This is a genomic window from Roseibaca sp. Y0-43, from assembly GCF_020667835.1.
Lineage (GTDB): Bacteria > Pseudomonadota > Alphaproteobacteria > Rhodobacterales > Rhodobacteraceae > Roseinatronobacter.
In genome coordinates, this window is sequence record NZ_JAFMPR010000003.1 from 1 (window position 1) to 57,671 (window position 57,671).

A 57,671-nucleotide genomic window follows, 5' to 3' on the forward strand; every position below is an offset into this window, starting at 1 on the left:
AAATGACCGCATTTCCGGCGGAGATGGAAATGATCGAATCGCCGGGGGTAACGGCCGAGATCTGCTGCAAGGCAATCTTGGGGCAGACACGCTCTTCGGGGGCGATGGGAACGACACGCTCGATGGCGGCTTTGGACCAGACCGCCTGTTTGGCGGTAACCAGAATGACAGAATTATTTGTGGCCACGGCAACGATCTCCTGTTTGGACAAAATGGGAATGACCGGCTTATCGGTGGACGTGGCGACGACACGGTGACCGGCGGTGCCGGTGCCGACACATTCGTTTTCCGCGACGGGGACGACGTGCTGACTATCAGTGACTTCAGTTTCCGCGAGAACGATAGCCTAGAGCTTGACGATGCCCTTTGGGGTGGGGGAATGACCGCTTCGGAAGTATTGAACGAATACGCATCCGTTCGGGATGGCGACATCATCCTCGATTTCGGGAGTGGCGACGTTATCGTTCTGGAAGGAATAACCAGTGTTAACAGGCTGGAAGACCATATAACGATCGTCTAGCGGCAATCTGGCATTGACACGCCCGTGCCATGCCCCTAAGGCACGCGGGCGCTGCCGCAAGGCCAAGCGCGTCTATTGGTGTTGGTGGCTCCCGCAAGGGACAGCCTGTCGCCCGCAACGCGGGGAAGGACAACGCCCTTCACAGCCCCCAACCGGGGGCGCCATAAGAAGGAGATCAGACGGTGACCAAACGCACCTCTGCCAAGTACAAAATCGACCGCCGCATGGGCGAAAACATCTGGGGCCGCCCGAAAAGCCCCGTCAATCGCCGCGACTACGGCCCCGGCCAGCACGGCCAGCGCCGCAAGACCAAGCTGAGCGATTTCGGCATCCAGCTGCGCGCCAAGCAGAAGCTGAAAGGCTACTACGGCGACCTGACCGAGAAACAGTTCCGCCGCATCTATGCCGAAGCCGAGCGTATCAAGGGCGACACCGGTGAAAACCTGATCGGCCTGCTGGAGCGCCGTCTGGACGCGGTGATCTACCGCGCCAAGTTCGTGCCGACCGTGTTCGCCGCCCGTCAGTTCGTCAACCACGGCCATGTCACCGTGAACGGCCAGCGCGTGAACATCCCCAGCTACCGCGTGAAAGAAGGCGACGTGATCGCTATTCGCGACAAGTCGAAGCAACTGGCCATCGTGCTGGAAGCTGTCGCACTGCCCGAGCGTGACGTGCCCGATTACATCGAGGTCGACCACTCCAAGATGACCGCGACCTTCACCCGCACCCCGTCCTTGGGCGATGTGCCCTACGCGGTGCAGATGGAACCGAACCTGGTCGTCGAATACTACGCGAAGAACTGATCTTCGCCACGATCCGAATTGCGAAAGCCCCGTCGCCTGCGTCGGGGCTTTTTGCTATCCGGCCAAGCCCAGCGCACCCGCCACGCCCGCGCTCAGCACCACGGCCCAGGCGGGCAGTCGCCAGACATGCAAGCCGACGAAACAGGCCAGCGCGAAAGCAAACTGGCCCAAGCTGGCAACGGCACTGGTGAAGACGGGATCATACAGCGCCGCGCCCAATATCCCGACCACCGCCGCATTCGCCCCCGCCATGCCCGCGCGCAAAGGGGCCAAAGCGCGCAGAGCCTGCCAGAAGGGCAGCGCGGCGATCAGCAGCAAGAACCCCGGCGCGAATATCGCCAGCGTGGCAATCAACGCAGCCGTCGCGCCGCCCAGCGCGCCCAAGTAGCTGGCAAAGGTGAACAGCGGGCCGGGAATGGCTTGCGCCGCCGCATAGCCCGCCAGAAAGGCGCTGTCGCTGACCTGCCCCGTGGCGACCAGTTCCGCCTGCAACAGGGGCAGCACCACATGCCCGCCGCCAAAGACCAGCGCGCCCGCGCGAAACATCGCATCGGCCAGCGCAAGGCCCGCGCCTTGGCCCGCCAGCAGCGGCAGGCCCAGCAGCCCCAAGGCAAACAAAGCGGCGGCCCCCAGCGCCACGGGCCGCCCAACAGGAATGCACAAGCCTCCCTGCCCCGCGCCGCTGTCCAACCGCAAACCCGCGCCGGCCAAGGCACCACCCGCGATCACCGCCACCATCGCCCAAGGCCCGCTGAGCACTGCCAGCAGGGCCACCGCCGCCACGGCGATCGTCGCGCGCGGGCCGTCGGGGCAAAGGCTGCGCGCCATGCCGATCACCGCCTGCGCGACGACCGCGACCGCCACCAGCTTCAGCGCCGCGATCACCCCCGATAGCCCCGCCAGCCCCGCGCCCATGGCGACGGCAACCATGACAAGCGCAGAGGGCAGCGTGAACCCAAGGAACGCCGCCACTGCCCCCATCCAGCCCGCACGCATCAGCCCCAGCGCAAACCCAACCTGGCTGGATGCCGGGCCGGGCAGGAATTGGCACAGCGCGACCAGTTCGGCATAATCGCCGTCACTCAGCCACGCGCGGCGCGTCACGAATTCCTCTCGGAAATAGCCGATATGCGCGACCGGCCCGCCGAAAGACGTCAGCCCAAGGCGCAGGAACACGCGAAACACCTCTGCCGCCGATCCCGAGCCTGTCACGCGCGCGCCCCTTCCCCTTGCCGGACTGCGCAAGTCGCAGGCACAGCCTCAAAAATTCCCGAAAACACCTTAACCTCGGGGCGGCTTGCATGGAATGCCGCTTTGGCGCAGGCTATCCTACAGACGTGACATTTCCTTGACCGTGAAAGACCCCCATGGCCCGCGACCATATCCGTTTTCTGCTGAACGACCGAGAGGTCACGCTGCACGACGTGGCCGCGACCGACACGTTGCTGGACCACCTGCGCCTGACCGCCCGTTTGCGCGGCACGAAAGAAGGCTGCGCCGAAGGTGATTGCGGCGCCTGCACCGTGCTGGTCGGGCGGCTAGAGGGGGGTGCGTTGCGCTACCAGCCAGTCAATGCCTGCATCCGGTTTCTGGCGTCATGTGATGGCTGCCATGTGGTCACGGTCGAACATTTGCGCGGCACGGATGGCGGCCTGCACCCGGTGCAGCGCGCGATGGTTGACCATCACGGCAGCCAATGCGGGTTCTGCACGCCGGGCTTTGTCATGGCGCTTTATGCACTGTGGATGGAGAACCCGACACCGTCAGAGCCAGAGGTCGAGCGCGCGCTGCAAGGCAACCTGTGCCGCTGCACCGGTTACGCGCCGATCATCCGCGCGGCTCTGGCCATGGGTGCGCATGGCACCACCGATCCGCTGATGGACGAGCGCGCACAGGTGGCCGCGCGTCTGGCCGCATGGGCCGATGGCGACCGGGTCGAGGTGACAAACGGCCAAAGCCGCGCGATCCTGCCCGCCTGTGTGGATGATCTGGCGCAGGTGTTCGCGCAAAACCCCGACGCGCGGATCGTGGCAGGGGCGACAGATGTGGGCCTGTGGGTCACGAAATTCCTGCGCGATCTGCCCGTCGCGGTGTTCATCGGGCATTTGCACGATCTGCGCGCGGTGACGGAAACGGAGGATGCCCTGCATATCGGCGCGCTTGTCAGCTACGAGGACGCGCGCGCGCCGCTCGTCACCCATTTCCCGCACATGACCCGCTATTGGGACCGCATCGCTGGCTGGCAGGTGCGCGCGATGGGCACGCTGGGGGGCAACATCGCCAATGGCTCGCCCATTGGCGATACACCGCCGCCCTTCATCGCCTTGGGCGCGCGGCTGGTGCTGCGCAAGGGTGCTGTGCGGCGCGAGATGCCGCTGGAAGAGTTTTTCCTCGATTACGGCAATCAAGACCGCGCGCCGGGCGAGTTCGTCGAAAAGATCATCCTGCCCAAACCCGCCCCCGGCACCTTGCACGCGGCCTACAAACTGTCGAAGCGGCGGGACGAGGATATTACGGCGGTCGCTCTTGGCATCTGCCTGACCGTGGCGGATGGCACGATCACGGGGGCAAAGCTGGCGTTCGGCGGCATGGCCGCGACGCCCAAGCGCGCGGCCCATGCGGAAGCGGCGCTTGTCGGTCAGCCCTTTGCGCTGGACACGCTGCAAAACGCCGCCAAAGCCTTGCCGCAGGATTTCACGCCACTGTCGGACATGCGCGCCAGCGCCGATTACCGTATGCGTGCCGCGCAAAACCTGCTGACGCGGTTTTGGCTGGAACAGTCGGGCGAAGTGGCGGCGTTGGAGGATGTGCAATGAAGGACGAAGGTCGCATCACCGGGGCCGCGCATGACAGCGTGATCCACGATTCCGCCATCAAACATGTGACGGGGCGGGCGGAATACACGGATGACATCACCGAACCCGTGGGGTGCCTGCACGCCTATATCGGCACGGCGACCGTGGCGAAGGGGCGCGTGACCGCGCTGGACTTGTCCGCCGTGCGGGCGGCACCGGGCGTGGTGGCAGTGCTGACCGAGGAGGACATTCCCGGCCATAACGACATCTCGCCCACCGGCCTGAATGACGAACCGATCTTTACCCGCGACGTGCAGTTCCACGGCCAGCCTTTGTTTGCCGTGGTGGCAGAGTCGCGCGACATGGCACGCCGCGCCTGCACCTTGGCCAAGGTCAGCTACGACCGCGCCGACCATGCCACCGACATAGACGCGGCAGAGGCCGCCGGATACCCGGACGTGACCGCGCCCCTGACACTGGCGCGCGGCGATGCGGCACGCGCGCTGGCCAAAGCCCAGCACCGCATTCAGGGCCGGATGCGCGTGGGCGGGCAGGACCATATGTATCTGGAAGGGCAGATCGCGCTCGCCATTCCGGGCGAGGATGACGAGATGACCGTCTTCGCCTCGACCCAGCACCCATCCGAAGCGCAGCACATGGTTGCCCACGCGCTTGGCGTGCCCGCGAATGCGGTTGTGGTGAATGTGCGCCGCATGGGGGGCGGTTTCGGCGGCAAGGAAACCCAGATGAACCTGTTCTGCACCGTCGCGGCCTTGGCCGCGCGTGCAACGGGCCGCGCGGTCAAGCTGCGCCCCGACCGCGATCAGGATATGGAGATTACCGGCAAACGCCATGATTTCCGCATCGACTACGATCTGGGGTTCGATGACTCGGGGCGCATTCTGGCGGTCGATGGCCTGTTCGCCGCGCGCTGCGGCTGGTCAGCCGACCTGTCCGGCCCGGTCACGGACCGCGCGCTGTTCCATGCCGACAATGCCTATTTCTACCCCGATGTGCGCCTGCGCTCGCGTCCCATTCAGACCAACACGGTCAGCAACACGGCGTTTCGTGGCTTCGGCGGGCCGCAAGGGCTGATCGCGGCGGAACGGATGATCGAGGAAATCGCCTACAAGCTGGGCCGCGACCCGCTAGAGGTGCGCCGCGCGAATTTCTACCGCGAGGGTGCGGATGTCACGCCCTATCACCAGCAGGTGACGGACAATATCCTGACGCGGCTGGTGGATGAGCTGGAGGTGTCCTCGGACTATCAGGCACGCCGCAAAAAGGTGCTCGATTTCAACGCGAAAGGCGGCGTTATCCGCAAGGGCATTGCCCTGACGCCAGTGAAATTCGGCATCAGCTTTACCGCCACATGGTATAATCAGGCGGGTGCGCTGCTGCATGTCTACTCGGATGGGTCCATCCATCTAAACCACGGCGGCACCGAAATGGGCCAAGGGCTGTTCACCAAGGTCGCCCAAGTGGTGGCAGAGGCGTTCCAAGTGGACCTGTCACGCATCAAGATCACGAAAACGACCACCGAAAAGGTGCCCAACACATCCGCTACCGCCGCCAGCAGCGGGTCGGACCTGAACGGTATGGCCGCGCTGAACGCGGCCGAGCAGATCAAGGCGCGGCTGGTGGCCTTTGCCGCCGAAAAATGGGGCGTGGCAGAGGATGCCGTGCAGTTCCTGCCCGGTCGCGTGGCGGTGGGTGCGGATATCGTGCCGTGGGACGATTTCATCAAATCCGCCTACATGGCGCGGGTGCAGCTTTCGGCGGCGGGTTTTTACAAAACGCCTGAAATCCATTGGGACCGCGCCAAGGGGCAGGGCCGCCCGTTCTATTACTATGCCTATGGCGCGGCCTGTTCCGAGGTCAGCATCGACACACTGACGGGCGAAACCCGCGTGGACCGTGTGGATGTGCTGCATGACGTGGGCCGCTCGCTGAACCCCGCTTTGGACTTGGGCCAGGTCGAAGGGGCGTTCGTGCAGGGCATGGGGTGGCTGACGTCCGAAGAACTCGTGTGGGACGATGCAGGCCGCCTGCGCACCCACGCGCCCAGCACCTATAAAATCCCGCTCGCCAGCGACCGCCCGCGCATCTTCAACGTGGCGCTTGCCGAATGGTCGGTGAACCCAGAGCGCACGATCAAACGCTCGAAAGCGGTGGGAGAGCCGCCCTTCATGCTGCCTGTCTCGGTGTTCGAAGCGATCGGGATGGCCGTGGCATCAGTCGCCGATTACCGCGAATGCCCTCGCTTGGATGCGCCCGCCACGCCAGAGCGGGTGCTGATGGCGGTCGAACGGCTGCGGGGATGAGCTTGCGCGACCTGTTGGAACGCGATGCGCCGCTGGTGCATCTGCGGCTGAGCGCGGTCAGCGGATCGGCCCCACGCGAGGTGGGGGCGGATATGCTTGTGTCTGTGGACAAGACAACCGGCACCATCGGTGGTGGGCAGGTGGAATATCGCGCAGTGGCGCGGGCGCGGGCAATGCTGGCGGATGGCACCACGCAAGACAGCCTGAGTTTGGCGCTAGGCCCGGATATTGGCCAATGCTGCGGCGGGCGGGTGACGGTGTCGTTGGCTGCGCTGACGCCAGAGGCCCGCGCGGCGATGCTGGCGCGGCTGGACGCGGCGCAGGCGCCTTGCGTCATGATCTTGGGCGCGGGGCATGTGGGCCGGGCCTTGGCGCAGGTCTTGGCCCCTTTGCCCTGCCGCATGGTGCTGGTGGATAGCCGCGCGGCGGAACTGGCGCAGGCAGCGGACAGCGCCACGCATCGCCTGACCCCGCTGCCAGAGGCAGAGATCGACCAAGCGCCCCCCGGCACCGCCTTCGTGGTTACAACCCATGACCATGGGCTGGATTTTATGCTCACCCTCGCCGCGCTGAAACGGGGCGACGCGGCCTATGTGGGCCTGATCGGATCGGCCACGAAACGCGCGCGGTTTGACCGCTTCGCACAAGACCACGACACCGACACATCATCGCTGACCTGCCCCATCGGCGCGGCGGGTTTGGGCGACAAGCGGCCAGAGGTCATTGCCCTCATGACCGCGCAGGAAATATTCGCCGCCCTCGCGCGACTACCCCAAGGAACACCATGACCCAGACCCTGATCCGCGCGCGGCTGCTGACCTTCCACCGAGAGCCGCAAACCCCCGATGACACAGATGCCTTCACCTATATCGAGGATGGCGCGCTGTTGGTCGAAGATGGCCTGATCCGCGCCATGGGCGACGCGGGTGACATCCATGCCCCCGATGCGCAGGTGATCGACCATCGCCCGCATCTGCTGATGCCGGGATTCATCGACACGCATCTGCATTTCCCGCAAACGCAGGTCATCGCAAGCTGGGCAGCGGAATTGCTGGATTGGCTGAACGACTTCACCTTCCCAGAAGAAACCCGCTACGCCGACCCCGCCTTGTGCGAAGCCATGGCGGGCGCGTTTCTGGACCGGCTGACAGATCACGGGACGACGACGGCGGTGGCCTATGCGTCGGTGCACGCTTCCTCTGCCGACGCGCTCTTTGCCGAAGCGTTCAGGCGCGACATGCGGCTGATTACCGGCAAGGTGATGATGGACCGCAATGCGCCCAGCGCCTTATGTGACACCCCGCAATCGAGCTACGATGACAGCAAGGCGCTGATCGCGCGCTGGCATGGTAAGGGGCGGCTGGGCTACGCGATCACGCCACGCTTCGCCATCACCTCTACCCCGGCGCAAATGGAAGCGGCGCAGGCGCTGGCCGCAGAGCACCCCGAGTGCCACATCCAGACCCATCTAAGCGAGAACCACGCCGAGATCGCGCTGTCCTGCCAGCTTTACCCCGATGCCAAGGATTACACCGATATTTACGCCCGCTACGGCCTACTGCGCGGTAACAGCCTGCTGGGCCATTGCATTCACTTGTCCGACCGCGAAATCGGCGCACTGGCCGAAGCGGGGGCCAAGCCCGTCTTCTGCCCCACGTCGAACCTGTTCCTTGGGTCGGGCCTGTTCAACGACGCGAAACTGCGCGCGGGCGGGCTGACCAATGCCATCGCCACAGATATTGGTGGCGGCACCAGCTACAGCCTGCTGCAAACACTGGCCGAGGGCTACAAGGTGCTGCAACTGCAAGGCCAGCGGATGCACCCCTACCGCGCTTTTCACTGGATCACGCGGGGCAATGCAGATGCTTTGGGGCTGACCGACCGTATCGGCACACTCGATCCGGGGTCCGAGGCAGATTTCGTGGTGCTGAACGCGTGCGCCACGCCCGCGATGGCGCAGCGCATGGAACGTGCGCGCGGGTTGGCGGATGAGTTGTTCACCCTGCAAGTGATGGGCTGCGACCGCGCCGTGGTGCAAACCTATGTGGCGGGGCAACAACGCAAAACGGCCTGACGCGAGGGGTGCGCTTTTTTCTTGGTTTAGCGCCCGGAGTTGCGCACACTCTGGCCGGGCGCTTCGCGCGCTGTTTGGGTAAAAGTGCGAAAACCATAAAAGGGAGCGAAACATGGGACGTCGCGACGAATTGATTGACCGCTATGCCGCCGATCTGCGGGACAAATGCGGGGTCACGCCGGATATGGACCTGCTGCGCAAGGTCACGATCGGCTGCGGGCCATCCATCTACAACCCCGATGCCAGCACGGTCGCCGGATCGCAGCCGCATGAGCTGGAAACCGTGCGCAAAAGCTTTCTGGTCAAGAAGCTTGGGCTGGCTGACGGGCCAGAGCTGGACAAGGCCATCGACGCCGTGATCGAGCAATATGGCCGCTCCGAGCGTAACAAGTATCGCGCCGTGATCTATTACCTGCTGACCAAGCATTTCGGCAAGGAATCGGTCTACGGCTGATACCCGGTCGCTACAGTTTTAGCTTTTATGCGGCTTGTGTCCGCGCCGGGAATCATGGAGTGTTGGGTGTCCGGTTAGGAAGACCGGGCCTACCATCCTCTCGTGACGTGAAGGGCACGCGGGTGAGATATGGGGGCCCCGGTCATCTGCCGGGGCTCCTTATTCTTCGGAAATCGACGGTCTTTTGAAACAGTCAATGCAGCCTTGGCCCGCAGACGGCCCCGCCCCGGACGCGTTTACACCGTTTTTTCCGCCTGTATCCTTGGCTTATTGCGTGCTGACCCAGCCGCGTCTTGAATTCAGACGCCGTTCGGCCCAAATCTGATAGCAAGCGGCACGCTATTGCCGACAAGCCAAAGGACATACCCGTGACGGAATTGAGCAGCTATCCCGTATTGCCCCTGCGCGACATGGTCGTGTTCCCGCATATGGTCGTGCCCCTGTTCGTGGGCCGCGACAAATCTGTGCGGGCGCTGGAAACGGTGATGAATGATGACAAGCAGATCCTGCTTGCCTCTCAGATCGACCATGCGCAGGAAGACCCGCAAAGCGACGACATTTACCGCGTGGGCGTTCTGGCGAATGTGCTGCAACTGCTGAAACTGCCCGACGGCACCGTCAAGGTGCTGGTCGAAGGCCACCGCCGCGTGCGCATTACCGAATTCACCCGCGAGGAGGGCTATTTCGAAGCGCAGGTGGCCGAGATGTCGGACGACACCGGCCCCGAGGACGAGGTCCGCGCGCTGATGCGGTCGGTGCAGAACGAATTCGAGCGCTACGCGAAAATTCGCAAGAACATCCCGGACGAGGCCTTGGCCGCGATTGCCGAAGCCACCGACCCCGCCAAGCTGGCCGATCTGGCCGCCGGGCACCTTGGGTCGAGCGTGGACAAGAAGCAGGCGATCCTTGAGATGACCGCTCTCAATGCGCGGCTGGAAGAGATTTACGCGCAGATGCAGGGCGAATTGTCGGTCTTGCAGGTCGAGCGCAAGATCAAGACCCGTGTCAAAAGCCAGATGGAGCGGACCCAGCGCGAATACTACCTGAATGAACAGATGAAGGCCATTCAGAAGGAATTGGGCGATGGCGAGGACGGCCAGAACGAACTGGCCGAACTGGAAGCGAAGATCGCCAAGACCAAGTTTTCCAAGGAAGCCCGCGAAAAGGCCGAGGCCGAGCTGAAAAAGCTGCGCAACATGTCGCCCATGTCTGCCGAAGCGACCGTCGTGCGCAACTACCTGGATTGGCTTCTGTCCATTCCGTGGGGTGTGAAAAGCAAGGTCAAGAAAGACCTTGGCCGCGCCCAACAGGTTCTGGATGCCGACCATTACAGTCTGGACAAGGTCAAGGAGCGGATCGTCGAATATCTGGCGGTGCAGTCGCGCTCTGCCAAGCTGAAAGGCCCGATCATGTGCTTGGTCGGCCCTCCGGGCGTGGGTAAAACCAGCCTTGGGCGGTCCGTGGCCAAGGCCACCGGGCGCGAGTTCATCCGCATCAGCCTGGGCGGCGTGCGCGACGAATCCGAAATTCGCGGCCACCGGCGGACCTATATCGGGTCCATGCCCGGCAAGATCATCCAGGCGCTGAAAAAGGCCAAGACGACGAACCCTCTCATCCTGCTCGATGAGATCGACAAGATGGGGCAGGATTTCCGGGGCGATCCGGCGTCGGCCATGCTGGAGGTGCTGGATCCGGAACAGAACTCGACCTTCGTGGACCACTATCTGGAAGTGGAATACGACCTGTCGAACGTCATGTTCCTGACCACGGCCAACAGCTACAACATGCCCGGCCCGCTGCTGGACCGGATGGAGATCATTCCGCTCTCGGGCTATACCGAGGACGAGAAGCTGGAAATCGCCCGCACGCATCTGCTGCCCAAATCGGTCAAGAACCACGGTCTGAAAAAGGGCGAGCTGGAGGTGGCGGATGACGCGATCACCCAGACCATCCGGCTATATACCCGCGAGGCCGGGGTGCGGAACCTTGAGCGTGAGCTGAACAAACTCGCCCGCAAGGCCGTGACCCAGATCGTGCGCAAGGATGCCACCACCGTCAGCGTGACGGCTGACAACCTGTCCGATTTCCTTGGCGTGCCACGGTTCCGCTTCGGCTCTGCCGAGAAAGAGGACCAGATCGGCGTTGTCACCGGGCTGGCCTGGACACAGGTGGGCGGCGAGTTGTTGCAGATCGAAGCGCTGCGCCTGCCGGGCAAGGGCCGGATGAAGACCACCGGCAAGCTGGGCGATGTGATGAAGGAATCGATCGACGCGGCCAGTTCTTTCGTTCGGTCGATCGGGCCTGAAATCGGCGTTCTGCCGCCCCGGTTCGACGCGTGGGATATTCACGTCCACGTGCCCGAAGGGGCCACGCCCAAGGACGGGCCCAGCGCCGGTGTGGGGATGGTCACATCCATCGTGTCGGTCCTGACACAGATCCCGGTGCGCAAGAATGTCGCCATGACCGGCGAAGTCACCTTGCGCGGCAATGTGCTGGCCATTGGCGGGCTGAAGGAAAAGCTTCTGGCGGCCCTGCGCGGCGGTATCGACACGGTGCTGATCCCGCAGGACAATGCCAAGGATTTGCCCGAAATCCCCGACAATGTGAAAGAGGGGCTGACGATCATCCCCGTCGGTCATGTCCGCGAAGTGCTGCAACATGCGCTGGTCAGAACCCCCGAAGCCGTCGAATGGGACGCAGAGGCGGACGAAGCCGCGCGCGTGGCCCGCATGTCGCCGAAAGCCGAAGAAGCGGGCACCCGCCCCGCGCATTAAGCCAAAGCCCTGCCCCTTGGTCGCAAGGGGCAGGAAACCCGCCGAAAAGGGCTTGCGCTGCCACGGCGCTGGCGCTATCAGGCCGGTCGGGGGCGATTAGCTCAGCGGTAGAGCGCTTCGTTCACATCGAAGATGTCAGCGGTTCAAATCCGTTATCGCCCACCATTCCCCACCTCTTTTCGTGACCTTGCCAAACGGGCTTGCGCGCAAGCTTGGCCTTGTCACCGCTAGGACATGCAAAAGGCCCGGTCTTGCGACCGGGCCTTTGCGGTTTTCAGGATGGTCGGATCAGCGGTTGCTGAATTCCGGGTAGGCTTCCATGCCCAGCTCAGAGGTGTCCAGACCGTTGATCTGGTCTTCGTCGCTGACGCGGATGCCCATGACCGCCTTCAGGATGAACCACACGATGGCCGAGACGACGAACATGAAGACACCGATGGCAACGATACCGTAGATCTGGCCGCCGATGGTGGCGTCGCTGTTCGACAGGACAACGGCCAGCGTGCCCCAGATACCGGCGAACAGGTGGACCGGGATCGCACCGACGACGTCGTCGATCTTCAGCTTGTCCAGCAGCGGCACGGTGAAGACAACGATCACACCGCCGATGGCGCCGATGATGGTTGCCATCCCAAGGCCGGGGGCCAGCGGTTCGGCGGTGATCGACACCAGACCAGCCAGCGCACCGTTCAGAACCATGGTCAGGTCGACCTTCTTATACAGAACCTGCGTCAGGATCAGCGCTGCGATCGCACCACCGGCAGCCGCCGTGTTGGTGTTCGCGAAGATGCGGCTGACATCTGCCACGTCGCTGACGGTGCCCATGGCCAGCTGCGAGCCGCCATTGAAGCCGAACCAACCCAGCCACAGGATGAACATGCCCAGCGTTGCCAGCGGCAGGTTCGAACCGGGCATGACGGTGACACGGCCGTCCTTGCCATACTTGCCGGTGCGAGCGCCCAGGATCAGGACACCAGCCAGAGCAGCCCAGCCGCCAGCCGAGTGCACGATGGACGAGCCTGCGAAGTCCGAGAAGCCAGCTTCAGACAGGAAGCCGCCGCCCCAGCTCCAGCTTGCCTGGATCGGGTAGATGAGGCCGGTCAGGATGACCACGAAGATCAGGAAGGGCCACAGCTTGATGCGCTCAGCCACGGCACCCGACACGATGGACGCGGTTGCTGCACAGAACATCAGCTGGAAGATGAAGTCAGAGCCGACCGACGCATAGGTCACATCGACCAGGTCGTCATAACCCACGCCGACCGGTTCCAGCGACGTCATCGAGAAGCCGCCCATCCAGCCCTGCACGATCCAGCCATCGCCCGGATACATCAGGTTGAAGCCCACGACGAAATAGGCGACCGACGCCAGCGAGAAAAGCGCGACGTTCTTTACAAGCTGCATGGTCGCGTTCTTGGACCGCACAAGGCCGGTTTCCAGCATACAGAAACCTGCGGCCATGAAGAACACGAGGAAACCGCCCATCAGGAACAGCAGCGTGTTCATGATGAAGACCATTTCGGAATTCACGCGGTCCGCCGACAGCGCTTCGTCCTGTGCGAAGCCGAGGCTGGGCAAAAGTGCCGCCGCGGCCACGATGGGAAGGAGTTTCTTGAGTTGCATCAGTATTTGTCCTTTTTGATCTGGGTCCACGGGATCACAGGGCATCGTCGCCGGTTTCACCGGTGCGCACGCGGGTCGCGGATGCCAGGTCCAGCACGAAAATCTTGCCGTCGCCGATCTTGTCGGTCTTGGCGGTTTTCTGAAGCGTCTCGACCACCTGATCGGCCATCGCGTCACTGACTGCGATCTCCAGCTTCAGCTTGGGCACGAAATTGACGGCATATTCGGCGCCGCGGTAAATCTCGGTATGGCCGGATTGCGCGCCGAAGCCCTTGATCTCGGTAACCATCATACCGCGCACGCCGATAGAGGTGAGCGCTTCGCGCACCTCTTCCAGCTTGAACGGTTTAATCGCCGCAATGATATATTTCACGGTGTCATCCCCTTTCATCCACATTGCCGACCGGTCTCGGCCGCACACCGTAAACAGAGGGTGAAGGGCGGTATTCCTCAACTTTCCGGGCGCGGTTCTGCACCGCCACGCCGCAGAATCCGAAAATGAGTGCACAAATTTGCGCCATTGCACATTTTTTGGGCATTTCTTGGATGAATTGGCGGAGAATCGCCTGCCCGATGACCGCGATCCGGCGCTGTTCCCCAAATGACTCGGGCAAGGCACAGTTGCGCGATGTTCGCCCAAAGACGGTGGAAATGCCGCGCCACACATGGCAAGAAGACCGAAACGACATGAATTTCGCCCGAAACGCGGCACACGAGCATAACCACGCATGAGCAGCGCCAAGCCCCCGAAAAAGAAGCTGGCCGCCCCGCAGCGCACGCGCGGCGGGACCAAGCCGGCGGCGAAAAAGCGCGCACCCGCACGCAAACTGCGCGGCGGGAATGCAGTGACGCGCTTTTTCTGGGCCACGCTCAGCCTGATCTGGCGGATCATCTGGGGCGTGACATGGCGCGGGGCCGCGACCGTGGCGTTCATCCTCGCCTTGGCGACATTTTACTTCTACTCGACCCTGCCGCCGCTGACACAGCTTCTGGACGACCGCGCGCAAGGCTCTGTCACGATGATGGACCGCCACGGCGAGGTCTTCGCATGGCGGGGCGAAACCTTTGGCGGCGTCATCACGGCGGGCACGGTCAGCCCGCATCTGAAAAACGCCATCGTCGCTACCGAGGACCGGCGCTTCTATTGGCATCTGGGCGTGTCGCCGCGCGGGATCGCGGGCGCGATCCGCTCTAACCTTGCCGCCGGGCGCGGTGCGTTTTCGGGCGCGGGCGGGTCGACCATCACGCAGCAGGTGGCGAAACTCTTGTGCCTTGGCGTGCCCTACGACCCCGAGACATGGGAGTCAGAGGCCGATTACGAGGCCGATTGCCGCCGGGGCACACTGTGGCGCAAGATCAAGGAATTGCCCTATGCCTTCGCGCTGGAAGCCAAGTTCACCAAGGACGAAATCCTGACGATCTACATGAACCGCGCGTTCCTTGGCGCGGGCGCACGCGGGTTCGAAGCAGCAGCGCAGCGCTATTTCGGTCGCTCGGCCAATGAAATCGGCCCTTCGGAAAGCGCCATGCTGGCGGGTCTACTGGTCGCGCCCTCTTATTACGCGCCCACGCGCAACCTTGAACGCGCGCAGGAACGTGCCGCCGTGGTGATCGAACTGATGCACGACCAAGGCTATCTGGACGCGCATGAATATGCCGAAGCGCGCGCCTACCCGGCCACGCTGTCCAACCGCGCGGAAGAACAGCAAGGCATCAACTTCGCCGATTGGCTGATGGTGGACACCCCCGCCTTCCTGACGCGTGAGACGACCGAAGACGTCATCATGCGCACCACCTTCGACCCGCGCCTACAAGCCGCGACCGAAGCGGCGGTGGCAGAGGTCTTTGCCACCAAGGTGCGCGAGGGGTCAGAGGCCGAGGTCGCCGTCGTCGTCATGTCCGCCGATGGTGCGGTGCGCGCCATGGTCGGCGGGCGCGATGCCAGCGTCGGCGGGTTCAACCGCGCTGTGCAGGCGGTGCGGCAGACCGGGTCGGCCTTCAAGCCGTTCCTGTTTGCCGCCGCCTTGGAAAACGGGTTCCAGCCGTTCGACATCGTGGAAGATGCACCGCTGACGATCAACATTCCCGGCTCTGGCCCATGGTCGCCGCGCAATTACGACGGCGAGTTCTACGGCTTCGTCACCCTCACCGAAGCACTGGCGGATTCGCTCAACACCCCCGCCGTGCGCATATCCGAAGCGATGGGCCGCGAGCGCGTGCGCGAGGTGGCCAACGCCTTTGGCCTGCGCAGTGAACTGGCCGAGGGGCCGGCGCTGGCCTTGGGAGCATCGGAATCCACGCTTCTGGACATGACCGCCGCTTATGCGGGCATTCTGAACGGCGGCAGCGCGGTGCGCCCCTACGGGATCGAAGAGCTGAAACTGCTGGGCGACAATACGCCCTTGTTCGGCGTCTCGACAGGGATCGGCGAGCGCGTGATCTCTGACAGCTCGGCCCGGATGCTGACATGGATGATGAGCCGCGTGATCGAGGAAGGCACCGGCCAGCGCGCCCGCCTGCCGGGGCGCGAAGCCGCTGGCAAGACCGGCACCACCCAAGCCGCGCGCGATGCGTGGTTCATCGGCTTTACCGCCGATTACGTTGCGGGCGTCTGGATGGGCAATGACGACAATTCGCCGCTGACCGGCGTGACCGGCGGCGGCTTGCCCGCCGAGATCTGGCGCGAAACCATGCTGCGCGTGCATGAAGGTCTGCCCGCGCGCCCCCTGCCCATGACCGCGCCCGCGCGGCCCCAATCGGCCCCCGCGCCGCAACCGGCCCGCCCCCAGCCCCAACGCGAAAGCCCGCTGGATGACGCGATCCGGGGCATTCTGGGCACCATCTTTGGCGGCAACTAAGCCGCCCTTCGCCCGAAATGGGGGACCATGACCGAGGACCAGGCGCTGATCTTCACCATTCTGGGCGTGACAATGGCGCTGTTCCTGTGGGGGCGCTTTCGCCATGACGTGGTGGCATTGGCCGCGCTTCTGGCGAGCGTTGTGGCGGGGCTGGTGGTGCCGGAAACCGCTTTCGCGGGGTTCGGACACCCGGCGGTCATTACGGTCGCCTGCATTCTGGTGTTGTCGCACGGGCTGCAAGTGACCGGCGCGATTGATGCCGTCACCCGCCATCTGCTGCCCACCGATGCGGGGCCGCTGGTCAGCATGGCGGCACTTCTGGGGCTGGGCGCGTTCCTGTCGGGCTTCATGAACAACGTGGGCGCGATGGCGTTGCTGATGCCGGTGGCCATCCAGATGGCCGGGCGTTTGTCGCTGCGGCCCGGCCAGATCCTGATGCCGCTGGCCTTTGGCACCATCCTTGGCGGCATGAGCACGCTGGTGGGCACACCGCCCAACATGATCGTATCGGGCTTTCGCGAAGAGGCGGGCCTGGGCGCTTTCGCGATGTTCGATTTCGCGCCGGTGGGGGCCAGCGTGGCCGTGATCGGCGTGCTGGCCATCGTGCTGGTCGGCTGGCGGCTGGTGCCCAAGCGTCAGGCGGCGGCGGGCGACGATTTCGAAACCGGCTCTTACATGGCGGAACTGCGCGTGCCCGAGGGCAGCAAGGCCGTGGGCCTGACCATTCGCGGTTTCGAGCGCGAGATCGACGACAGCGGCGCGCAGATCGTGGCGCTGTTGCGCGGCGGATCGCGGATGAACGCACCGCATGGCGCGCGCCGCATCCGGGCCGAGGATGTCTTGGTGCTGGAGGGTGAGACCGACATGCTGGCCAAGGCCGTGTCGGTGTTCGACGTGTCGCTGGATGTGGCCAAACCCAGCGCTGACGACACGGACAAAACCCCGGACGAGGAAATCGTGCTGCGTGAACTGGTCGTGCAACCCGGCGCGGCGCTGATCGACCGCTCTGCCGTCGATCTGGGGATGCGCACGCGTTTCGGGCTCAACCTGCTGGCGCTGTCGCGCGAGGGCCGCCGCCCGCGCCGCCGCCTGCGCGCGATCACCTATCGGCCCGGCGATCTGCTGCTGGTCCAAGGCCCGCCCGAAGCGGTGGCGCAATTCGCCGCCGATATGGGCTGTCTGCCGCTTGGCCCGCGCGACCTGCGCCTGCCGCAACCGCGCGAGGCCGCGATGGCGGGCGCGATCATGCTGGGCGCAATCGCGCTTGTCACCTTTGGTTTGCTGCCCGCAGCCGTCGCCTTTGCGCTGGGGGTGCTGGCGTCAATGGTCTTGCGCACTGTGCCGCCGCGCGACGTCTATACCGCCATCGACTGGCCGGTCGTCGTGCTGCTCGCCGCACTGATCCCGGTGGCGGGTGCCATGGAAAGCACGGGCGCTGCGGCGCTTCTGGCGAATTTCCTGATCGGCAGCGTCGCCCAAGGCAACGCCGTGATGGCGCTGGGCTTGGTGCTGGTGGTCACGATGTTCCTGTCCGATGTTATGAATAACGCCGCCACAGCCGCCGTGATGTGCCCCATCGCATTAGGCATTGCGGGCGCGCTTGGCGTCAGCCCCGACAGCTTCCTGATGGCCGTGGCCATCGGCGCATCATGCGCGTTCCTGACCCCCATCGGCCACCAGAACAACACGCTGATCCTTGGGCCGGGGGGCTTTGGATTTAGCGATTACTGGCGGCTTGGCCTGCCACTGGAAGCGCTGATCGTCGCGCTTAGCCTGCCGCTCTTGTTGCTGATCTGGCCGCTCTAAGACCCGGCCCCCAACAGCCCTGCAACCGCAAGCCGGGCCGTGTCGACCATCGTAACATAGGCCGTCATAACCCCGTCCAGCGCAGGCACCACACCGACCAGCATGGGCGCAAGCAGATACAGCCCGGCCAGCACAAGGGCGATCACGACCGGCACAAGCAACCCCGATACGAAGCTGCGTTTCCGCGCGGCCTCGGTCTTGGGCAGGTCGGGCTGCGAACCCCTGCCCGCGTCGACGGGTTCCAGGGTCGAACTGATGTCGTCGATATCCGGCAGGCTGGACGCGCCGGATTTCGACGCGGGCGCAGACAACGCGGGGCCGAACAGGCCCAGCTCTTGCTGGGTTTCAAGCCCGCTCTCTTCGCGGGCGCGTTGCTTGGCCTCGAACTCTGCCTCGCCACGCAGAACATCGGCCACCGCCGGGTCGAGCGCGCGGGCAGGCGGGGCGGGAGGCTGCGCTTCGGTCGCCGCCTCGGCAGGGGGCGCGGGCCGTTCCGGGCGCGGGCGCTCAGGGCGCGGCGTTTCCGGCAGCGTGGCCTTCGGGCGTTCGGGCCGCGGAAAGGATTGGGGCACAGCTTGGGGCACGGGCGGGGCTTCGGCCACAGGCGGTGCCACGTTTTCCGCTGCGGGTTGCGGCGCTGCTTCGCGCGCGGGCTGGGGTGGTTCCGCTTTCGCCGGGCGCTCTGCGGTCTTGGGGCTGGCCTTGCCCGGTTGAAACCAGACCGTGCCACAGGACGAGCACTGAACCTCTGTCCCGTCATCGGGCAACAACGAGGCATCAACCTCGTATTGCGCGGCACAACTAGGGCAAATCAGACGCATCGACACTCCTACCCGTCACCAATCGGCCATTGGCGCATTCACCTATATGTTGTAGCAAGCAAGCGGGCATGTTCCAACAAGGATTAACGAATTTTGCCACGACCCCGCCTTTCGTTCCGTTCCAACGGCAGTTTCGCAGGCCAGCCATGATCGAATTCACCGATGTCGCGCATGACTATGGTGGCGGCGCCCTGTTCGAGGGGGTGAATGTCACGCTGGAACCGGGCAGTTTTCACTTCCTGACCGGGCCATCGGGCGCGGGCAAAAGCACCTTCCTGAAGCTGTGCTACGGAGAGCTGCTGCCCAGCCGGGGCAGCGTGGTCCTGAACGGCACCGACCTGCGCGCCATGAGCCGCGATGACCTGGCCGAGATGCGCGGCTCTATCGGGGTGGTGCACCAGGATTGCCAGTTTCTGGACCATCTGAGCATTCGAACCAATGTGGGCCTGCCGTTGACCGCCACGGGGCGCACGGTCGAGGATCACGACATTTCCGACCTGCTGCACTGGGTGGGCCTGCGCGCGCAGGCCGATGCGCTGCCGCCGACGCTGTCGGGGGGCGAGCGTCAGCGCGCCGCGTTGGCGCGTGCCGTCATCGCCGCGCCGCGCGTGCTGCTGGCGGATGAACCCACGGGCAATCTGGACTGGGACATGTCGCAACGCCTGTTGTCGCTGATGATAGAGCTGAACCGCATGGGCACCGCGATCCTGATCGCCACGCATGACATGAACCTGATCCGCACCGCCAAAAGCCAGGTCTCTGCTCGGGTGTTGCGCATTGCCGGGCGGCGGCTGCAAAGCGCGGGGGCCGACCTGTGAGCCGTATCGCCGACCAGATCGTGCCGCGCACCGGCCATAGCGCATGGCTTGTCTGGGTTGGGGCGGCGTCCATGGCGTATCTCGCGGTGTTCGCGCTGGCCTTGACGATGTCGGCGGGGCGGCTGGCGCAAAGCTGGACCGACGCGCTGGCACAGACCGCCACGATCCGCATCTCTGCCCCGCCCGCCGAACTGGACAGCCAGACAGAGGCCGTGCTGGAAGTGCTGCGCACCACGCCGGGCATAGAAGACGCCCGCGTCATGACAGCCGAAGAACAGGGCGCGCTGCTGTCGGTCTGGCTGGGGCCGGACCTGCCGCTGGATACGCTGCCACTGCCGCGCATGATCGAGGTGTGGGAAACCCTTGACGGGCCGGACCGCCAAGGGCTGCGCCTGCGGCTAAGCGCCGAAGCCCCCGGCGCGATCTATGACGACCACAGCCAATGGCGCCGCCCGCTGATCGACGCGGCCAGCCGTCTGCGCGGGCTGTCGCTGCTTGCGCTTGGGCTGATCGGAGGGGTCACGGGTGTCATCATCGCCTTGGCCGCGAGCGCGGCACTTGCATCGAACGCGCAAGTCATTCGCGTCTTGCGCCTTGTGGGCGCGCGGGACCGCTTCATCGCCCGCGCCTTCGTGCGGCGCATGACGCAGCGCGCGGCCTTGGGCGCGGCTATCGGCACAGCCTTGGGCATGGTGTCGATGTTGGGCTTGCCCTCGCTTGGGCCAGAGGCCACAAGCGGGTTGGGCTTTCAGGGCGCGGGCTGGCTGGTGCCACTGATGGTGCCCGTCCTGATCGCGCTGGTGGCCCTGTTTGCGGCGGCGGCCACCGCCATGACAGTTCTGCGCGGAGTGACCTGATGCGCCTTGCCCTTCAATATGTCCGATCTTTCATCTTCATCGTGCAGATGTATATCGCGATGGCGGTTCTGGCCTTGGCCTTTGCGCCCTTGGCCGCGTTTCGGCGCGACATGGCGCTGAAAGCCTGCCACACCTATTGCCATTACGTCCGCTGGACGGCCGGTTGGATGGTTGACCTGCATGTCGATATTCGCGGCGAGCTTCCGCAAGGCCCGGCGCTGGTCGCCGCCAAGCACCAAAGCTTTTTCGACATCATCCTTATTTTCGGTGCCCTGCCGAACCCGCGTTTCGTCATGAAGAAACAACTCATGCGCACGCCGTTCTTGGGGTGGTATGCGAAATGGCTGCGCTGCATCCCGGTGGACCGTGGCAAGGGCGGGGCCGCGGTGCGTGACATGCTTGCGCGGGTCGAGCAGGGGCGCGAGATTGCTGGGCAGATCATCATCTACCCGCAAGGCACACGCGTCGCGCCGGGCGATGAAAAGCCCTACAAGGTCGGCTCTGCGGTGCTTTATGAACAGCTTGGCCAGCCTTGCGTGCCCGTGGCGACCAATGTCGGCCTGTTCTGGCCCAAGCGCAGCATGTTGCGCAAGCCGGGCACGGCGGTGGTCGAATTCCTGCCGCCCATCCCGGCGGGCGAAGACCCGCGCGTGTTCCTAGACCGGCTGGAGCAGGTCGTCGAAACCCGGTCCAACGCGCTGATGGCAGAGGCCGGGTTCAGCTTTCCGGCGAAAGCCTAGTCAGTTATATTTGAAATCGTCCGCCCCGCGCCCAACAGCGCCCCAAACAGCCCCATGATGCGTTGCGCGGTCGTGCCGCTGGCCTGAGTGGCCAGAACCACGTCGCCATCTTGCAGCATGAACTGGTCTGCGGCAAACAACGTGTCGGCCTTAGTCAGGTCCAGGCTGAAGACGACCTTTTCCTTGGGCGGGCCCCCTGCACGCCCGACATCGGCCTTGGAGTAGCGGCGCAGCACCAGCAGACCGCGCGGGTCGGCGCGATTGTCGGCAATCCCGCCGATCAGCGACACGGCGCGCAGCGCGCTCAGCTCTTCGGTGTCGAACCCGATCACCTTCTGGCTGCCTGCCGCGCCAAGTGCTGTGAACTTGCGCTCATCCTCGACGATCACCACACGATCGCCCCCGACAAGGGCGGCGTCCAGCTCGGGGTTTTCCAGAACGTCGCTATAGGGCCTGCGATAGACGGTATTGCCGCGCGTCAGCAGAAGCTGCGGATTCGCCAACGCGTCTTTCGGCCCGCCGGCTTCGCTGACCAGGTTCAGGACTGTCAGGTTGCGCTCTTCCAGCGGAAAACTGCCGGGCGCGGCGACGCCACCCAGAATGTCGACGGAATTGCGCCGCCCGATTTCGGCATCAAGCTGCACCTGCGCCGAAGGGATAATACCGCTCAGCCGTTCCTCTATCCGGGCGCGCACACTGTCGGTGCGCTGGCCTGCGACATGCACCTCGCCGACATAGGGCAGGTTGATGTGCCCCGATTGCGACACGGTCAGGTTGGGAATATCGGCGAAACGCTGGCCCGGACTGGTCAGCAAAGAGCTTTCCTCGGCCGTCCAGACGCGCAGCGACACGCTGTCGCCCGGTGCCAGCCGCTGGCTGGTCAGGCCGCCCCCGCGCGACGGCCAGCGCTTGGCGGGGCGCGAGTCGGCCACGGGCCAGTCGGCGATGGTCTTCAACGTGTCCGATGTCACCTCGACCACGGAAAACAGCGCATCGGGATCGCCTTCGCCGGTGTCGCCACCCGAAAGAACCTCGCTCTTGCGCGGCGCATCGCGCGGGACGGAACAGGCCGAGAGCAAAAGCACGGTGCCACTTGCCAAGAAGGTCCGGCGCGAAAACTGGGTCATAGATTACCTGCCATGCTGGCATATGATGTTGGCAGCAATGCGCGCGTCGCGCCTTCCCCAAGGCATTGACCGGCATCACGTATTCGCCGCCACAATACCGCCTGCCCCTGCCGGGTCAACCGCAATGCCGCGCCGCGCGGGCCAAGGGGCACGCCATGCTATCCAATTGCCACACATGGCGACTGGCCGCGCCGCGCCTGTTAGACGATAGAAGGGGGCGCACTTTCGCGGAAAATGGCCTAGCATGGCGCAAGGCAAAGTTGCGGTGAACCGATGCGCTCCGATATGATAACCGTGGGACATGCAACGCAAAAGGGAAGCGGAATGATCCTTGTCATCGACGATCATCCGCTGTTTTGCGAAGCGCTTCAGATGACCTTGTCGGAAACGCTGGGCCAGCCGCAGATCGGCACCGCTGCGACACTGGAAACAGGGTTGGACGCTTTGCGCAGCGGCCCGATGGCCGACGCGATCGTACTGGATCTGAACCTTCCCGATGTGGCCGGTCTGGACGGGCTTACACGCCTGCGCAACATGGCGCCGGGCGTGCCGGTGGTGGTTGTGTCCTCTATGGTCGATGACAGGATCATCGCCGCCGTCATGCACGCGGGCGCGGCCGGTTTCGTGCCCAAGCACAGCCCCAGAGAAGCCTTTGTCGCCGCCATCGGCGCAGCCCTGCAAGGCGGGCATTACACGCCAGAAGGCTACACCCCGCCCAGCGCTACAGCGCCCGACGGGGCCGAGCGCAGCGTCATCGACCGCCTGTCGGACCTGACGCCGCAGCAGGGCCGCATTCTGGCGCTGGTGTGCGAGGGCTATCTGAACAAGCAGATCGCCTATGAGCTGTCGATCACCGAAACCACGGTCAAGGCGCATGTCACGGCAATTCTGCGCAAACTGGGGGCGCAAAGCCGCACGCAAGCCGTGCGCATCGCCAATTCCGCCAGTTTCGCCGAAATCCTGCGGCGTTAGAAGCGGGCTTGCCTTGCGCGGCCTGTGCCGTAGGCTCTGACGCGCAGGACACGGAGGGCGGCGCGAATGACAGGACCGGCGGGCATCATGCGGCGCGCGCAATCGGGCAATCCCGACAGCGCTGCGGCAAGTGCCGAAGTTCTGGCAGCCCTTGCGCCCGATGATCTTGCGCTGATCGTGCTGTTCGTGGGCGAGGGCCATGACCTGACGGCGATAGAGCGTGCCTTGGCCAGCCTGCCCGCCAGCGTGCAGGTCATGGGCTGCACCACCGCGGGCGAAATCGGCCGGGGCGGCTACCTCGACCACAGCCTGACCGCGCTTGGCCTGCCGCGCGCACTGTTTCGCGTGGCCGTGGGCGCGGTGACGGACCTTGCCGGGTTCGACCCCGAACAGGCCCGCGCCATGGCGTTCGAGCTGCGCGCGGGGCTGACCTTCTCGACCGCCGATTGGGCCAACGAGGTGGCCTTTCTGCTGTCGGACGGCCTGTCGCTGATGGAAGACCAGCTTGTCTGGACCTTGTCCGAAGCGCTGGGGCAAAGCCCTCTGGTCGGCGGCTCTGCCGGTGACGGGCTGCGCTTCGGGCAAACCTTTGTGCTGGTGGATCGCCGCTTTCGCAGCAATGCCGCAACGCTCGCGGTTCTGCGCACGCCCTGCACCGTGACGGCATTTCGCTTCGACCATCTGGAACCGACCGAGAAACGCATGGTCGTGACCGATGCCGACCCCGCGCAACGGCTGGTGCTGGAAATAAACGGTATGCCCGCCGGGCCGGAATATGCGCGCATTCTCGGCAAAGACCCGGCACAATTGTCGCCCTTCACCTTTGCCGCGAACCCGGTCGTGTCCAAGATCGGCGACACGCATCATGTGCTGGCCATTCAGCGGGTGGAACCTGATGGCACCCTGCGCTTCTTTTCGGCCATAGAGCGCGGGCTGGTTCTGCGGCTGGCGCAGGGCACCGACCTTGTGGCGCATCTGGACCGCGCGCTTGCCGGGTTGGCCGCCGGTGGGGTCGCCCCCGATATTCTGGCCTGTGACTGCATCTTGCGGCGGCTGGAGGCCGAGAACAGCCAGACCGCACGCGCGGTATCCGAAGTGCTGGACCGCCACGGCGTGACCGGCTTCAACACCTATGGCGAGCAGTTCAACATGGTCCATGTGAACCAGACCTTCACCGGGCTGGCCTTTTACCCGCCGGATTCGGGCGATGATCTGGCTGCCTACGGGGTTGGCCCATGATCGACCCGGACCTGCCGCTTGACGAACAAAATGCCCGCCTGCGCGCCATTTTGGGCGCGCTGATGGACCGGGCCGAGCGCGGCCAGTTGCCCAGCCGCCCGATGGGGCAATTGTCCGACGTGGTCGCGCTGGAACAGCAGGTGCGCGCACGCACGCGAGACCTGGCCGAAGCGCTGGACAAGCTGCGCGTGACCAATGCCCGCCTGTCACAGGCCGAACGCGACGCGGTCGGCGCGCGCAACACGCTGGCCGACGCGCTGGAAGCCATGGGCGAGGGCTTTGCCATGTTCGACGCCCGCGACCGGCTGACCTTGTGGAACAGCCAGTTCTGCGCGGCCCTGCCCGACATCCGCGACCAGCTTGGCACCGGCCTGCCATTTCAGGATTATGTGCGCATGGTGTCGGAAAGCGCGGCGATTGACCTGTCCGGTCCCGCAGAGCGCGACGCTTGGGCCGCGCAACGCCTGCAAAGCCACCGCCGCCGCAACGTCAATTTCGTCGTGCCCTTGGTGCAGGACAACTGGTTGCAAGTCAGCGAACAGCGCATGAATTCCGGCGGCACCGCCGTGATCCAGACCGATGTCACCGCCATGGTCCGCACCGAACGGCTGGAGCGCGAAAAGCTCTTGGACGAGCAGGCCCAGATGGTGCGCGCCACGCTCGACCATATTGACCAGGCCGTGTTGATCTTCGACGCGAAAGCGCGGCTGGCGGGCTGGAACCGCCGCCTGCGCGAGATATTCGCGCCGCCCAGCGCGCTTTTGGCCAGCGGCACGCCCTTTACGCAGCTTCTGAACGACCTGATGCGCCGCCGTCTGTTGGGCCGGGGCAATATCCGCCAGGTGCTGACCGATTGGGTGAACGGCCCCGCGTCGCGGCCGCCCTTGGGGCTGGACCTTGTGCAAGAGGACGGGACAGAGCTGCACCTGTCGGCGCAGGCCATGCCCGACCGTGGCTTCGTGATCTCTTTCACCGACCTGACCCGCGAACGGCGCGCGATAGCCGAAATGCACCGCATGAACGAAACGCTGGAAGCCCGCGTGCAGGCCCGCACGGTCGAACTGGAAGCCGCGCGCGATGCGGCCGAACGCGCCAATGCCAGCAAATCGCGCTTCGTGGCCAGCGCCAGCCATGACCTGTTGCAACCGCTGAACGCGGCCAAACTTTTCCTTGCTTCCTTGGCGGCGATGGACAATGCCCCCGCGCAAAGCCGCCTGATCGGGCGCGTGCAAAGCGCCTTTGCATCTGTCGAAGATATTCTGGCAGCGCTTCTGGACCTGTCGAAATTCGACATTGGTGCCGCGCGCGCGCGGGTCGATACCGTGCCGCTTGGCCCGCTTTTCGCGCGGCTGCGCGACGAATTTCAACCCATGGCCGACCGGCGCGGGTTGCAGTTGCGGGTCATGCCTTGCGCGGCCAGCGTGCGCAGCGACCCGGTCTATCTGAAACGCATTCTGCAAAACCTTGTGTCGAACGCCCTACGCTATACCGAGCGGGGCCGCGTGCTTCTGGGCGCACGACGCCACGGCAGCGCGCTGAGGCTGGAAGTGTGGGACACCGGCCCCGGCATTCCGCCCGACAAGCAGACAGAGATCTTTCGCGAATTCACACGGCTGAACCCCAGCGGCGAAGCGGGCATGGGGCTGGGGCTGGCCATCGTGGAACAGGCCTGCGCGCTTCTGGGCCACGGGCTGGACCTGCGGTCGGAACCGGGCCGCGGCACGGTGTTTTCCGTCACGCTTCCGCAGGCAAGCGCGGGGCCACATGCCGCCCCGCCGCTGCCCGACAGCGACCAGACGGCGGGGCTGTTGTCGGACATGCTGGTGCTGGTGATCGAGAATGACGCCACCAGCCGCCGCGCGATCATGGGGATGCTGGAAGACTGGGGGGCAAGCCCGATAGAGGCCGCGTCCCTGACAGAGGCAGAGGTGCAGATCGCCGATCTTGGCCTTGCGCCCGATGTCATTCTGGCCGATCACCAGCTGGACGATGGCGCAACCGGCTTGCAGGCCATTGCCGCTCTGCGCGCCGCGCATGGCGACATTCCGGCGCTTCTGGTGACAGCCGATCACGGCCCCGCGCTGGCCGAACAGGCAGAGCGCGCGGGCGTTCTGGTCATGACAAAGCCGCTGGCGCTGCGCCGCCTGCGCCGGGTGTTACAACAAGTGCCGCAATTGCGCGCGGGCCAAGGCAACAGCGCCCCCGGCGCGCGCCGGGGCGACCATAGCTATTGGCTCCGCGCCGGGGATTAGAGCGCGCGCAACAGTGCCGGCGTGGGCCAGCCATCGGCAGGCAGGCCGAGCTGCGCCTGCACGTCTTGCACGGCGGCACGGGTATTGGCCCCCAGAATGCCGTCAACCGCGCCCACGTCGAACCCGCGCGCGGCCAGCCTTTGCTGCAAATCGCGCATCTGGTCCTGGTTCAGCCCGGTTTCGGGGTTTCCGGCCCGGTAAACCGGCGCACCCGTCAGCCGCGTGGCGAAATAAGCCGCCGTGGTGACATAGATGAAGCTCTGGTTCCATTCGAAAAGCGTGCTGAAATTGTCGAACACCATGAAGGCCGGGCCGCGATGGCCCTGCGGCACGATGATCGACGCTTGCAGATTGCCCGAGGGCAGACTGCCATGGGTGGGCTGGATGCCCATGCGTTGCCAGTCCGACACGCTCATCCGGGTGCGCAGGCCCGTGCGGGTCAGGTCCATGCCTTGGGGCAGCGCGACCTCGTGCATCCACGGCTCGTTCGCGCGCCAGCCTTTGGCGCGCAGCATCGACGCGCCCGACATGATCGCATCGGCGGCAGAGGTTTTCAGTGTGATCTGCCCGTCGCCATCGCCATCGACCGCGTGGTTGATGATGTCCGAGGGCAGTTTCTGCACCATCCCGATCTCGCCCGCCCATGCGCCGGTCATGGTGCGCGGGTCCAGATCGCCCCGGCGGTGCATTTCCAGCGCCGCGAAAACCTGCGGGCGGAACAATTCGGGGCGGCGGCAATCATGCGCCAGCGTCACCAGCGCATTGACCGTGTTGAAATCGCCCTGCACCGCGCCGAAATCGGTCTCGAACGCCCAGAAGGCCAGCAGGATACCGGGGTTCACGCCGAACTGGCGCTGGGCTGCGTCGAACACGGACCGGTAGCGGTCGTAATTGCGCAAACCGTTGTTCAGGCGGTTCTGCGAGATCAGCGCGCGCGAGAAATCCAGAAACGGGCGCTGGAAGATACCTTGGCGGCGGTCGGCATTGATGACCGACTGGTCCCGGCGCACGCTGGCGAAGAACCGGTCCACCATCGCGGCATCATAGCCCCGGCTGACCGCTTCCGCTTTCAAGCCGCCCACGAAAGCGCCGAAATCGCCGCCACAGCTTTGCGCCTGCGCCTGCCCCGCCAGAACACTCGCCACAACTGCCAAAGTCTTGAAATATCGCATCATGCCCTCTGCATTGGAATTTCCCGAAGGTTAACGGATGCCGGCGGCCTTGTGCAATCGAATCAAACGATGCCTAGCAAGACAGCCACGACGAATGTGCCGGTGGCCAGCAGCACAAGGCCCACGGCGGCCGACCCAAGGTCTTTGACATGTTTCGCCATCACGGACCATTCGGGCGACAGGTGGTCGGCCAGTTCTTCCAGCGCGGTGTTGATCGCCTCTACCGCCAGCACAAGGGCGAACAGCATGACGGCCACCAGCCAGTGCCACGGCTCTGCCCCGCGTAGGGCAAAGAGCACCGCGACGACCACGGCCCCAAACACTTCCAGCCGCGCGGCGGTCTCGGCCCAGAGGCGCCGCAACCCCGCAATGGAATACCCCGCCGCGTCGATCACATGCAGCAGCCCGCGCCGGGGCGGGGTGATCTGACGGCGCTGCGGGTCGCGCGCGCCGGTCATGTCGCGTCCCGCGTCACATGGCAGCCTTCGGTCAGGTCCAACGCCGGGTCACGGGTGTCGGTTCGTATATCCAGAAGCCCCAGAACCGTATGAAAGAAATTGTCATGGCTTGCCGGGCGCGCGGCCGCATCGGCCAGACAGGCGCGGTCCAGCCCCATGCGAGTTTCGAACTCTGCGCCCATCCACAACACCATCGGCACCTTGGTCTGGGTTTCGGGAGCCATGAACATGGGCGCTGCGTGCAGGTATAGGCCGTTCTCGCCCAAGGATTCGCCATGGTCCGACAGGAACATCAGCGCAGGCAGAACCTTGTCGCTTGCCTGCAACATGTCGATGCTGCGCGACAGGACGAAATCCGTTTCAAAGACCGCATTGTCATAGGCATTGACCAATTCCTGAACAGAGCATTTGGCAAATTCCGCCGTGCGGCAATCGGGTTGGAATTGGGCATGTTCGGGCGGATACCGCAGGTAATAGGCGGGTCCGTGATTGCCGATCATATGCAGCACAAGCACCGTGTCCGACGTGATGTTGTCGAGCGCTTGCGCAAGGACCGGCAGGAAAATCTCGTCCGTGCATTCGGTTTCGCAAGCGGCGGGGTCCAGCGTGACATCGACCCGCGATGCCCCGGTGCGGGCGGCAATTTCATAGTTGCTGGTGTTGTTTTCATACCAATGCGCATCGAAGCCGACACGCTCTACCACGTCCAGAAGCGTGTGTTGCGAGAGAAACCTTTCGCGCGAATACTCGGCCTGCGGCAAGGCCGAGAACATGCAGGGCAACGACACGGCCGTGGACGTGCCGCAAGATGACACGTCGGAAAAATTGATGACATCGCGCGCCCGCAACTCGGGCGTGGTATCGCGCGTGTAGCCGTTCAGGCCGAAATCCTGCGCGCGCAATGTCTCTCCGGCGAAGATCACCAGCAGCACGGGCTTGTCGGCGGCGGCAAGAGACGGGCCGCGCACCGCATCCGTGGCGATTGGCTGGGCTTCGGGTCGGGCGCTGGCGAATTGCTGTTTGCCAAAACGGGCAACTGCGGACAGCGTGGCACCGGGCTGGTAGCTGCCCATCAATTCGTGATGTTCGCGCAAGACGGCCGAATAGGCTTTGAAATCCGTCATAAGGCCAGCCACGACCAAGGCGGCAGATAGCGCCACCCCCAAGGGCCAGCGCCAAAGCTGGTGCGGAAGCGACCAGCGCAGCACCTTGGGCCAAAAGACCAGCGCCGCCGGAACAACGCCCAGCAATCCCACATAGGCAATGGCCGATAGTGTCACCAGATGCCCCGCCTCGGTCGGAGTCGTCTCGAACACGTTGCGCACCATTTCGCGGTCGATCAGCACGCCATAGGCCTGTTCGAAATAGCTGGCGCCTGCCGCGATCACGATCAGCACAGCCGCGACGGGCTTTTGCAGGCGGAACGGCGCAAGGGTTTCGAGCGTCAGAACCGTCAGCGCGAAGGACGCCGCCGCGAAAACCCCGATCTGAACCATGTCATGGTCGAAGATCTGAAGCAGGCGCGCCCAGAACCCGGTGTTCAGCACCGCCATGATCCATGTGGCGACAAACAGGTTCAGCGCAAGATGCGACAGCGTAGGGCGCCCGACCTGTGACAGCAGGCGGGATGGCGGAAAGGGCGGTTTCGACATGGGATTTGTCCGAAATTGGCCCGGCGCTACAGACGTCGGTCCTATCGCTATGCACCCGATCACGGTTCACGGCAATTGCCGCGCTGTTCAGAATCTTGTGTTCACCCAAGTTTCTGGCGGTAATGGTAGCGCGCGACCGCTTGCAGTCCCGACCCCTCATAAAGCGCGCGGGCGGGCGCGTTGGCTTCGGTCACGGCCAGCGTGAACCACTCTGCCCCCTGCCCCTGCGCCCAATGGGCCGCGCCGGTCAGCATGGTGCGCCCGGCCCCTTGGCGGCGGTAGGCGGGCAGGATTTCGACCGCGTGCAGCATGGCGACCCCGTCATGGATGGCGCAGAACCCGCAGCCTACGACCCGGTCGCCCAACCGCGCCAGAAAGGCCGTCTTGGGGCCGGGTGCGCGCGCCATCACGGCAATGCGGTCAGGACCGATACCGCCCTCGGCCCAGATTTCGCGCATGATCTCCAACGGCTCCCACAGGTCGAACAGGCTGACATGGGGCGGCTTTTGCGCCAGATCGGCCACGGGCGCAGCATAGATCAGCGTGGGGTCGACCACCGTGTAGCCCAAGGCCGCAAGGTCACGGTCCAGCGCGGTCTGTTCGGGGCGCAGCATGGCCAGCGGTCCAGCCGGCATAAGCGCGGCCAGATCGGCGGCGCGCGCATCCGGTCCGGCACTGGCGGCAGAGACGCGCTTGCCGCCGCCCGCACCGTCGCGCAGCGTCCAGCCGTCTTGCTGCCAACTGCGCGCGGCGGGCCAAGTTGCCGCGAGCGTCGTGAAGCAGGCCTTTGCGCCGATCATGCGACGGCCTCTGGGAATTGCGCCCAAAGCGCGACCATGGCGGCATCGACCACCGCCTTGTCGGCCCCGCGCACGACCACGTTCACCCCGAACGCGCCATCGCGCTGGAACGGATAGCTGCCGATCGACACGTCCGGGTGCGCCTTGGCCAGTTCTGCCAGCGGGCCCGCGATTTCGCCCTCGCCGCGGTGAATGCACAGGGTCTGGCTGAACAGCGCAGCCCCCCCCTGCAACCCCGGCAGGACCGACGCGACCATGGCCTGAAACACCGCCGGCACCCCCGCCATGACATGCACATTGCCAATGGTGAAACCCGGCGCAGAGGACACAGGGTTGTCGATCAGCGCCGCCCCGTCGGGGATACGCGCCATGCGCAGGCGCGCGGCGTTCAATTCCAGCCCCGTGCGCTGGTAATGCGCGGCAAGGATCGCGCGCGCATCCTCGCGCACGTCGATGCCCACCCCAAAGGCGTCGGCCACGGCATCGGCGGTAATATCGTCATGTGTTGGGCCGATCCCGCCAGAGGTAAACACCTGGTCATAGTCAGCGCGCAACGCGTTCAGCGCGGCGACGATGCGCGCGTGCTTGTCCGACACGAAGCGCACCTCTTCCAGATCAATGCCCACGCGCGCCAATTCACCCGCAAGGTAATGCATGTTCGCATCGCGCGTGCGGCCCGACAGGATCTCATCGCCAATGACAAGCATGGCAGCGGTTGGGTTCGGCATGGGCGCTCCTGCAACTGGACTGGCAAATGTATAGAAGGGCGCCGCGCGGGTTTCAAACCTTCTTCAATGGGCCAGAAGCTGACCCAAAAACAGTTTCGCGCGCTCGGTCCGCGGGGCGTTGAAAAACTGCTCTGGCGGCGCGATCTCGACAATCTCGCCTTCGTCCATGAACACCACCCGGTCGGCCACGCGGCGGGCAAAGCCCATTTCATGCGTGACCACGATCATGGTCATGCCGTCGCGGGCCAGCCCTTCCATCACGTCCAGCACGCCCGCGATCATCTCGGGGTCAAGCGCAGAGGTCGGTTCATCAAACAGCATGACGCGCGGCTGCATACAAAGCGCGCGTGCGATGGCCACGCGCTGCTGCTGCCCGCCCGATAGCTGCGGCGGGTATTTGTCGGCCTGCTCGGCAATGCGAACCTTGTCCAGGTATTCCATCGCCAGCTTGCGCGCGGCGGCGCGGTCCATGCCCCGGTTGCGGATGGGGCCAAGGGTCAGGTTGTCCAGCACCGTCATATGCGGAAACAGGTTGAAGCCCTGGAACACCATGCCGACCTCACGCCGGATGGCTTCAATCCCTTTCATGCCCGGCCGCACCTCTTGTCCAGCCACGCGGATGGTGCCTTGCTGGTGCTCTTCAAGCTGGTTGATGCAGCGAATAAGCGTCGATTTGCCCGACCCGGACGGGCCGCAAATGACCACCTTCTCGCCCTCTGCGACCGTCAGGCTAATGTCATGCAGCGCAGAGAAGTCTTCATACCATTTGCTGAGGCCGGAAATCTCGACCAGCGGAGTAGAGGGCATGGGAAAAGCTCCTAGCGGCGGCTGCGGCTTGCGCGGCGTTCCAGCCGGGCAAAAACATGGGCGAACAGATAGCACAGCGCGAAATACATCGCGGCGACCAAGATCCACGTCTCGAACACGCGGCTGGTGGTGGCCGCGACCTCGGAGGCAAGGAAGGTCAGTTCCTGCACCGAAATCAGCGAGATGATCGCGCTGTCCTTGATGAGCGTGATGAACTGCCCTGCAAGCGGCGGCAGGATCTTGCGAATGGCTTGCGGGAAAATGATGTCGCGCAGCAGATTGAACCGCGACAGGCCAATCGCGCGCCCGGCTTCCCACTGGCCACGGTCGATGGACTGGATGCCCGCGCGAACGATCTCTGTGATATAGGCCGCCTCGAACAGGGCAAGGCAGATCAGGCCCGACAGGAAATTGGTAAACAGCGCCGGTTCACCAAAGGCCATGCGGAACAGCGCGTTATCCACCCAAGGGCTATCGCGGTCGATACTGTCCAGACCCAGCGCCGGGAAAAGCTGGCTGGAGATGAAGAAATAGAAGATGAAAATGAACACCAAGGGCGGGATATTGCGGATCAGTTCCACATAGGTGCGGCTGATGATGCGCAGCGCCAGCGTGTCGCAGGTGCGCCAATAGCCCACGATCAGCCCGATGATCGCCGCCAGAATCGTGCCCCAGAAGGCCAGCCGGATGGTGGTGAACAAGCCTTGCAGCAACAGGTTGCTGACCCATGCGCCGGTTTCCGCGTCAAACCGGGCCACAAAACCCAAGACACGCGACCAGTCCCAGTCATAGACCAGCACGGAATTGACCCGCCACGCCACGAACGCAACCGCCACCGCGACAAGGCCGAACAGGGCCATGTCGAGCACCGTCAGGCGACGGCGGGGCGCGGGCGGCGGTGGGGCGCGGCGGGTCAAAACTCGGGCTTATTCGGTCGCGACGCTGTCGATCCATGCCTGCTGGCCAGAGAACCAGTAGTCATGGCGCTCTTCCAGCCAGCCATTCGACTGGTTCACCAGGATCCAGTTCGAGAAAAAGTTCAGCGCATCCGGGTCGCCCTTGCGCAGCGCAAAGGCCTCGTTGCCGCGCGACAGGAAGGCCCCGTCAAAGGCCAGTTCGATCGTGTCGGGGTTCGCTTCGACCCAGAAGGCGGGTTCGGGCGCGCTGGCCACGATGGCGTGCGCGTTGCCGTTCAGCACCTCTTGCAGGGCTTGGGCATTGTCGTCGAATTGCAGGATATTGGCACGCGGGAAATTCGCGGCCAGCACGTCACAGCCTACCACGCCACGGCGGCAGACAAGATTGACCGACGCGTCGTCGAAATCCGACATCTCGTCGAAATCGGCGGTCAGTTCCAGATTAGCGGCCAGTTGGTTGCCGGAATTGGCATAGGGCGCGGTGAAGTTCACGGTCAGGTTGCGCTGCGGCGTGATCGACATGCCGCCGATGATGACATCGAACTTGCCCGCCAGCAGCGCGGGGATGATGCCCGACCATTGGGTCGGCACGAATTCGATATCGACGCCCATGTCTTCGGCCAGTTTGGTGGCCACGTCGATCTCGAAGCCGATCAGCTCGCCTTCGGTGCTGCGCATGGCCCAAGGCACGAAGGTGGACATGCCGACAACCAGCGTGCCGCGCTCTTGGATCGTGTCCAGAACGCTTTCTTGGGCTTGCGCGGCCGAGGACAGGACAGCCCCCAGCGCCATGGTGGCGGCAATGGTCATGGTTTTCAGGGATGGAAAGGTCATAACATCACTCTCTGGTTGGTTAACGTTTGGGTTTGCTCAGGTAGTGCTCAAGCAGGGAAACAGCGAAAGACAGGCTGACCGTCAGGGCCAAATAAATGCCCGCGACGATGAACCAGACCTCGAAGGCCATGAAGGTGTTGGACACAAGGTTCAGCCCCTGCGTGGTCAGTTCCACCAGCGCGATGACACTGACGATGGCCGAATGCTTGATCGTGGAAATCAGCAGGCCCGTCAGCGGCGGCAGGATCAGCGGCATGGACTGTGGCACGATGATGTAGCGGTATTTGTCCCAAGCGGTCAGCCCCACGGCATCGGCGGCCTCGTATTGGCCCCGGTCTATGCCGCGCAAGCCCCCGCGAATGATTTCTGCGGCGAAAGACCCCTCGTAAAGCGCAAGACACAGCACCCCCGCCCAGAAGCGCTCGATCCCGATGATCGGGGCCAGCACGAAATACACAAGGAACAACTGCACCAGCAGGGGGGTGTTGCGGATGGCTTCAAGGTAGGCCTTGGCCAGAACGCGCCCGGCAAACGACCCCGACAGCCGCGCCAAGGCCGTCAGAAACCCGATCACTATGGCCAAGGCACCCGCGATTGCCGAGATCTGGATGGTCAGGATCAGCCCGCGCACCAGCGGGCCCCAGATGATTTCGCCGTCGATTTCACGATAGAAGAACGGCTCGACCCGGAACCATTGCCAGCGGTAATCCATCGCGTCGATCCCGCGCCAGACCAGCCAGCCCAGCGCCGCAAAGACAACAAGCGCCTGCGCGATCTGCCACGCTATGCCTGCGCTGCGCCATACGTTGAAACCGACTGGCGGCCTGTCCCGGTTTGTTGCCAAAACCCTGTTCATCCCGTTCGGTCGGCGTGTAACGTCAAGCTTACAGTAACCCAAAGAGCGGCCCGACCGCTACCCGCAATCTGGCCGCCCGCATAGACAAGGGGAAATGCGCCTTTATTTCAGGCCGTCAAGTACGGCTTAGTCCCAGCCCATTTTAGCTAGATAGCCCTCGATCAGAGGGGTATCGGACGGGTTATTCAACTCCCAGAACACCGCGCCGGGGGCCGACACCTCTACCACGCGCACCGGGTGGCCGTTTTCCAGAAAGCGCAACTGTTCCAGCCCTTCCAACGCTTCCAGCGGCCCCACGTCCCAGCCCATATAGGCATAGAGCGCGGCACGGCGGTAGGCATATAGGCCCACATGGTGAAACACCGGCACCACGCCATCGACCACGCCACGGCCATTGGTGAAGGGGATCACCTCTTTCGAGAAATACAGCGCATGGCCCAGCCGGTTCGCCACCACGGTGGTGGCCCCCACGCGCCCAGCCGCGCGGTCGGCGATGAAGTTCTGCACGGCGTCCGTGTCGCAGCGCAGGATGGGTGTGGCGATGCCGCAATCGGGATCATCGCGCATGGCTTGCACAAGGGCGGTCACGAAATGCGGCGGTGTCAGCGGTGCGTCGCCTTGCAGGTTGACGATGATCTCGGCATCCAGCCCCGCGTTCTGCACCGCTTCGGCCACGCGCTCGGTGCCATTGCGGCAGCTCTCAGAGGTCATGATGACCTCGGCCCCGATGCGCGCGGCCTCTGTCGCGATGCGGCTGTCATCGGTCGCCACATACAGCGCGGCCTGCACGCCCATATCGCGCACAGCAGCGCGGCCCGCTTCGACCGAGCGTTCCAGCAGCGTTTTCACCTGCCCGGAGGCACCGCGCAAGGGCGCCAGCGGCTTGGCCGGAAACCGGGTAGAGGCATAGCGCGCCGGGATGATGATCGCGATCTTGCTCATGCCGCCAGACCCTTGGCCAACGCATCGAAAGCGCGCAGTTGGGCGATCAGCCCTTCCATCTGGTCCACCGGGATCATGTTCGGGCCGTCAGACGGCGCGGTGTCGGGAGCTTCGTGCGTTTCAATGAACAAGGCCGATACGCCCACAGCACAGGCCGCGCGCGCCAGAACCGGCGCGAATTCGCGTTGCCCGCCCGATGTGGTGCCCTGCCCGCCCGGTTGCTGCACCGAATGCGTGGCGTCGAACACCACCGGATAGCCGGTCTGCGCCATGATCGGCAGGCCGCGAAAATCGCTGACCAGCGTGTTGTAGCCAAAGGACGTGCCCCGGTCGCAGAGCATGATCCGATGGTTGCCGGTGGACGCGATTTTCTCGGCGACGTTGCCCATGTCCCATGGTGCCAGGAACTGGCCTTTCTTGACGTTGATCGCCGCGCCCGTTTCGCCTGCCGCCAGCAAAAGGTCGGTCTGGCGGCATAGAAAGGCCGGAATCTGCAACACGTCGCAGGCTTCGGCCGCGGGTGCGCATTGGCGCGCATCATGCACGTCTGTCAGCACCGGGCAGCCGAATTCGTCGCGGATTTTCGAGAGGATCGACAGCCCCTCTTCCATCCCCAACCCGCGCTGGGTGGTGATGGACGAGCGGTTCGCCTTGTCGTAGCTGGCCTTGAAGATGAAGCGCGTGCCGGTGGGCGCACAGGCCGCCGCGATCCGGTCTGCCATCATTCGAGCGTGGTCCAGGCTTTCCAATTGGCATGGCCCGGTAATCAGGGCAAAAGGGTGTTTGGCCCCGATCTCAATATCGCCAACCGTGACAATCCGTGCAGTGCTCATGGGTCTGGTCCTTTGTCGCTTGCCCCGTTGTGTGGCCCGCGACGGCGCTTGTCCAGCCCTGACAGCGCCGCGCCCTAATCGCGCAAGAAACCGCTTTCGAAATTCTGCCGTATGAAGTTGCGGAAACTGTCGAAATGGAACCACGCCACATCGCGCACGGGTTTCACGATCTCGACCCCGAGCGCGCGGCCCTGCACATAGTGCTCTTCCGCGTCCAGCGCGGTGGCGGGGCGCAGCGCGCCGAAATGCTCTGGCATCGCGGCGACGAAACCGTCAATCGCGCGATCCTGTAGCCGAAGCGCATCCTCCACGACCTGCGCGGCGAAAGCGGTATCGACCACGCCCTCGCGGGTCCAGCGCAACAGCGTGCAGCTATAGGTCTTGCCGGGCACAGGCGCGGGGCCAGAACCTTCGGGGAAGAGCGATCCATTGGCGCAAAGCTGGCAGCGCGCGCAAATATCGACCGCTGGCGCGACACGCGCCGCCTGTTCCGGTGCCTCTGGCTGAGGGGCAGGGTCCGGCAGATCGGCGGTGAAATCCATCGCGTCGAAATGGGCGGCGAATTCGGAATTATACCATTCTGCCAGCGGGCGCCCTTCGACACCGCCATTATGGTAGGTGTCGGTCCAGGCAATGTTTGGCGCGGGGCGGGTCATCTGCAAACTGGTCATGGGGCACTCTTTTCGGTCAGGTCAGGCGGCATCGGCCACAGAGGCAAGCTCGCGCGCCACTTCGTCGAACATGGGCACAAGCGGCGCGGTCAGGCGGCTGCGATCGGCAAAGAACATGGCCACGTTGCACAATTGCAGCGCGAAATCGGGATGCAGGCCCACATCGTCACGCGCCACGACCTTGCGCTTAGACTTCCACCCCCGCCGGGCCACTTCGGATTGCATGAGCTGCAAGCGCTGCAAGGCATGGAACACGGTGTAAAGCGACAGGTAGTCCAGCCACGCGTCGCGCGTGCCGGGGGTGTCGGGGTCATAAGCGTCGCGCACCATGTCGAACATGGTCTGCGCATCCAAGGGCCAGCTTTCATCGGCGATCAGCCAGGCGAAATCTTCTGCCCCATGCCGCAACCCGCAATATTCGAAATCGAACCAGCGCAGTTTGCCCGAATCATCCAGCGCGGCATTGCCCGACCGGCAATCCCATTTCACGAATTGGCGCGGGGCAACGCTCAACGCCTCGAACACGGCGAATCGGTTGAAGCCTTTGCCAATCTTCGCGCCTTGCTTTTCCAGCTTGCGCACCGCGTTCACCACCCGCGTGACCCACGCCTTGGTGGACCCGAGCGGCGGCATGTATTTGTGCATCTCTTCCGCGCGGGCGGCACGGTGAATGGAAAACAAAGCCTCGACCGATTTCGCGGCGATCTGTTGGCGGGCGGCGTCGCCCTCTTCGAACATCGCGACATTCAGGCGGCGCTGGCCCGCGTCGCTTTGGAACAGCACATCGTCGGTCAGGCCCAGACAGCGCGGCATCGCATCGCACACAGCCCCCAGCTTGCGCAGGGCAAAGGCTTCGACGCGGGTGCGGCGGAAATTGTCGCGGCAGGATGCAATGGCAGTCACGTCGCCCAGATGCACGCGGTAACTGGCGCGGTAGCTGCCGCCGGGGGTGCTGATACGGGTCAGCCGGTCGCCGAACAGGGTTTGCGCAGCGGCATGGACACGGCGAAAGCGATCCGCGTCCTCCTTGTCCATGTCCATCTCGGCAATGGTCGCTTCAATATCCATAATGCACCTCTATTGCGCCTATCGGGTCAACAAACCACGCAAAAATGGCAGAATTCGGTCGGGCGCGTGGCGCATGGAAAAACCGCCCGATGCAGGGCACCGGGCGGTTTTCAGTCAGCTCAAGGCGATCAGCACCAGTTATGGCTGTCGTCTTCTTCCTCTTCATAGTCGTCGTCGCAATCGGCCTCATCCGCGTTGCCGGTGCTGAACTGCGCAAGGATGTCGTCATCTTCGCTCATCGGCTCCAACGAGAGGTTGCCGTCCTCGTCTTCGACCAGGGTGTAGTCGTAATAGGCCTCGTTGCCATCGGCATCGGTGCCCACCAGCGTGACCTGATAGATTTCGCCGACTTCGACACCTTTTTCTTCCAGATCGGCCAAGACCTGCTCTTCGGCCTCTTCCAGCGGCAGCTCCGCGAAAGTGGTGCCTTCGGGCAGTTCGACCTCGACCACCTGCGCCCAGCCTTCGGGCGACAATTCGCTGGTCGAGCCGTCGTCATTGACGGTGCTGTAGAAGAATTTCATCTTGGCAACGTCGCTGGCATTCTCGTTCGGGCCTTTGCCCGTGCCACCCGACCCGCAGCTACCGCGCGAACCGCGACCATGCGACCCACGGCTGCCACGACTACCGCGCGAGCCTTTTCTTCCACGCGAACCGCGCGACCCACGGCTACCACGTGACCCCTTGCTGCCACGCGACCCGCGCGAGCCACGGCTACCGCGCGATCCCTTGCTCCCCCGCGATCCCTTGCTGCCTTTCGAGCCACGGCTGCCACGCGACCCGGAACCCTTGTGGCCCCAAGACCCGCGACCACCCCGAGAACCCTTGCTGCCGCAGGAACCGGACCCTTTGCTGCCACGCGACCCGCGCGAACCAGACCCTTTGGAACCTTTGGACCCGCGAGACCCGCGACCGCCGTCATCGTGCTTGTTCTTGGCCCAAGAGGCCCATCCGCCAAAAAATCTTGCCATGTTATCTCTCCAAATTCCTATGGATGCCGAGTTCTGCGCGGCATTAAGAAATCCTTAAGAGCAAAATGTGGCGATCCCGGCCGTCGCGCGGCTATCGCGGCCATGTTTTTGACAATTTTTCAAAGCGTTATCGCCGTCAGCGAAACAGTTTTCCAGTCTTTGCCCAGTCTTTGAGGCAATTTGGAAACAACCGAACGGTGCAGTTCGGCACCTGGAAACCCGCCGACCCCGATACCGAATCGATTTCGCTAAGGTAACAACAACAGACCCGACACCGATTCGGGCCACGGAGCATGTTCAGCGGGCGTGCCGGTGCTATAGTTCTTCCACCAGCACCACGCCATCGAGCGATTTGACCGCGCCCTTCACTTGCGGGGTGATGGCGTATAGCTGGCCGGTGTCGATGTCATATTCCTGCCCGCGCTCGGGATCGGTCACGCAAAACCACAAAGGCCCGCGCGCCTGCCCCTTGCCGTAGCGGTCCAGCAGGCTCGCCACCGCAGAGATGGCGGACGGGTCGGCCACATGCACCCGCAAGCCCGCCGCGCCCGCATCCGCCACCACCGCATCAATCGGCTGAATGGCGCGCGCGAGCAATTTCAGCGTGTCGGCTTCCATCGTGGCCTCTGCGGTGATGACCACGTTCATGCCCGGTTCCAGATATTGGCGGCCTGCTTCCAGCGCCTCGGAAAACACAGTCACTTCATAGAGGCCCGTCGAATCGGACAATTGCACGAACGCAAAACGATTGCCCTTCGCCGATTTGCGTTCTTGCCGCGCAGACACCGCGCCCGCGATCTTGGCCATGAAGGGGCCGGATGCGGCTTTCTTCTCGATCTCTGCCAGTGTCATGACCTGCTTGCGCTTCAACGCGCCCGCGTAATCATCCAGCGGGTGGCCCGACAGGTAAAAGCCGATGGCCTGATGTTCCGCGGCCAGCCGTTCGGTCGGCAACCAGTCGTCCACCTTCGCCATGCGGGGTTCGGGAATGTCGCTGCCCGCCTCGCCAAAGAGCGACACCTGGTTGGACGCGCGCGCCTCAAACACGGCGGCCGAATAGGTAACAAGCGCATCGAGGCTTTCGAACACGCGGCGGCGATTGCGGTCCAACTGGTCGAACGCGCCCGCCCGCGCCAGCATTTCCAGCGCGCGCTTGCTCACGCGCTTCAGATCCACACGGCGGGCCATGTCGAAAAGCGTGGCAAAGGGTTTGTCGCCGCGCCCATCGACCAGCAGCCGCATCGCATCGACGCCCACGTTCTTCAACGCGCCCAGCGCATAGACGAGCGCGCCATCGGCCACGTCGAACCGCGCGCGCGAGCGGTTCACGCAGGGCGGGATCACGGCAATGTTCAGCCGGTCCACCTCGCGCTTATAGACCGCCAATTTCTCGGTCAGGTGAATATCGCAGTTCATCACGCCGGCCATGAATTCGACCGGGTAATTCGCCTTCAGATAGGCGGTCTGGTAGCTAACCACGGCATAGGCGGCGGCGTGGGATTTGTTGAAACCGTAATTGGCGAATTTCTCCAGCAGGTCGAACACCTCGCCCGCTTTCTTCTCATCCACGCCGTTTTCAATCGCACCCTTCACGAATTTGGGGCGCTCTTTCGCCATCTCCTCAGCGATCTTTTTGCCCATCGCGCGGCGCAGCAGGTCCGCCCCGCCGAGCGAATAGCCCGCCATGACCTGCGCGATCTGCATCACCTGTTCCTGGTAAACGATGATGCCTTGGGTTTCTTCCAAGATATGGTCGATCGAGGGGTGAATGGATTCGAGCGCCTTTTGGCCGTTCTTCACCTCGCAATAGGTCGGGATATTCTCCATCGGGCCGGGACGATAGAGCGCGACCAGCGCCACGATATCTTCGATGCAGGTGGGTTTCATGCGCCGCAGCGCATCCATCATGCCGGAACTTTCCACCTGGAACACGGCCACGGTGCGGGCGCTGGCGTATAGGTCGTAGGTTTTCTTGTCATCCAGCGGGATGGCAGAGATGTCTATGTCCACGCCTCGCCGTTTCAGCAACTCGACCGCGTTCTGGATAACCGTCAGCGTCTTCAGGCCCAGAAAGTCGAACTTCACCAGCCCGGCCTGTTCGACCCATTTCATGTTGAACTGCGTTGCGGGCATGTCCGACCGCGGGTCGCGATACAGCGGCACCAACTGGTCCAGCGGGCGATCCCCGATCACGACCCCTGCCGCGTGGGTGGACGCATTGCGCAACAACCCTTCGACTTTTTGCGCATGGGTCAGCAGGCGGTCGACCACCTCTTCCGACTTCGCCATCTCGCGCAGGCGCGGCTCGTCGGCCAGCGCCTTTTCAATGCTGACGGGTTTGACCCCTTCGACCGGGATCATTTTGGACAGTTTGTCGACCTGCCCGAACGGCAGTTGCAACACACGCCCCACATCGCGCACGGCGGCCTTGGACAACAAGGCGCCGAAAGTGATTATCTGGCCGACCTTGTCATGGCCGTATTTTTCCTGCGTGTAGCGGATCACCTCTTCGCGGCGGTCCATGCAGAAGTCGATGTCGAAATCCGGCATCGACACACGTTCGGGGTTCAGGAACCGCTCGAACAACAGCGCATAGCGCAGCGGGTCAAGGTCGGTGATCGTCAGCGCATAGGCCACAAGGCTGCCCGCGCCCGACCCCCGGCCCGGCCCTACCGGAATATCCTGTTCCTTCGCCCATTTGATGAAATCGGCCACGATCAGGAAATAGCCGGGAAAGCCCATGCCCTCGATGATGCCCAGCTCGAATTCCAGCCGTTTTTCATACTCCTCGACCGGGGCGGCATGGGGGATGACGGCCAGACGCGCTTTCAGCCCCTCGCGGGCCTGACGGCGCAGTTCCTCGACCTCGTCCTCGGCGAAGCGGGGCAGGATGGGCGCGCGTTTTTCGGCCTTGTAGGCGCAGCGGCGCGCAATCTCGACCGTGTTCTCGATCGCTTCGGGCAGGTCGGCGAACAGCGCCGCCATCTCCTCTGGCGACTTCAGGTAATGTTGCGGCGTCAGGCGGCGGCGTGGCGCGGATTGGTCCACATAGGCACCCTCCTTGATGCACAAAAGCGCATCATGGGCCTCATACATGTCGGCCTTGGGGAAATAGACGTCATTGGTGGCAACCAGCGGCAGACCCAGCGCATAGGCCATCTCGACGAAGGGGCGCTCTGTTATGCGCTCTGCCTCCATCATCTGGCCGTCATCGCCGGGGTGGCGCTGCAATTCGACATACAGGCGGTCCGGGAACGCGCGCGCCAGCCGTTCCAGCAGCGCGCGGGCTTTGGGCATCTGGTTCGTCTGGATCAGCTTGCCCACCGCGCCTTCAGCCCCGCCGGTCAGGCAAATTACACCGTCCGAATGCGCCTCCAGCTCTTCCAGCGTGACCTGCGGAACGGGGCGATCCTTGGGCAGATACAGGCACGAATTCAGCGCCATCAGGTTCATATAGCCCGCTTCCGACTGCGCCAGAAGCACCACGGGCGCAGGCATCCGCAGCTTTTCGCCGGGCGCGGGCGGGTCATAGGCCAGCGACACCTGACAGCCCAGAATCGGCTGCACCCCAAGCCCCGACGCCAGAACCGAGAATTCCAGCGCCGCGAACATGTTGTCGGTATCTGTGACAGCAATCGCCGGATAGCCCTTTTCGGCGCAGGTTTTCACCAGCTTCTTCAGGGGCACCGCCCCTTCCAGAAGTGAATATTCGGTATGGGTGCGCAGATGGATGAAACGGGGGGCGTTGGTCATGGCCCGAGTGTAGTGCAGCCGATTCCGGCGGGAAAGATGGAATGGCCATCGCGCAGGCAGTTTTCCGGCGCAGCGCAGTTCCGTGCAGCTTTCGCTTGCCTCTGCCGCCATGTCACGGTTTCTTGTGGGGCGGTTCGAACAGACAGGCCCATCCCATGACAGCCCATGCGCCCCTTTTGCAGCTTTCCGGCCTAACCAAGGCCTATCCGGGCGTGGTGGCCAATGATGACGTGTCCTTCGACATCGGCCCCGGCCAGATTCATGCGCTGCTGGGCGAGAATGGTGCGGGCAAATCGACGCTGGTGAAAATGATCTACGGGCTGGTCAAACCCGACAAGGGCGAGATGCGGCTGCGCGGGCAGGCCTATGCACCCGGACAGCCATCCGATGCGCGCAAAAGCGGCATTGCGATGGTGTTCCAGCATTTCAGCCTGTTCGATGCGCTGGACGTGGCCGAGAACGTGGCGCTTGGTATGGAAAACCCGCCGCCCCTGCGCGATCTGGCCACCCGTATCCGCGACGTGTCCGAAGCCTACGGCCTGCCGCTGGACCCCGCGCGCTTGGTGGGCGAATTGTCGGCGGGCGAACGTCAGCGGGTCGAGATCATTCGTTGCCTGCTGCAAGACCCGAAGCTTTTGATAATGGACGAACCCACCAGCGTTCTGACGCCCCAAGAGGTGGACATCCTGTTTCGCACCCTGCGCAAACTGTCGGACGAAGGCACGGCGATCCTGTATATCAGCCACAAGCTGGAAGAAATCCGCAGCCTGTGCTCGGAAGCGACCATCCTGCGCGGCGGCAAAAAGGTCGCGACCTGCGACCCGCGCGAGAAATCGGCGCGCGAGCTGGCAGAGTTGATGGTCGGCCAGCTTCTGACCCCGCCCGAACGCCCCGAACGGCCCTTTGGCGACGTGGTTTTGCAGGTGGACGGGCTGTCGCTGGCATCGAACAACCCGTTCGGCACATCGTTGAAAGACATCAATTTCGCCCTGCGCGCGGGCGAGGTGCTGGGCATTGCCGGTGTCGCAGGCAACGGTCAGGACGAGTTGCTTCTGGTCCTGTCAGGAGAGCTTGCCAGCCCGTCCGACCGTGTGCGCCTACTGGGCCAGCCCGTGGGGCACCTAGGACCGAACGGGCGGCGCGAGTTGGGTCTAGTCGCCGCGCCCGAAGAACGGCTGGGCCATGCCGCCGCCCCGGATATGAGCCTGACGGAAAACGCCTACCTGTCGGGCGCGCATCGCAAGGGGCTGGCCAAGAACGGCTTCATCGACTGGGCCAAGACCCGCGCTTTCGCGGAATCCGTGATCGCGCGGTTCGACGTGCGCACACCGGGACCGCATGTCGTGGCGCGCGCGCTCTCTGGCGGCAACTTGCAGAAATTCGTGATCGGGCGCGAGATTGAACAGAACCCCGCCGTCATCATCGTGAACCAGCCCACTTGGGGCGTCGACGCATCCGCCGCCGCCACCATCCGACAGGCGCTTCTGGACCTTGCGGGCCAAGGCGCGGGCGTTGTGGTCATTTCGCAAGACCTGGACGAATTGCTGGAAGTGGCCGACAGTTTCGCAGCCCTCAACGAAGGCCGTCTGACCCCGCCGCGCCCCGCCAAGGGGCTGACGGTGGATGAAATCGGCCTGATGATGGGCGGCGCGCATGGAATGCACGCGGCAGAAGGAACGGCGCAATGATCCGGCTGGAAAAACGCCTCGCACCGTCGAAACGCGCGCAATACCTGAACCCGTTTCTGGCGGTGCTGCTGACCATGATCGCGGGCGGGCTGATGTTTGCCGCCCTTGGCAAAGACCCGATCGCGGCCATTCGGCTGATCTTCTTCGACCCGATCTTCTCGCAACAATTCGGCAGCTTCTCGCGCCCGCAACTGCTGATAAAATCCGCGCCGCTGATCCTGATCGCCGTGGGCCTTGCCATCGGGTTCCGCGCGGGCATCTGGAATATCGGGGCAGAGGGACAATATATTATCGGCGCCTTGTGCGGCGCGGGCGTGGCGCTGGCGTTCTATCCGGTCGAGGGGTGGTATATCTTCCCCCTGATGGTGATCGCGGGCGCTTTGGGCGGGTTCTTGTGGGCCATGATTCCGGCCATTCTGAAAACCCGGTTCAACACCAACGAAATCCTCGTCTCGCTTCTGTTGGTCTACGTGGCCGAGCGCTTGCTGGCCGCCATGGCGCTTGGGGCCATGCGCAACCCGGACATCGCGGGCTTTCCCGGCTCGCGCGATTTGCGCCGGTATGAAAGCGCGCATAACGCCGACCTGATCGCGGGCACGGGGATGCATTGGGGCGTGGTCGCGGCCATTATCGCGGTCATCTTCGCCTATGTCATGATGACCCGTCACAGCCTTGGCTATCAGGTGCAACTGGCCGGCCAAGCCCCGCGCGCGGCGCGGTTTGCCGGTGTCTCTCCTGCACGGCTGGTCGTGATCTGTCTGGGCATTTCCGGCGTGTTGGCGGGCCTTGCAGGCATGTTCGAGGTCAGCGGCCCATCGGGCCAAGTCCGCATCGACTTTGCCAGCGGTTACGGCTTTACCGCGATCATCGTGGCCTTCCTTGGCCGGTTGAACCCCATCGGCATCGTTCTGGCGGGGCTTTTGCTGGGCCTGACCTATATCGGCGGCGAGTTGTCGCAGATGATGTTGCAACTGCCCGGTGCCGCCATTCAGGTGTTTCAAGGGATGCTGCTGTTCTTCCTTCTGGCACTGGATTTCCAGACGAATTACCGCCTACGCTTCACGAAAGGAGCGCGCGCATGATCTTGGGCTCTATCCAACCTGCCGTTCTGATCGCCGCCCTGATGGTCGCGGCCACGCCCATCCTGCTGGCCGCCATTGGCGAATTGGTCGTCGAAAAGGCGGGCGTGCTGAACTTGGGCGTCGAGGGCATGATGATCCTCGGCGCGGTCGCGGGCTTCATCGTCGCGGTGCAGACCGGAAACCCCACCTTGGGATTCATAGGCGCGGCCGTCGCGGGCGGGCTGCTGGCGCTGCTATTCGCGCTGCTGACACAGGTGCTGATGGCCAATCAGGTCGCGTCGGGCTTGGCACTTACGCTGTTCGGTCTGGGCCTGTCGGCGCTGCTGGGGCAAGCCTATGTCGGCATCTCGCCCCCGCGCACGCCCAAGCTGGACCTTGGGCCATTGTCCGACATCCCCTTTCTGGGCCGTGCATTCTTCAGCCATGACGCGCTGGTCTATCTGGCCATCGCCATCGTTATCGGCGTGTGGTGGTTCCTGAAATACAGCCGCGCGGGGCTGATCCTGCGCGCGGTGGGCGAAAACCACGACGCGGCGCATGGGCTTGGCTACCATGTCAAACGCGTGCGCGCGCTGGCCATCGTGTTCGGCGGTGCCTGCGCCGGGCTTGGCGGCGCTTACCTGTCGCTTATTCGCGTGCCGCAATGGACCGAAGGCATGACCGCGGGCGCGGGCTGGATCGCGCTCGCGCTGGTTGTGTTCGCAAGCTGGCGGCCATTCCGGGCGCTGGCGGGTGCCTATCTGTTCGGCGGAATCGTCGTTTTGCAACTGAATCTGCAAGCGGCAGGCGTCAAGATACCCGTCGAATACTTGTCAATGTCGCCCTACCTGATAACGATCATCGTGCTTGTCTTCATTTCGTCGGGCAAGGCGCGCGGGTCGCTCAATGCGCCCGGCTCGCTGAACCGGCCCTTCCACGCCTCTGGCTGAGGCAATTCGCTGCCATAACAACAGGGAGAACACCCAACATGATCTTCAAATCAATCCTTGGCGCCGCCACCGCGCTTGGGCTTGCGCTTGCCGCGCCCGCCTTCGCGCAGGACGACAAGACCACTGTCGGCTTCATCTATGTCGGCCCGGTGGGCGACCACGGCTGGAGCTACACGCATGACCAAGGCCGCCTTGCGGTCGAGGCAGAGTTCGGCGATGCGGTGGAAACCACCTTTGTCGAAAGCGTGGCCGAAGGCCCGGATGCCGAGCGCGTCATGACCCAGATGGCGCTGAGCGGCGCGGACATCATTTTCGCCACGTCCTTTGGCTATGGCCCGGAAATGAACAATGTCGCGGCCAACTTCCCGGACATCAAGTTCGAGCACGCGACCGGCTACATCCAGGAACAGCCCAATGTCAGCCTGTATAACGCGCGCTTCTACGAAGGCCGCGCCGTGATCGGCCATATCGCGGGCAAGATGACCGAAACCAACAAGGTCGGCTACATCGCGTCCTTCCCGATTCCCGAAGTTATCATGGGCATCAACTCTGCCTATCTGGCAGCAAAGGCCGTGAACCCCGATGTCGAATTCTCGATCATCTGGGTCTATTCCTGGTATGATCCGGCACAAGAAGCCGCCGCCGCCGAAGCCCTGATCGAGCAGGGTGCCGACATCATCATGCAGCATACCGATTCGACCGCGCCGCTGACGGTCGCGCAGGATGCGGGCGTCATGGGCTTTGGCCAGGCTTCCGACATGTCGTCCTTCGCACCCGAAGCGCATCTGACCGGCATCATGGATGTCTGGGCGCCCTACTACATTGAACGCGTCCGCGCCGTGATCGACGGCACCTGGGAGCAGGGCAATGTCTGGCACGGCATCGCCGATGGCATGGTGGGTTTTGCGCCCTTCAGCGACAAGATCCCGGCAGATGTCCGCGCCGAGGCAGAGGGCATGATCGCCGCCATCGCAGATGGCAGCTTCCACCCGTTCACCGGCCCGATCAACCGTCAGGACGGCACCCCGTGGCTGGCCGAGGGCGAAGTTGCCGATGACGGCACGCTTCTGGGCATGGATTTCTATGTCGAGGGCATCACCTCGGAAATCCCGAACTGATCTGGTGCTGATCTGACCTTCAAACCCCCGGCCCCGCGCCGGGGGTTTTTCATTGCCCGGACAAAAGCGTTTCGATCCAGTCGGCCTGTGCCATGGTCACGCGGTAGCCTTCGGCTATGGCCTCTGACGCGCGGTGGAACTGCATGATGTTCATGTCGCCCAAGCGCGCCGAAATCAGCACATGCGGCGCATCCGCCGCCAGCCGCGCGCGGCGGATCTGGTCGCTCATCATGTCGATCGTGGCGTTTATCAGGGCGGTGTAGCTGGGCGGGCTGGGGGATTTGGCCGCATCGTCGCCCGGCCCCGCCTGCCAGATACGCGACAGCGGGTCGGGCAGTTTATCCGCCACCTGCCCGAAAATATCCGACATGTCGGGCAGGCCGGGCCAATCCTCTCCCGGTCGCCAGAACTGCCCTGCGGTGGCGGCGTTGGGGTTCACGGCGATCACTACCCGCGCGCGCGCCGCCAGAAGCGGCGATACCGGCACCGGGTTGACCACGCCGCCATCAATCAGCCAATGCCCGTCAATACAGACCGGGCTAAGCACCCCCGGAATGGCGACAGAGGCGCGGGTCGCGGCCACCAATGGCCCCTTTTGCAGCCAGATCTCGCGGCCCGTGGCCAGATCGGCGGCCACGGCGGTAAATGGCAGGCCCAGATCCTCTATCTGTTTGTCCAACCCGATCTCTGTCAGCATGTGCCGAATGCTGGTGCCACCCACCAAACCGCCGCCGGTCAGACGCATGTCTATCAACTGCCACACGCGGCGCGGGGTCAGGGCGCGGGCCCAGTCCTCCAGCGCGTCCAGCGCGCCGCCGGCATAGGCCGCACCGACCACTGCCCCCATCGAACTGCCCGCGATGATGTCGGGCGTGACCCCCATCTCGTCCAACGCGCGCAAAACGCCGATATGGCACCACCCGCGCGCCCCACCCGTGCCCAACGCCAAGCCCAGCTTCGGTGCCATCGTCACAGTCCTTGAAACCCCGTTTCAAACCATCATGCCCCCGCGCGCCACGGCTTGCCAGCGCCGAATGGCCTGCGCTATCCAAGCGGGCGAAAGGATGACCTATGCCCCCTCCTCCCCGTGCATGGCAGCGGATGCTGTCGGGCCGCAGGCTGGACCTGCTGGACCCAACCCCGGTCGACATAGAGATTGAGGACATCGCCCACGGCCTGGCCTTCGTCGCGCGCTGGAACGGGCAGACGCGGGGCGACTGGCCCTATTCCGTGGCTGAACATTCCCTGCTGGTAGAGGCGATTTTCACCCGCAGCCTGAAAGCGCCGGACCCGAAATGGCAATTGGCGGCACTGCTGCATGATGCGCCGGAATACGTGATCGGGGACATGATTTCGCCGGTGAAAGCGGCGGTGGGGCCGGATTACGGCGCGCTGGATGCGCGGCTGACCGCTGCCATCCACATTCGTTTCGGGCTGCCTGCCGCCTTGCCCGTCGCCGTCAAGCGCCGGATCAAGGCCGCCGACAAGGTATCGGCTTGGCTGGAGGCGACACAGATTGCCGGGTTTTCCGAAACCGAGGCCGACCGCTTTTTCGGCCGCCCCGATGCAAGCCTGCTGGACGGGCTATCGCTGATCCTAACCCCACCGGCAAATGCGCGGGCGCGCTTTCTGGCGCGCCACGCGGAATTGTTGGCGCAGCTTTAACCCTTCATCCCGTCCCAGAACCCTTTGACCTTGTCAAAGAAACTGTTGGTTTCGGGATTGTTCTCGGCGCTTAGCTTCTCGAACTCTTCCAGAAGCTCTTTCTGGCGTGCGGTCAGGTTGACCGGGGTTTCCACCGCCAGCTCTATCAGCATGTCGCCATGGCCCGCGCCGCGCAGCGCGGGCATCCCCTTGCCACGCAAGCGCATTTGCTTGCCCGACTGGCTACCCGCCGGCACTTTCACGCGCGAGCGCCCGCCGTCTATGGTGGGCACCTCGACCTCTCCGCCCAAAGCGGCGCGGGTCACGCTGACGGGCACCCGGCAATAGAGGTTCATGCCATCACGCTTGAACAGCGTGTGCTCGGCCACGTTCACGAAGATATACAGATCGCCCGCCGGACCGCCGCGCAGACCTGCTTCCCCCTCGCCCGACAGGCGAATGCGGGTGCCGGTTTCCACGCCCGCCGGAATGTTGACCGACAGGTTCGCTTCCTTTTCCTTACGCCCAGCGCCACCGCAGGATTTGCACGGGTTCTTCACGATCTGACCCGCGCCGCCACAGGTGGGGCAGGTGCGTTCCACGGTGAAGAAACCCTGCTGCGCGCGCACCTTGCCCATGCCCGAACAGGTGGGGCAGGTCACGGGTTCCGCGCCGCCCTCTGCGCCGCTGCCATTACAGGCGTCGCATTCCGACAGGCGCGGCACGCGGATGGTCTTGCGGGTGCCGGAATACGCCTCTTCCAGCGTGACGCGCAGGTTGTAACGCAGGTCCGACCCACGGCTGGCGCGCGAGCGGCCACCGCCACCGCGCCCACCGACGAAATCGCCGAACAGGTCTTCGAACACGTCCGAGAAGGCGCTGGCGAAATCGCCGCCGCCGCCGAAGCCTTGCGGCCCCCCGCGCGGCCCGCCCCCCATGCCACCATCGAATGCGGCATGACCGAAGCGGTCATAGGCGGCCTTGCGCTCGGGGTCTTTCAGAACGTCATAGGCTTCGTTTACTTCCTTGAACTGCGCCTCTGCATCGGGGTTGTCCGAATTGCGGTCGGGGTGCAGTTCCTTGGCCTTCTTGCGATAGGCCTTCTTGATCTCGTCGGCCGATGCGGACCGGCTGACGCCCAGCAGATCGTAGAAATCGGGTTTGGCCATGGCAACAGGCTCCGAACAAGGGAACCGGCCTGAGCCTTGTCAGGCCGGTTCCAGGTGACGTGGCGGCGCGGCTTACTTGCGCTTGCCGTCTTCGAGGTCTTCGAAATCGGCGTCGACGATGTCTTGGTCCACATCCCGCGGGCCGTCATCATCGGACGCATCCGCGCCCTCGGCTTGCTCGGCCTGTGCCTTGTAGATCGCCTCGCCCAGTTTCATCGACGCTTCGGTCACGTTCTGGATGCCGGACTTGATCTTGCCCGCATCCTCGCCTTCCAGCGTGTCTTTCAGCGCGACGATGGCCAGTTCGATCGCCTCGACCGTGGTCGGGTCGACCTTGTCCTTGTATTCCTCGAGCGATTTCTCGGTCGAGTGGATCAGGCTTTCCGCTTGGTTCTTGGCTTCGACCAGCTCGCGCCGCTTCTTGTCGGCTTCGGCATTCGCCTCTGCGTCCTTCACCATCTGCTCGATGTCGGCATCCGACAGACCGCCAGAGGCCTGGATCGTGATCTTCTGCTCGCGGCCCGTGCCCTTGTCCTTGGCGGACACGTTCACGATACCGTTCGCGTCAATATCAAACGTCACTTCGATCTGCGGCATCCCGCGTGGCGCAGGCGGAATGTCTTCCAAGTTGAACTGGCCCAACATCTTGTTGTCGGCGGCCATTTCACGCTCGCCCTGGAACACCCGGATCGTCACCGCGTTCTGGTTGTCTTCGGCGGTGCTGAACACCTGCGACTTCTTCGTCGGGATCGTCGTGTTACGGTCGATCAGGCGGGTGAACACGCCACCCAGCGTTTCAATCCCCAAGGAAAGCGGCGTCACATCCAGCAGGACCACGTCTTTCACGTCGCCTTGCAGCACGCCGGCCTGAATGGCCGCACCCATGGCCACCACTTCATCCGGGTTCACGCCCTTATGCGGTTCCTTGCCGAAGAAGTTGGTCACTTCCTCGATCACCTTGGGCATACGGGTCATACCGCCGACCAAGATCACCTCGTCAATGTCGCCCTTGGACAGGCCCGCATCCTTCAACGCGGCGGCGCAAGGCTTGAGCGAGTTCTTGATAAGGTCGCCCACCAGCGATTCCAGCTTGGCGCGGGTCAGCTTCATGACCAGGTGCAGCGGCTGGCCCGTGTTCTTGTCCATGCTGATGAAGGGCTGATTGATCTCGGTCTGCTGCGACGAGGACAGCTCGATCTTCGCTTTTTCCGCAGCTTCCTTCAGACGCTGAAGCGCCATCTTGTCAGCGGTCAGGTCGACGCCATTCTCTTTCTTGAACTCGGTCGCAAGGTAGTTGACGATCCGCATGTCGAAATCTTCCCCGCCAAGGAACGTGTCCCCGTTGGTGGATTTCACTTCGAACAGGCCGTCGTCGATTTCCAGAATGGTAATGTCGAACGTGCCGCCACCCAAGTCATAGACGGCAATGGTCTTGCTGTCTTTCTTGTCCAGACCATAGGCCAGCGCGGCCGCCGTCGGCTCGTTGATGATGCGCAGCACTTCCAGACCGGCGATCTTGCCGGCATCCTTGGTGGCTTGGCGCTGGGCGTCGTTGAAATAGGCGGGCACGGTGATGACGGCTTGCGTCACCTTCTCGCCCAGATAGCTTTCGGCGGTTTCCTTCATCTTTTGCAGGATGAAAGCCGACACTTGGCTGGGGCTGTATTTCTCGCCACGGGCTTCGACCCACGCGTCGCCATTGCCGCCATTGACGATGGCATAGGGCACAAGGTTCTTGTCCTTCTCAACCTCTGCATCGGTCAGGCGGCGCCCGATCAGGCGCTTGACGGCGAAAATGGTGTTGGTGGGGTTGGTCACGGCCTGCCGCTTTGCGGGCTGGCCGACAAGGCGCTCATCTTCCGTGAACGCAACGATGGACGGCGTGGTGCGCGCCCCTTCTGCGTTTTCGATAACGCGGGCCTGGCTGCCATCCATGATGGCAACGCAGCTATTGGTGGTCCCAAGGTCGATCCCGATCACTTTGGCCATGTGCTTCATCCTCTTCTTCAAGCGATGGGGCAGAGAGGTCCGTTGCGGCCCCTGCCTGCCCGTATGTCTGCCCTCACGGGCGGTTGAGCCGTATATAGGAAGCGCCTGTGAGGCCTGCAACCGTCACAGCTTCGTGAAATTTGCCCAATTCCGTAAAATTACGCCGCTAGCCCACGCCCCCGCAGCAGCGCATCCACCCCCGGCATCCGGCCCCGAAAGGCGGTGTAAAGCGCCTCTGCCTCGTCGCTGCCACCGGCCGACAGGATGAAGCGTTCCAGTTTGGCCGCCGTGCCGGGGTCGAACGCATCGCCCGCCTCGCGGAAGGCGTCGAAAGCATCGGCATCCATCACCTCGGACCACATGTAGCTGTAATAGCCGCTGGAATAGCCGTCACCCGAGAAGACATGCGCGAAATGCGGGGTCGCGTGGCGCATCCGAATGGCTTGGGGCATTCCGAGCGCATCCAGCACCTCGGCCTGTTTCTGCATCGGGTCAGAGGGTGGCGGCCCTGCGTGGAATTCCAGATCCACAAGCGCAGAGGCCACATATTCGACCGTCGCAAACCCTTGGTCGAAATTCTGCGCGCCCAGCAGGCGGTCCAGCAACTCTTGCGGCATCGGCTCACCCGTCTGCACATGGCGCGCATGGTCGGCCAGCACCTCGGGCACTTCCAGCCAGTGTTCGTAAAGCTGGCTGGGCAATTCGACGAAATCGCGCGCGACAGAGGTGCCAGAGATGAACCCATGCGTCACGTCCGACAACATCTGGTGCAGCGCATGGCCGAATTCGTGGAAGAGCGTGCGCGCATCGTCATAGGACAGAAGCGCCGGATCGCCTTTGGCGAAATTGCAGATATTGACCACGATGGGCCGCACATCGCCGCCCAGCTTGCGCTGGCTGCGCATGGTGGAACACCACGCCCCCGACCGCTTGGACCCGCGCGCGAAGTAATCACCGATGAACACGGCCATATGGCGGCCGTCGCGCGTGACCTCCCACGCGCGGGCGTCGGGGTGATAGAGCGGCACATCGAGCGCGCGAAATTCCAGCCCGAACAGCTTGTTTGCACAGTCAAACGCCGCCGCGATCATGTTCTCAAGGCTCAGGTATGGCTTCAGCGCGGCCTCGTCCAAATCATGCTCGGCGCGGCGCAGTTTTTCGGCGTAATAGCGCCAGTCCCACGGCTGCAAGGGGCCGGTCTGGCCATCGGCGCGCAGCATCGCTTCCAGCTTTTCGGCATCCGCCATTGCTTTCGCGCGCGCCGGTTCCCAGACCTGCATCAACAAATCGCGCACGGCCTGCGGCGTGCCTGCCATTTCGGTTTCCAGCTTGTAATCGGCAAACGTGTCATAGCCCAACAGCGTCGCGCGCTCGGCACGCAGCGCCAAAATTTCAGCGGCAATCGCGCGGTTATCGGTGGCGCCGCCATTAGCCCCGCGCGCGGTCCACGCGGTATAGGCCCGCTCGCGCAGGTCGCGCCGGTCCGAGAACTGCAAAAACGGCACGATCAGCGACCGCGACAGCGTGACGACATGGCCGTCCAGCCCGCGTTCTTCCGCCGCTGCGCGGGCGCTGGCGACCACGAAATCCGGCAAGCCCGCTAGATCGTCCAGCGGCATGACCCAGTCGCGCTCATCCGCCAGCAGGTTCTGGGTGAATTGCGTGCCCAAACTGGCCAGACGCGATTTGACCTCTGTCAGGCGGGTCGCCGCGTCCCCTTCCAGCGCCGCACCCGCCCGCACGAACATGCGCCGATAGAGCATCAGCACCCGCGCCTGTTCCGCGTCCAGCCCCAGCGTGTCGCGCGCGGCCCAGAGCATTTCGATCCGGTCAAACAGCGCGCGGTTATTGACGATCTCGGACGAATAGGCCGACAGCTTGGGTGACAGGTCGCGCTGCAATTCCTCGCGCGCGGGCGTGCTGTCGGCGCTGCACAGGTTGAAGAACACACCCGCCACGCGGTCCAGCGCGGCATCGGCCTGCTCCATCGCCACTATGGTGTTGGCATAGGTGGGTGCGTCGGGGTTATCGGCAATCGCGGCATAGGCCGCGCGCCCCTGTGCCATCGCGGCGTCAAACGCGGGTGCGAAGTCTGCGTCTGCGATCTGCGCGAAGGGGGGCAGTTCGAACTCTGTGGTCCAGTCGGCCAAAAGCGGGTTGGTCATGGTCGGCCCTTTTCATGCTGTGTTGCGCAGCAAGCTAGGGCCGATGCGGGCAGGGTTCAACGCGGATCTTGTGCACCCTCCGCCTCGGCCTCTGCCTCGGCGTTTTCCACAGACCAGACCGCCGCCGCCTCTACCGCCACGGGCGAGGCGGTGGGCAAAACGCCAAGATAGCTTTCGGTTTCCTGCGCCGTGGGGGCGGCGCGCTGGGTCATGCGGTAAAGCGCGTAAAGTGCGATCGCGGCGAAGGCGAGCGCTTGCACGGACCAAAAGCTCATGGGCCCGAACCGTTCCATCGCGGCCCCGATGACCAGCGGACCAAGGATCGCCCCAAGGCCAAAGGTAAAGACCAGCCCGCCCGATGCGGCGGCCATGTCCTCTGGCGCAAGCGTGTCGTTGGTATAGGCCAGAAACAACGAATAGAGCGGCGTCGCCACGCCGCCCGCGAAAAAGGCCGCGACCAGAAGAAAGGTCAGCCCGCCACCCGTGACCCAGCCTAGGCCGCACGCGCCCACCCCCAGCAAGGACACGCCCGCGATCAGCTTGCGACGGTCCATGCGGTCGGACAGCCAGCCGATAGGGTATTGCAGCATCATCGCACCGCCGAACAGCGTGGCCACCAAAAGCGCGATCTGCCCCGCGCTCAGCCCGATCTCATTGCCAAAGACCGCCGCCATCCCGGTTTGCGCGGCATAGCCCGCGCCCAGCAGGAAAATCCCGACCGTGCCAAGCGGAGAGCTGTCAAACAACTGCCGCAGCGACATGGGGCGTGACACCTCTGCCGCGGGCACCGGCGTCGCCGACAGCAATATCGGCCCAAAGGAAATGGACACAAGGATCGACGCGCCGATGAACAGCGCCGCGCTGGCCGCATCGCCCAGCGCCAGAATGCCTTGCGCACCGATAATGCCCGCCGTCTGCGCGATCATGTAGGCCGACAGCACCTTGCCCCGGTTTTCATTGCTGGCCGCGTTGTTCAGCCAGCTTTCGGCAGCGACATAGACGCCCGACATGCAAAACCCGATCAGGATGCGCAGGATGGTCCAGGCCCAAGGCTCTGCCAACAAGGGAAAGGCGATCAGTGCGGCCGACATGAAACTGCCCAGCGCCGCAAAGACCCGCACATGGCCGACCCTGCGGATCAGCACCGGCGTATAGCGCGCGCCCGACAGGAACCCCACGAAATAGCCAGAGGTCACGATGGACAATTCCAGCGCCGAGAACCCCTCGACCCCGCCGCGCAGGCCGATCAGGGTGAAATGCATCCCGTTGCCCAGCATGATGAGCAAAATGCCCAGCAGCAGCGCCCAGACACCGGAAAAGACCTGAAACATTCCGCGACCCTTTGCCTTGTCAGATCGGTCTCGCCTCTATCTAGTGGTGCCGCAACGCGGCAAGAGCGTATCAGCGCCACTTCACAGCCCGGAACCGACATTCCGGTGGAAACCTTTTGGCCTTTGGCCACTTTTATGGGGTATGGACACACGGATGGGCTGCGCGTTGGCTCTCCCTCGGAAGGGAACGAAGGATATGACCGTTTCACTGCTGGGCTTGGGCTGCGCCGTGCCACCGCACAAGCTGCCCCAAACCTTGGCCGAGGATACGGCCCGCGCCCTGCTTGGCCCGCGCTACCCAGAGTTTGAGCGCACAGCGCCCAGCTTTCAGGCGTCTGGGGTGGAAACACGCTATTGCGTCGTGCCAATAGACTGGTTCGACCATGACAAACGCTGGTCAGAGCGCAACGCGGCCTATCTGGACGGGGCGTCGAGGCTGTTTGTCGACGCCACGCAAAAGGCACTTGCGGCATCGGGGCTGACAGCGAGCGACATTGACACCGTGGTCACAGTATCGACCACCGGCATTGCCACCCCCAGCCTAGAGGCCCGCGCCCATGCCGAGATGGGCTTTCGCAAAGACATTCAACGTGTGCCGGTCTTTGGCCTTGGCTGCGCGGGTGGCGTCAGCGGCTTGGCCGTCGCGCGGCAACTGGCGCTGGCTGCACCCGGATCGCGCGTGCTGATGGTTGCGGTGGAAACCTGCTCGCTCTCTTTTCGCACCGACCGGATGCAAAAGGCCGACATCATCGCCACGGTCCTGTTCGGCGATGGCGCGGCGGCGGCGGTGCTCTCGACCGATGGCTATGGGCCGCAGATTGGCAGCGGCTATCAAGTGCTTTGGCCCGACACGCTGGCGATCATGGGGTGGGATGTGGATGACGTGGGGCTGGGCGTGGTATTCGACCGCTCCATCCCCGGCTTCGTGACCCAGAACTTCGCCCAAGCCACCGATCAGGCACTCGCGGCAAGCGGGTTTGACAGAGCGCAAATCGACCGTTTCGTCTGCCACCCCGGCGGCGCGAAAGTCGTGACCGCGATCGAGGGCGCGATGGCCCTGCCCCATGGCGCGCTGGATGCCGAACGCGACATCTTACGCGACTATGGCAACATGTCCGCGCCCACGGTGCTGTTCGTGCTGGACCGCGTTCTGCGCAGCGGGGCAACAGGCCAGATGATGCTGGCCGCGCTTGGACCCGGCTTTACCGCGTCTTTCCTGCCGGTGAGCGTAACATGA

The 57,671-nt window shown here is 64.0% G+C and carries 49 protein-coding genes and 1 tRNA gene (1 of these 50 running past the window's edge); 24 read left to right on the forward strand and 26 right to left on the reverse strand.

Annotation, left to right across the window (positions count from 1 at the left end):
- Window positions 1-520: calcium-binding protein (locus J1C52_RS04155; protein ID WP_304621946.1), on the forward strand; the 520-nt coding region annotated here is incomplete at its 5' end.
- A 182-nt stretch (window positions 521-702) separates the two neighbouring features.
- Entirely contained in the window at window positions 703-1,323 is a 621-nt protein-coding gene (gene rpsD / locus J1C52_RS04160) for a 30S ribosomal protein S4 (RefSeq protein ID WP_227426671.1), read from the forward strand.
- Window positions 1,324-1,377: 54 nt separating this feature from the next.
- Here rpsD and chrA read toward each other — a convergent pair whose 3' ends face one another.
- Entirely contained in the window at window positions 1,378-2,535 is a 1,158-nt protein-coding gene (chrA, locus tag J1C52_RS04165; protein ID WP_227426672.1) for a chromate efflux transporter, read from the reverse strand.
- A 155-nt stretch (window positions 2,536-2,690) separates the two neighbouring features.
- Between chrA and xdhA the strand changes: the two genes are divergently transcribed.
- From xdhA to J1C52_RS04200, 7 genes are all read left to right on the forward strand, one after another.
- A complete protein-coding gene (gene xdhA / locus J1C52_RS04170; RefSeq protein ID WP_227426673.1) occupies window positions 2,691-4,139 on the forward strand; it encodes a xanthine dehydrogenase small subunit in 1,449 nt (482 codons plus the stop codon).
- Window positions 4,136-6,442 (forward strand): xanthine dehydrogenase molybdopterin binding subunit, encoded by a 2,307-nt coding sequence (xdhB, locus tag J1C52_RS04175; protein WP_227426674.1) that lies wholly within the window; start codon window positions 4,136-4,138, stop codon window positions 6,440-6,442. Before xdhA ends, xdhB begins: the two co-directional genes overlap by 4 nt.
- On the forward strand, window positions 6,439-7,230 hold the full coding sequence (xdhC, locus tag J1C52_RS04180; RefSeq protein ID WP_227426675.1) for a xanthine dehydrogenase accessory protein XdhC: 792 nt from the start codon (window positions 6,439-6,441) through the stop codon (window positions 7,228-7,230). The genes xdhB and xdhC overlap by 4 nt, the downstream gene beginning before the upstream one ends.
- Window positions 7,227-8,516, forward strand: coding sequence for a guanine deaminase (gene guaD / locus J1C52_RS04185; protein WP_227426676.1), 1,290 nt, complete (start codon window positions 7,227-7,229; stop codon window positions 8,514-8,516). The genes xdhC and guaD overlap by 4 nt, the downstream gene beginning before the upstream one ends.
- 112 nt (window positions 8,517-8,628) lie before the next feature.
- Entirely contained in the window at window positions 8,629-8,970 is a 342-nt protein-coding gene (locus J1C52_RS04190; protein ID WP_227426677.1) for a DUF2853 family protein, read from the forward strand.
- A gap of 410 nt (window positions 8,971-9,380) precedes the next feature.
- Window positions 9,381-11,744 carry an endopeptidase La gene (gene lon, locus J1C52_RS04195; protein WP_255618387.1) on the forward strand — a complete coding sequence of 788 codons (2,364 nt, stop codon included), beginning with the start codon at window positions 9,381-9,383 and terminating at the stop codon, window positions 11,742-11,744.
- Window positions 11,745-11,834: 90 nt separating this feature from the next.
- A tRNA-Val gene (locus J1C52_RS04200) sits at window positions 11,835-11,909 on the forward strand.
- A gap of 123 nt (window positions 11,910-12,032) precedes the next feature.
- On the opposite strand, the gene J1C52_RS04205 is transcribed toward J1C52_RS04200, so the two are convergent.
- From J1C52_RS04205 to J1C52_RS04215, 3 genes are read right to left on the reverse strand one after another with little or no spacing between them, the layout of a single operon-like run.
- Window positions 12,033-13,367, reverse strand: a complete 1,335-nt coding sequence (locus tag J1C52_RS04205) for an ammonium transporter (RefSeq protein ID WP_227426679.1) — start codon at window positions 13,365-13,367, stop codon at window positions 12,033-12,035.
- A 34-nt stretch (window positions 13,368-13,401) separates the two neighbouring features.
- The gene (locus tag J1C52_RS04210; protein WP_227426680.1) at window positions 13,402-13,740 is read right to left on the reverse strand and encodes a P-II family nitrogen regulator; all 339 of its coding nucleotides are present in this window, start codon (window positions 13,738-13,740) and stop codon (window positions 13,402-13,404) included.
- 4 nt (window positions 13,741-13,744) lie between these two features.
- Entirely contained in the window at window positions 13,745-14,056 is a 312-nt protein-coding gene (locus J1C52_RS04215; RefSeq protein ID WP_227426681.1) for a hypothetical protein, read from the reverse strand.
- A 39-nt stretch (window positions 14,057-14,095) separates the two neighbouring features.
- On the opposite strand from J1C52_RS04215, the gene J1C52_RS04220 reads away from it, so the two are divergent.
- Both J1C52_RS04220 and J1C52_RS04225 read left to right on the forward strand, forming a co-directional pair.
- Window positions 14,096-16,225 (forward strand): transglycosylase domain-containing protein, encoded by a 2,130-nt coding sequence (locus J1C52_RS04220; RefSeq protein ID WP_227426682.1) that lies wholly within the window; start codon window positions 14,096-14,098, stop codon window positions 16,223-16,225.
- 27 nt (window positions 16,226-16,252) lie between these two features.
- Complete coding sequence (locus J1C52_RS04225; RefSeq protein ID WP_227426683.1) at window positions 16,253-18,031, forward strand: SLC13 family permease; 1,779 nt, start codon at window positions 16,253-16,255, stop codon at window positions 18,029-18,031.
- On the opposite strand, the gene J1C52_RS04230 is transcribed toward J1C52_RS04225, so the two are convergent.
- Window positions 18,028-18,852: a zinc-ribbon domain-containing protein gene (locus J1C52_RS04230; protein WP_227426684.1), complete on the reverse strand. Its 825-nt coding sequence runs from the start codon at window positions 18,850-18,852 to the stop codon at window positions 18,028-18,030. The two genes, J1C52_RS04225 and J1C52_RS04230, sit on opposite strands and share 4 nt — an antisense overlap.
- A 146-nt stretch (window positions 18,853-18,998) precedes the next feature.
- Between J1C52_RS04230 and J1C52_RS04235 the strand changes: the two genes are divergently transcribed.
- The 3 genes from J1C52_RS04235 to J1C52_RS04245 are packed head-to-tail and all read left to right on the forward strand — an operon-like array spanning window position 18,999 to window position 21,267.
- Entirely contained in the window at window positions 18,999-19,670 is a 672-nt protein-coding gene (locus tag J1C52_RS04235) for a cell division ATP-binding protein FtsE (protein ID WP_227426685.1), read from the forward strand.
- Window positions 19,667-20,527, forward strand: coding sequence for a cell division protein FtsX (locus tag J1C52_RS04240; RefSeq protein WP_227426686.1), 861 nt, complete (start codon window positions 19,667-19,669; stop codon window positions 20,525-20,527). The genes J1C52_RS04235 and J1C52_RS04240 overlap by 4 nt, the downstream gene beginning before the upstream one ends.
- Window positions 20,527-21,267, forward strand: coding sequence for a lysophospholipid acyltransferase family protein (locus tag J1C52_RS04245; protein WP_227426687.1), 741 nt, complete (start codon window positions 20,527-20,529; stop codon window positions 21,265-21,267). Before J1C52_RS04240 ends, J1C52_RS04245 begins: the two co-directional genes overlap by 1 nt.
- Here the strand turns inward: J1C52_RS04245 and J1C52_RS04250 are convergent.
- Window positions 21,264-22,394, reverse strand: a complete 1,131-nt coding sequence (locus tag J1C52_RS04250) for a polysaccharide biosynthesis/export family protein (protein WP_227426688.1) — start codon at window positions 22,392-22,394, stop codon at window positions 21,264-21,266. The genes J1C52_RS04245 and J1C52_RS04250 overlap by 4 nt on opposite strands.
- A gap of 324 nt (window positions 22,395-22,718) precedes the next feature.
- Here J1C52_RS04250 and J1C52_RS04255 point away from each other — a divergent pair, with 324 nt between their 5' ends.
- The 3 genes from J1C52_RS04255 (at window position 22,719) to J1C52_RS04265 (ending at window position 26,857) form a co-directional block, all read left to right on the forward strand.
- Window positions 22,719-23,366 (forward strand): response regulator, encoded by a 648-nt coding sequence (locus J1C52_RS04255; protein WP_227426689.1) that lies wholly within the window; start codon window positions 22,719-22,721, stop codon window positions 23,364-23,366.
- Between the two features lie 66 nt (window positions 23,367-23,432).
- Window positions 23,433-24,605 (forward strand): FIST N-terminal domain-containing protein, encoded by a 1,173-nt coding sequence (locus J1C52_RS04260; RefSeq protein WP_227426690.1) that lies wholly within the window; start codon window positions 23,433-23,435, stop codon window positions 24,603-24,605.
- Window positions 24,602-26,857, forward strand: a complete 2,256-nt coding sequence (locus J1C52_RS04265) for a PAS-domain containing protein (RefSeq protein ID WP_227426691.1) — start codon at window positions 24,602-24,604, stop codon at window positions 26,855-26,857. Before J1C52_RS04260 ends, J1C52_RS04265 begins: the two co-directional genes overlap by 4 nt.
- Here J1C52_RS04265 and J1C52_RS04270 read toward each other — a convergent pair.
- The 15 genes from J1C52_RS04270 to dnaE all read right to left on the reverse strand — a co-directional run bounded on the left by J1C52_RS04270 (window position 26,854) and on the right by dnaE (window position 43,319).
- On the reverse strand, window positions 26,854-28,029 hold the full coding sequence (locus J1C52_RS04270; RefSeq protein WP_227426978.1) for a lytic murein transglycosylase: 1,176 nt from the start codon (window positions 28,027-28,029) through the stop codon (window positions 26,854-26,856). The genes J1C52_RS04265 and J1C52_RS04270 overlap by 4 nt on opposite strands.
- Before the next feature lie 62 nt (window positions 28,030-28,091).
- Window positions 28,092-28,487, reverse strand: a complete 396-nt coding sequence (locus tag J1C52_RS04275; RefSeq protein ID WP_227426692.1) for a diacylglycerol kinase — start codon at window positions 28,485-28,487, stop codon at window positions 28,092-28,094.
- Window positions 28,484-30,139: a phosphoethanolamine transferase gene (locus J1C52_RS04280; RefSeq protein ID WP_227426693.1), complete on the reverse strand. Its 1,656-nt coding sequence runs from the start codon at window positions 30,137-30,139 to the stop codon at window positions 28,484-28,486. The genes J1C52_RS04275 and J1C52_RS04280 overlap by 4 nt, the downstream gene beginning before the upstream one ends.
- A gap of 101 nt (window positions 30,140-30,240) precedes the next feature.
- Window positions 30,241-30,939: a GNAT family N-acetyltransferase gene (locus J1C52_RS04285; protein WP_227426694.1), complete on the reverse strand. Its 699-nt coding sequence runs from the start codon at window positions 30,937-30,939 to the stop codon at window positions 30,241-30,243.
- Window positions 30,936-31,667, reverse strand: a complete 732-nt coding sequence (locus tag J1C52_RS04290; protein WP_227426695.1) for a competence/damage-inducible protein A — start codon at window positions 31,665-31,667, stop codon at window positions 30,936-30,938. Before J1C52_RS04290 ends, J1C52_RS04285 begins: the two co-directional genes overlap by 4 nt.
- A 63-nt stretch (window positions 31,668-31,730) precedes the next feature.
- A complete protein-coding gene (locus J1C52_RS04295) occupies window positions 31,731-32,474 on the reverse strand; it encodes an amino acid ABC transporter ATP-binding protein (protein ID WP_304621947.1) in 744 nt (247 codons plus the stop codon).
- An 11-nt stretch (window positions 32,475-32,485) separates the two neighbouring features.
- Window positions 32,486-33,334: an amino acid ABC transporter permease gene (locus J1C52_RS04300; protein ID WP_227426696.1), complete on the reverse strand. Its 849-nt coding sequence runs from the start codon at window positions 33,332-33,334 to the stop codon at window positions 32,486-32,488.
- Window positions 33,335-33,400: 66 nt separating this feature from the next.
- Complete coding sequence (locus J1C52_RS04305) at window positions 33,401-34,225, reverse strand: transporter substrate-binding domain-containing protein (RefSeq protein ID WP_227426697.1); 825 nt, start codon at window positions 34,223-34,225, stop codon at window positions 33,401-33,403.
- A 19-nt stretch (window positions 34,226-34,244) separates the two neighbouring features.
- Window positions 34,245-35,081, reverse strand: a complete 837-nt coding sequence (locus J1C52_RS04310; protein WP_227426698.1) for an amino acid ABC transporter permease — start codon at window positions 35,079-35,081, stop codon at window positions 34,245-34,247.
- A gap of 126 nt (window positions 35,082-35,207) precedes the next feature.
- Complete coding sequence (locus J1C52_RS04315) at window positions 35,208-36,023, reverse strand: 3-deoxy-manno-octulosonate cytidylyltransferase (protein ID WP_227426699.1); 816 nt, start codon at window positions 36,021-36,023, stop codon at window positions 35,208-35,210.
- Complete coding sequence (gene kdsA, locus J1C52_RS04320; RefSeq protein WP_227426700.1) at window positions 36,020-36,856, reverse strand: 3-deoxy-8-phosphooctulonate synthase; 837 nt, start codon at window positions 36,854-36,856, stop codon at window positions 36,020-36,022. The genes J1C52_RS04315 and kdsA overlap by 4 nt, the downstream gene beginning before the upstream one ends.
- 74 nt (window positions 36,857-36,930) lie before the next feature.
- Window positions 36,931-37,527 (reverse strand): hypothetical protein, encoded by a 597-nt coding sequence (locus J1C52_RS04325; RefSeq protein ID WP_227426701.1) that lies wholly within the window; start codon window positions 37,525-37,527, stop codon window positions 36,931-36,933.
- Window positions 37,528-37,548: 21 nt separating this feature from the next.
- Window positions 37,549-38,595: a hypothetical protein gene (locus J1C52_RS04330; protein WP_227426702.1), complete on the reverse strand. Its 1,047-nt coding sequence runs from the start codon at window positions 38,593-38,595 to the stop codon at window positions 37,549-37,551.
- Between the two features lie 128 nt (window positions 38,596-38,723).
- The gene (locus tag J1C52_RS04335) at window positions 38,724-39,119 is read right to left on the reverse strand and encodes a hypothetical protein (protein ID WP_227426703.1); all 396 of its coding nucleotides are present in this window, start codon (window positions 39,117-39,119) and stop codon (window positions 38,724-38,726) included.
- A gap of 762 nt (window positions 39,120-39,881) precedes the next feature.
- Entirely contained in the window at window positions 39,882-43,319 is a 3,438-nt protein-coding gene (dnaE, locus tag J1C52_RS04340) for a DNA polymerase III subunit alpha (RefSeq protein ID WP_227426704.1), read from the reverse strand.
- Between the two features lie 155 nt (window positions 43,320-43,474).
- Here dnaE and J1C52_RS04345 point away from each other — a divergent pair, with 155 nt between their 5' ends.
- The 4 genes from J1C52_RS04345 to J1C52_RS04360 are packed head-to-tail and all read left to right on the forward strand — an operon-like array spanning window position 43,475 to window position 48,136.
- Complete coding sequence (locus J1C52_RS04345; protein ID WP_227426705.1) at window positions 43,475-45,007, forward strand: ABC transporter ATP-binding protein; 1,533 nt, start codon at window positions 43,475-43,477, stop codon at window positions 45,005-45,007.
- Window positions 45,004-46,089: an ABC transporter permease gene (locus J1C52_RS04350; RefSeq protein WP_227426706.1), complete on the forward strand. Its 1,086-nt coding sequence runs from the start codon at window positions 45,004-45,006 to the stop codon at window positions 46,087-46,089. Before J1C52_RS04345 ends, J1C52_RS04350 begins: the two co-directional genes overlap by 4 nt.
- Window positions 46,086-47,018 carry an ABC transporter permease gene (locus J1C52_RS04355; protein ID WP_227426707.1) on the forward strand — a complete coding sequence of 311 codons (933 nt, stop codon included), beginning with the start codon at window positions 46,086-46,088 and terminating at the stop codon, window positions 47,016-47,018. Before J1C52_RS04350 ends, J1C52_RS04355 begins: the two co-directional genes overlap by 4 nt.
- A gap of 38 nt (window positions 47,019-47,056) precedes the next feature.
- Window positions 47,057-48,136, forward strand: a complete 1,080-nt coding sequence (locus J1C52_RS04360; RefSeq protein WP_227426708.1) for a BMP family ABC transporter substrate-binding protein — start codon at window positions 47,057-47,059, stop codon at window positions 48,134-48,136.
- Window positions 48,137-48,185: 49 nt separating this feature from the next.
- On the opposite strand, the gene J1C52_RS04365 is transcribed toward J1C52_RS04360, so the two are convergent.
- Window positions 48,186-49,103, reverse strand: coding sequence for a patatin-like phospholipase family protein (locus J1C52_RS04365; protein WP_227426709.1), 918 nt, complete (start codon window positions 49,101-49,103; stop codon window positions 48,186-48,188).
- A gap of 104 nt (window positions 49,104-49,207) precedes the next feature.
- Between J1C52_RS04365 and J1C52_RS04370 the strand changes: the two genes are divergently transcribed.
- Window positions 49,208-49,801, forward strand: coding sequence for an HD family hydrolase (locus J1C52_RS04370; protein ID WP_227426710.1), 594 nt, complete (start codon window positions 49,208-49,210; stop codon window positions 49,799-49,801).
- Here J1C52_RS04370 and dnaJ read toward each other — a convergent pair.
- From dnaJ to J1C52_RS04390, 4 genes are all read right to left on the reverse strand, one after another.
- The gene (gene dnaJ, locus J1C52_RS04375; protein WP_227426711.1) at window positions 49,798-50,949 is read right to left on the reverse strand and encodes a molecular chaperone DnaJ; all 1,152 of its coding nucleotides are present in this window, start codon (window positions 50,947-50,949) and stop codon (window positions 49,798-49,800) included. The two genes, J1C52_RS04370 and dnaJ, sit on opposite strands and share 4 nt — an antisense overlap.
- A 72-nt stretch (window positions 50,950-51,021) precedes the next feature.
- Window positions 51,022-52,938: a molecular chaperone DnaK gene (gene dnaK, locus J1C52_RS04380; protein ID WP_227426712.1), complete on the reverse strand. Its 1,917-nt coding sequence runs from the start codon at window positions 52,936-52,938 to the stop codon at window positions 51,022-51,024.
- Between the two features lie 158 nt (window positions 52,939-53,096).
- Entirely contained in the window at window positions 53,097-55,103 is a 2,007-nt protein-coding gene (locus J1C52_RS04385; RefSeq protein ID WP_227426713.1) for a M3 family metallopeptidase, read from the reverse strand.
- Between the two features lie 56 nt (window positions 55,104-55,159).
- Window positions 55,160-56,434 carry an MFS transporter gene (locus tag J1C52_RS04390; RefSeq protein ID WP_227426714.1) on the reverse strand — a complete coding sequence of 425 codons (1,275 nt, stop codon included), beginning with the start codon at window positions 56,432-56,434 and terminating at the stop codon, window positions 55,160-55,162.
- Between the two features lie 196 nt (window positions 56,435-56,630).
- On the opposite strand from J1C52_RS04390, the gene J1C52_RS04395 reads away from it, so the two are divergent.
- Window positions 56,631-57,671 (forward strand): type III polyketide synthase, encoded by a 1,041-nt coding sequence (locus J1C52_RS04395; RefSeq protein ID WP_227426715.1) that lies wholly within the window; start codon window positions 56,631-56,633, stop codon window positions 57,669-57,671.
- Window positions 57,668-57,671, forward strand: the beginning of a protein-coding gene (locus J1C52_RS04400) for an isoprenylcysteine carboxyl methyltransferase family protein (RefSeq protein ID WP_227426716.1). Its footprint extends 485 nt past the window's final position; only the first 4 of its 489 coding nucleotides appear in the window; its start codon is at window positions 57,668-57,670; the stop codon falls past the right edge of the window. Before J1C52_RS04395 ends, J1C52_RS04400 begins: the two co-directional genes overlap by 4 nt.

What these genes read in the sequence shown, in the direction of transcription:
- xdhA (WP_227426673.1), top strand. Translation starts at nt 2,691, where the DNA reads ATGGCCCGCGACCATATCCGTTTTCTGCTGAACGACCGAGAGGTCACG.
- J1C52_RS04345 (WP_227426705.1), top strand. Translation starts at nt 43,475, where the DNA reads ATGACAGCCCATGCGCCCCTTTTGCAGCTTTCCGGCCTAACCAAGGCC.
- J1C52_RS04270 (WP_227426978.1), bottom strand. Translation starts at nt 28,029, where the DNA reads ATGCGATATTTCAAGACTTTGGCAGTTGTGGCGAGTGTTCTGGCGGGG.
- J1C52_RS04310 (WP_227426698.1), bottom strand. Translation starts at nt 35,081, where the DNA reads ATGAACAGGGTTTTGGCAACAAACCGGGACAGGCCGCCAGTCGGTTTC.
- xdhB (WP_227426674.1), top strand. Translation starts at nt 4,136, where the DNA reads ATGAAGGACGAAGGTCGCATCACCGGGGCCGCGCATGACAGCGTGATC.
- J1C52_RS04285 (WP_227426694.1), bottom strand. Translation starts at nt 30,939, where the DNA reads ATGATCGGCGCAAAGGCCTGCTTCACGACGCTCGCGGCAACTTGGCCC.
- guaD (WP_227426676.1), top strand. Translation starts at nt 7,227, where the DNA reads ATGACCCAGACCCTGATCCGCGCGCGGCTGCTGACCTTCCACCGAGAG.
- J1C52_RS04300 (WP_227426696.1), bottom strand. Translation starts at nt 33,334, where the DNA reads ATGGCCCTGTTCGGCCTTGTCGCGGTGGCGGTTGCGTTCGTGGCGTGG.
- J1C52_RS04205 (WP_227426679.1), bottom strand. Translation starts at nt 13,367, where the DNA reads ATGCAACTCAAGAAACTCCTTCCCATCGTGGCCGCGGCGGCACTTTTG.
- J1C52_RS04260 (WP_227426690.1), top strand. Translation starts at nt 23,433, where the DNA reads ATGACAGGACCGGCGGGCATCATGCGGCGCGCGCAATCGGGCAATCCC.
- dnaJ (WP_227426711.1), bottom strand. Translation starts at nt 50,949, where the DNA reads ATGGCCAAACCCGATTTCTACGATCTGCTGGGCGTCAGCCGGTCCGCA.
- J1C52_RS04295 (WP_304621947.1), bottom strand. Translation starts at nt 32,474, where the DNA reads ATGCCCTCTACTCCGCTGGTCGAGATTTCCGGCCTCAGCAAATGGTAT.
- J1C52_RS04335 (WP_227426703.1), bottom strand. Translation starts at nt 39,119, where the DNA reads ATGAAATTCTTCTACAGCACCGTCAATGACGACGGCTCGACCAGCGAA.
- J1C52_RS04395 (WP_227426715.1), top strand. Translation starts at nt 56,631, where the DNA reads ATGACCGTTTCACTGCTGGGCTTGGGCTGCGCCGTGCCACCGCACAAG.
- J1C52_RS04265 (WP_227426691.1), top strand. Translation starts at nt 24,602, where the DNA reads ATGATCGACCCGGACCTGCCGCTTGACGAACAAAATGCCCGCCTGCGC.
- J1C52_RS04230 (WP_227426684.1), bottom strand. Translation starts at nt 18,852, where the DNA reads ATGCGTCTGATTTGCCCTAGTTGTGCCGCGCAATACGAGGTTGATGCC.
- kdsA (WP_227426700.1), bottom strand. Translation starts at nt 36,856, where the DNA reads ATGAGCACTGCACGGATTGTCACGGTTGGCGATATTGAGATCGGGGCC.
- J1C52_RS04190 (WP_227426677.1), top strand. Translation starts at nt 8,629, where the DNA reads ATGGGACGTCGCGACGAATTGATTGACCGCTATGCCGCCGATCTGCGG.
- J1C52_RS04385 (WP_227426713.1), bottom strand. Translation starts at nt 55,103, where the DNA reads ATGACCAACCCGCTTTTGGCCGACTGGACCACAGAGTTCGAACTGCCC.
- J1C52_RS04215 (WP_227426681.1), bottom strand. Translation starts at nt 14,056, where the DNA reads ATGTCGTTTCGGTCTTCTTGCCATGTGTGGCGCGGCATTTCCACCGTC.
- J1C52_RS04305 (WP_227426697.1), bottom strand. Translation starts at nt 34,225, where the DNA reads ATGACCTTTCCATCCCTGAAAACCATGACCATTGCCGCCACCATGGCG.
- J1C52_RS04370 (WP_227426710.1), top strand. Translation starts at nt 49,208, where the DNA reads ATGCCCCCTCCTCCCCGTGCATGGCAGCGGATGCTGTCGGGCCGCAGG.
- J1C52_RS04235 (WP_227426685.1), top strand. Translation starts at nt 18,999, where the DNA reads ATGATCGAATTCACCGATGTCGCGCATGACTATGGTGGCGGCGCCCTG.
- J1C52_RS04220 (WP_227426682.1), top strand. Translation starts at nt 14,096, where the DNA reads ATGAGCAGCGCCAAGCCCCCGAAAAAGAAGCTGGCCGCCCCGCAGCGC.
- J1C52_RS04325 (WP_227426701.1), bottom strand. Translation starts at nt 37,527, where the DNA reads ATGACCAGTTTGCAGATGACCCGCCCCGCGCCAAACATTGCCTGGACC.
- J1C52_RS04365 (WP_227426709.1), bottom strand. Translation starts at nt 49,103, where the DNA reads ATGGCACCGAAGCTGGGCTTGGCGTTGGGCACGGGTGGGGCGCGCGGG.
- J1C52_RS04315 (WP_227426699.1), bottom strand. Translation starts at nt 36,023, where the DNA reads ATGAGCAAGATCGCGATCATCATCCCGGCGCGCTATGCCTCTACCCGG.
- J1C52_RS04280 (WP_227426693.1), bottom strand. Translation starts at nt 30,139, where the DNA reads ATGTCGAAACCGCCCTTTCCGCCATCCCGCCTGCTGTCACAGGTCGGG.
- J1C52_RS04290 (WP_227426695.1), bottom strand. Translation starts at nt 31,667, where the DNA reads ATGCCGAACCCAACCGCTGCCATGCTTGTCATTGGCGATGAGATCCTG.
- dnaK (WP_227426712.1), bottom strand. Translation starts at nt 52,938, where the DNA reads ATGGCCAAAGTGATCGGGATCGACCTTGGGACCACCAATAGCTGCGTT.
- dnaE (WP_227426704.1), bottom strand. Translation starts at nt 43,319, where the DNA reads ATGACCAACGCCCCCCGTTTCATCCATCTGCGCACCCATACCGAATAT.
- J1C52_RS04330 (WP_227426702.1), bottom strand. Translation starts at nt 38,595, where the DNA reads ATGGATATTGAAGCGACCATTGCCGAGATGGACATGGACAAGGAGGAC.
- J1C52_RS04225 (WP_227426683.1), top strand. Translation starts at nt 16,253, where the DNA reads ATGACCGAGGACCAGGCGCTGATCTTCACCATTCTGGGCGTGACAATG.
- J1C52_RS04250 (WP_227426688.1), bottom strand. Translation starts at nt 22,394, where the DNA reads ATGACCCAGTTTTCGCGCCGGACCTTCTTGGCAAGTGGCACCGTGCTT.
- lon (WP_255618387.1), top strand. Translation starts at nt 9,381, where the DNA reads ATGGTCGTGTTCCCGCATATGGTCGTGCCCCTGTTCGTGGGCCGCGAC.
- J1C52_RS04245 (WP_227426687.1), top strand. Translation starts at nt 20,527, where the DNA reads ATGCGCCTTGCCCTTCAATATGTCCGATCTTTCATCTTCATCGTGCAG.
- J1C52_RS04355 (WP_227426707.1), top strand. Translation starts at nt 46,086, where the DNA reads ATGATCTTGGGCTCTATCCAACCTGCCGTTCTGATCGCCGCCCTGATG.
- J1C52_RS04255 (WP_227426689.1), top strand. Translation starts at nt 22,719, where the DNA reads ATGATCCTTGTCATCGACGATCATCCGCTGTTTTGCGAAGCGCTTCAG.
- J1C52_RS04275 (WP_227426692.1), bottom strand. Translation starts at nt 28,487, where the DNA reads ATGACCGGCGCGCGCGACCCGCAGCGCCGTCAGATCACCCCGCCCCGG.
- J1C52_RS04350 (WP_227426706.1), top strand. Translation starts at nt 45,004, where the DNA reads ATGATCCGGCTGGAAAAACGCCTCGCACCGTCGAAACGCGCGCAATAC.
- J1C52_RS04360 (WP_227426708.1), top strand. Translation starts at nt 47,057, where the DNA reads ATGATCTTCAAATCAATCCTTGGCGCCGCCACCGCGCTTGGGCTTGCG.
- J1C52_RS04390 (WP_227426714.1), bottom strand. Translation starts at nt 56,434, where the DNA reads ATGTTTCAGGTCTTTTCCGGTGTCTGGGCGCTGCTGCTGGGCATTTTG.
- xdhC (WP_227426675.1), top strand. Translation starts at nt 6,439, where the DNA reads ATGAGCTTGCGCGACCTGTTGGAACGCGATGCGCCGCTGGTGCATCTG.